Source organism: Myxococcus xanthus (genome assembly GCF_006402735.1).
In the GTDB taxonomy this organism is placed as follows: Bacteria; Myxococcota; Myxococcia; order Myxococcales; family Myxococcaceae; genus Myxococcus; species Myxococcus xanthus_A.
Genome location: NZ_CP017174.1, coordinates 8,565,376 through 8,621,023 on the forward strand (window position 1 = coordinate 8,565,376; position 55,648 = coordinate 8,621,023).

The window sequence follows — 55,648 nt, forward strand, 5'->3', positions numbered from 1 at the left end:
ATCCAGGACGGCGCGCGCGTCATCGCCTCCGGGCGGCGCACCGAGCGGCTGGAGGCCCTGCGCGCGGAGCTGGGCGAGCGGGTGCTCCCCCTGACGCTCGACATCACGGACCGTGAGGCCGTGGAGCGGGCCATCCGCTCGCTGCCGGCGGAGTTCGCCGAGGTGGACGTGCTGGTCAACAACGCGGGCCTGGCGCTGGGGTTGGACCTGGCGCAGTCGGCGCGCGTGGAGGACTGGGACACGATGGTGGACACCAACGTGAAGGGCCTCCTGTACTGCACGCACGCGGTGCTGCCCGGCATGGTGGCGCGCAACCGGGGCCACGTCGTCAACATGGGCTCTGTGGCGGCGGAGTGGCCCTACCCGGGCGGCAACGTGTACGGCGCCACCAAGGCCTTCGTGCACCAGTTCAGCCTCAACCTCCGCGCGGACCTGCACGGCACCGCCGTTCGCGTGACGGACATCGAGCCCGGCCTGGTGGGCGGCACGGAGTTCTCCAACGTCCGCTTCAAGGGCGACGACACACGCGCCGCGTCCATCTACGCCAACACCCAGGCGCTGACGCCCGAGGACATCGCGGACGCGGTGCACTGGGTGGCCACGCGGCCCGCGCACGTGAACATCAACGTCATGTCGCTGATGCCGGTGTCACAGTCCTTCGGGCCCCTGCCGGTGAAGCGGCAGGGCTGAATCGAATCCAGGGTGCGCCTTGGGATAACCTGTCCCCATGAGTCATCCGGAACGACCGCCGCCGTCCCAGGGGCTCCTCGCCCGCGGACTGAAGCTGCTGGGCCATCTCACGCACCCTGACACGCGCACCGGCAAGGTCTTCACCCGCGCCGAGCAGGGCCTCACCCGCGCGGCCGCCAAGGTCACCGAGAGCCCCGCGTACCTGCGCGTGAGTGGCTCCCTCATGCGCCAGGGCTTCAACGCCCGCATCCGCCGCAATGGCCTGGTGGAAGGCGCGCTGCGCACCCTGCGCCTACCCACCACCTCGGAGGTGGAGAACCTGCGCGACCAGCTCCGCCGGATGAATGACCAGGTGGAGGCGCTCGGCACCCAGTTGGAATTGGTGGTGGACCTGCTCCACCGGCAGGAAGGCGCGGAGCCCGAGCCTGAGTCCCCCGAGCCCACGCCCAAGGAGCGCGCGCCCTCCAAGCGCCGCCGCTGACATGACCGCGTCCACGCCCCAGCGTCTTCGCTCCTTCGTCACCGGCCAGGTCGAGCTGACCCGCGCCGTCGCGCACGCGCTCAAGTCGCGGCCCTTCAATCCGTACCCGTACCTCAAGCCCTTCATCGAGAGGGCCTCGGGCGTGCGCGAGCCGCCCATCAGCGCCACGCCGCACACCGTCGTGTACACGCGCGGCAGCATGCGGCTGCTGCGCTACGCAGCCCCGCGCCGGCGCCACCGCACACCCATCCTCTTCGTCTATTCGCTCATCAACCGCTGGTACATCCTCGACTTCCTGCCAGGGCGCAGCCTCATCGAGCACCTCACCCGCGAGGGCTACGACGTCTACGCCATCGACTGGGGTGTGCCGGGACAGGACGAGGAGCGGCTCACGTGGGATGACCTGCTCGGCGGGCTCATCCAGACGGCGGTGCGGTGGACGCTGCGCGTGAGCAAGAGCCGGGACCTGACGCTCTACGGCTACTGCATGGGCGGCACCATGGCCCTGGCGTACACGTCCCTGTATCCCGAGGGCGTCCGCAACCTGGTGGCCCAGGCCACGCCGGTGGACTTCAGCAAGGGCGGCCTCTACACGCTGTGGACGTCCGCCAACCACTTCGACGTGGACTCACTGGTGGATGCCTACGGCAACGTGCCCACGCCGGTGCTGGAGAGCGGCTTCCTCATGGCCGCGCCGGTGCAGCGCCTCACCCGCTGGCTGGAGGTGTGCCGCCGCATCGACGACCCGGAGTTCGTCACCACGTTCCTCGCCATGGAGCGCTGGGGCGCGGACCCCGTGCCCTTCCCGGGCGAGGTGTACCGGCAGTACATCAAGGACTGCTACCAGCAGAACCTCTTCCCCCAGGGCCTCATGGAAGTGGGCGGCGAGCGCGTGGACCTGCGCCGCATCGAGTGCGCCATCCTCAACGTCATCGCCGAGCACGACACCATCGCGCTGCCGGCGATGAGCGAGCCGCTGCCCTCCCTGGTCAGCTCGAAGGACTGTGAGACGCGGCGCTACCCCGTGGGCCACATCGGCCTGTCCGCCTCCAGCAAGGGCGCGACGAAGGTGTGGCCCTCTATTTCCGCGTGGATTGGCGCGCGCTCGAAGCCGATGGAGCCATGAACGTCTCGTCCGACACTGAAGCCATGGGCGTGCAGGTCCGCGAAGGCACCGTCCACCTGCGGGATGGCCGGCGGCTCGCGTACGTCGAGTCTGGAGACTTGAGCGGCCTGCCCGTCTTCTTCATCCACGGCAATCCGGGCTCGCGCCACATGCGCCATCCGGATGACCGGCTCACCCACGCGTTGGGCGTGCGACTCATCACTCCGGACCGGCCGGGCTATGGCCTGTCGGACTACCAGCCCGGACGCACGCTGCTCGACTTCCCCGATGACCTGGAGCAGTTGGCCAACACGCTGAGGATCGGCCGCTTCGCCCTCTTCGGCGTGTCCGCGGGCGGGCCCTACGTCGCCGCGTCCGCGTGGAAGCTGGGTGAGCGCATCACCCGCGCGGCGCTCGTCTCCGGCGCGGCGCCCCTGGCCCGGCCGGGCGCCATGGCGGGGGTGAACCGGGACTACCGCAACGCGTACACCATGGCCGCGTGGCCAGAGTGGCTGCTGCATCCATTGATGGCCATGCATGACCGGCAGGTGCGCGCCAATCCCGCGCGAGCGCTGGCGGGGCTGCGCTCCCAGGCGTCGGCGGATGACCGCGCGGTGCTCGCGGACCCGCGCATCGCCGCGCAGGTGCAGGGCTGGCGGTACGAGGCCACGCGCAAGGGCGTGGCGGGCATGCGGCGCGAGGCCCACATCCTCGCGCAGCCGTGGAACGTCCCCCTGGAGGAGATTCGGACGGAGGTGGACCTCTGGTACTGGGAGGGAGACAGCATCGTCCCGACGCAGATGGGACGGTACCTGGCGAACCGGATTCCGCGCGCGGTGCCCCGCTTCTTTCCTGGCGGCGGGCACTTCTCCATCTTCTCCCACTGGACGGATATCCTCACGCCGCTGGTGCAGCAGGGAAGCTGAGCCGCTGAGCCGCTGAGCCCCGCGCGCTCAGGCGGCGCGGGGCTGCTCTTCCGGGGTGACGGGCGGCGCGGGCGGGGCGATGGGTTCGCCATTCTCCCCTAGCACCACGGGGGCGATGCCCAGCTTGCGCTCGACGAAGGCGTGGCCCAGGTAGATGAAGGGCGTCAGGCCCACCGTGACCAGCAACTTCACCACGTAGGACGTGTAGATGATGTCGAGGATGGCGGCGTTGGGCAGCACCCCCGTCCACGCCACGTACTGCACCACCACCGTGTCGATGAGCTGCGACACCAGCGTGGAGCCCGTCGCCCGCACCCACAAGAGCCGGTTGCGCGTCAGTCGCTTGAGCCCGTTGAAGATGGCGATGTCGCAGAACTGGCCCGCCAGGTACGCAATCATCGACGCGACGAGGAAGCGCTGTGAGCCGGCGAAGACGTTGTTGAACGAGCCCTCCACCGCGCCCGTGAAGTCCGGCGCACGCGTCAGCGGCGCCCACGGCACCTGCACGGCAATGGCAATCACCACGAACGCGAAGATGGCCATGAAGAAGCCCACCCACGTCACGAAGCGGGCCGCCTTCTTCCCGTAGAACTCGTTGAGGATGTCCGTGAGGAGGAACGTCACCGGGAAGGGCAGCATGCCGATGGACATCACCGCCACCACCGGCCCCACCTTCGCCTCGAACAGCTTCACGCTGATGATGTCGCCCACCACCAGCGAGGTGACGAACACCCCCACCAACACCACGAAGAGCTGAAACCGTCTGTCGAGGAGCATCCCGTCGTTCTTCTGAGCCGAGGCCACGTCATACCGCGCTCACTCCCGCAGCAGTAGCCCTCCATCCAGCACCAGCTCGGAACCGGAAATCCACGACGCGCCCAGCAGGTAGCGCACCGCCTCGGCTACGTCCTCGGGGCGCCCCAGCCGTCCGAGCGGATGCAGCGCCCGCAAGCCCGCAAGCTGGGCATCCTGCCGCCGCGTGTACTCGGGCTCGGACAGCGGCCCCTCGCCGGGAGCCAGGCGCACCTCGCGCACCATGTCCGTCTCCACCACGCCCGGCAGCACCGCGCTGGCGCGCACGCCTCGCGCCGCACCCGCCAACGCCAGCACCTTCATCACCTGAAGGAGTCCCGCCTTCGCCGCGCTGTACACCGCGCTGGTGACGACGGGCCTCGTGGCCAGCGTGGACGCGATGAACACCTGCGCCCCACCCGGCTCCAGCACCTCCAGTGCCTGCTCGCCCAGCCGCAGCGGCGCGATGAGGTTGACCTCGAGCTGCGCGCGCAGCGCGTCCTCGCCGATGTGGCCCGGCGGCTGGTGCACCACCTGCCCCGCGCTGTGGACGAAGCCGTCCAGCCCTCCCAGCAACCCGGCGGCACGGCGAAGCAGACCCTCGCGGGCTTCCAGCGAGGCCAGGTCACACGGCAGCGCGAAGGCCTGTCCCGGCCATGCTGTCGTCAGCGACTCCAGCACCTCCGCGCGCCGGCCCACCACCACCACCTGCCCCCCCGCGCGCAGCAGGGCCTCCGCCACCGCGCGGCCAATACCCGTCCCACCGCCAGTGACGAGCACCTTGCGCGTGCCCACCTCACGCATGGAAGGCGCTCCTTGAAGACACGGCCCCGCTCACGGTTGGTGCTCCGCGGGAGAGCCCGGCGCCGCGGGCTCATCCAGCGGGTAATAGGAGTGGCCGGTGACGGGCAGCAGACCCTCCGGCGGCGGCTCGGTCTCCACCTCGTCCGACGAGATGAAGCCCGGCCTGTCCACACAGAGCACCGTCTGCTCCGTGGATGAAGGGTTGTCGTAGCGGTGCAGGAAGCCGCGCGGCCAGTGGAAGGCCATGCCCCGGGCCACCGGCTTGAACTGCAGCAGCAGCCCCGAGCCCAGCACCAGCTCGCTCTCCTCCATCTGCTGGTGCACGTGCGTGGGGATGCAGCCTCCCGGCTTCACCCGCAGCCGGTAGACGCCATAGCCCGCGCCCTCGTGGATGATGTCCACGCGGCCAAAGCCCTTCTCCTCCCGGCCGTACACCATCTCCGCGGCCATCCGGTGAATCTGGAGCGACGGCACCGCCAACCCGCCCAGCGCCAGCGGCTTCGTCACCCGCACCGTGGCAGAATGGACCTGCGCGCGCGGGACGTCGTCGGTGGGCGGTGCCAGCACGTAGCGGCACACCGTCTCGACGGCGGACTCCAGCAGTTCGAAGCGGCAGGCCTCCAGCAGGAAGCGCAGCTCCCCCGCGAGCCGGCCGTAGTTCACCGTGTGCGCCAGCCTGCCTCCCACCGCGGCGGCGCGAGTGTCCAGGAACAGGGCCACGTCCAGTCGCAGCGGCTGGGCCGCGATGCGCTCCCTGTTGAAGATGCCCACGATGCAGTCCACCGTGAGGCCCCGCAGCTCGATGACGTCCAGCGGGCGGCCGTCCGGCGTCGTGACGACGGGGGGATGGAATGCGTGTTCGGCGCTCATAGCTGTGCGCTCCTGCCGCCATCGACGGCGATGACCTGCCCGGTGATGTACGGCGCCTCGCGGGCGAGGAAGACGACGGTGCGGGCGATGTCCTCGACGTTGCCCTCGCGCCCCATGGGGATGCGGCGCAGCACCGCGTCGCGGGCCTCGGCGTCGAAGTCCTCGGGGAAGGCCACCGTGCCGGGCGACACGGCGTTGACCCGGATGTGCGGGGCCAGCTCCACCGCCAGCGCGCGGGTGAGCATGATGAGGCCCGCCTTGCTCACCGAATAGTGCGCGTAGTGGCTCACCGGCCGCTCCCCACCGACGTCGGTGAGGTGCACCACCAACGGGTCCTTGCCGGCGCGCAACGCGGGGAGCAGGGCCTGGGTGAGGAAGAAGGGCGCGTCCAGGTTCACCGCCATCATGGTGCGGTACTGGTCGCGGGAGATGGCGGCGAAGTCGATGCGCTCGAAGAGGCCCGCGTTGTGGACCACCACGTCCAGCGCGGGCCACGCCTCACGCACTTGCGCGGCCAGGGAGTCCACTGCCTCCGGGCGGCTCAGGTCGGCGGCGTGCAGGGTGACGCGACGGCCGAGGCCTCGGAGTTCGTCCGCCAGTGCTTCCAGCGGCTCAAGGGAGCGGTTCGCATGGAGCGCCAGGTCATAACCCGCGCGCCCAAGCGCCCGAGCCACCGCGCTGCCAATGCGGATGCCAGCCCCGGTGATGAATGCGGTCGCCATGCGGCGCATTCAGTAACAGGCCCGGCGGGGAAAGGCACTGCGGACCTGCTGCCGCGAGGCGCGCCGGGCTACCCCCGTATCCCGGCGCGCCCGCGGCGCGGTCCCCCGTGATTCGAATCGTCTAGCGGCGGCCGGCGCTGGCCATGTGCACCCGGCCCGGAGCGTAGGTCACCCACACCCACTCCTGGACCGGCTCGTAGCGGGCCGGCACCCAGCGCTGCTCGTAGAAGCCCCCGGTGCACCGGGTCACCCGCCCGCGGCGGTTGTTCCGCTCGCGGCACACCTCGGGGACCCACACTTGCTCGTAGCGGCCCTGCACCCAGCGGTTCACCGTCTGCAGTTCGTAGCGGCCGCGAGCGTGCGGCGGCGGCAGCGGCGCGGGTCCCGGGTGGCGGCGGGCGTCCACGTGGACACCGAAGTTGCCGCCGCGGTCGTCATGCCGGTGCTGCTGGGAGAACCGCGACTTCTCGTTGTCGTCCTTCGCATGCGCGGCCGTGGAGCCGAGGAACATCATTCCGAAAGCCAGCACCGCGAAACCCGTCTTGAGCGCCATTGTCGTCCTCCTCCGTCGTCCTGCTTGAACCTTCTGACGGGGCACCCCGCGGAACATTCAATGCCCGATACCGGCCGCATTTTCAGAGGGAGGGGCCGGTGTGGGTGCGATACACCCCGAGACACCATGTTCCACCGCAAGGGCCCCACCCTCCGGGAGCTGGCCGCGCAGGCCCTCACGTCCGTCGAGCACGGCTACGACCTGCTCGCGCCCAAGTTCGAGTACACGCCCTTTCGCACGCCAGACGCGGTGCTCGAGGCCGCCATTGCCCAGTTGGGCGCGCCCGGCAGCGTGAGCAGCGCGCTGGACGTGTGCTGCGGCACTGGCGCGGCCATGCGCTTCCTACGCCCGCTCGCGCGGGAGCGCGTCGTTGGCTTCGACCTCAGCCAGGGCATGCTCGACGAGGCCCGCCAGCAGCTCGCGCAGGCGCCGGGCGCCGCGGCGTTGGAGTTCAGCCAGGGCGATGCGCTGGCGCTTCCCTTCGACGGCGCGTTCGACGTCGTCACCAGCTTCGGCGCCTTCGGTCACATCCTCGAAGAGGACGAGCCGAAGCTCGTGCGTGGCGTCGCCCGCGCGCTGCGTCCCGGAGGCCGCTTCCTCTTCGTCACCGCGCACCCGCCGTCGAAGCTCCGTCCGGGCTACTGGATGGCCAAGGGCTTCAACGCCGCCATGCGCGCGCGCAACGCGTTGTGGAAGCCGCCCTTCGTCATGTACTACCTGACGTTCCTGGTGCCCCGCGCCCGCGCGCTGCTCGAAGCGGAGGGCTTCACCGTCGAGGTGCGCGACGGCCTGATGCCGGAGCCCTTCTCGGTGCTGAGCACCGTCATCGCCACCAGGCGCTGAGCCCGGCTCAGGCCGCGGCGTAGTCCACGGCCGTCACCGTGTACTCCACGGGGCCGCGGGGGCGCACCACCACCACGGACTCGCCCACTTCCTTGCCCAGCAGGGCCCGGGCCAGGGGCGACTCCACGCTCAGCCGCCCCGCCTTCACGTCGGACTCGTCCGGCCCGACGATGCGGTAGCGCACCGGGCCGCCGTCCTCGTCCTCCAGTTCCACCCAGGCGCCGAAGAAGACGCGGCCGGCCTGCGAGGCGTCGGGCTCCACCACCCGCACCTCCTCGAGTACCGCCGCCAGCTCCTGCGCGCGCCGCTCGCGCTCCTTGCGGCGCACGCCCGCCTCCAGCTCCGTGAACTCACCCGCCTTGGGGTCCGGCCCCTGCGCCGCCGCCAGTTCCTCCTGGAGCGCCCGGTAGCCCTCCGGGGTGATGTAGCGCTTCTCCCCGGAGGACGCGCGTGGACGGACGGGCAGCACGCTGTCGTCGCCCGAGTCCTCCTTCGTGAATGCCTTCGACATGCCGGTCCTCTGTCGCCAAGCGGGCACGGCGGCGGGTTCGCTCGCGCGTTCGCGGAATCGGCCGTTAAGCTGCGCCCCCTTCCACGACCTAGCAAGGGTGAAGCCATGACAGGACAGACGCAGCTCATCGGCAAGCAGGGCCAGGCACTGGCGGGCTATCTGAGTGAAGCCCCGAAGGGCGACGCGCCCGGAGCGGTGGTGCTCATCCACGAGTACTGGGGCCTCAACGGCCACACGCGCGACGTGGCGGACCGGCTGGCGCGTGAAGGCTTCACCGTCTTCGCGGTGGACCTCTACGAAGGTCGCGTGACGAAGGACGCCAACGAGGCGAACGCGATGCTGAAGTCCCTGGACTGGGGCAAGGCCACGGCGGACCTGCGCGCCGCGGTGGAGGCGCTGCGCGCGCGAAAGCCCGGCACCAAGGTGGCCATCATGGGCTTCTGCATGGGCGGCGCGTTGACGTTGCTGGCCGCCGCGAATGAGCCGGGGCTCGACGCCGCCGTGCCCTTCTACGGCATTCCGCCGGAGGAGGCCGCCGACGTGTCGCGCATCCGCGCGCCCGTGCTTGGGCACTACGCGACGAATGACGAATGGTGCTCGCCCGCGCGGGTGGACCTGCTGGAGCAGAAGCTGAAGAGCGGCGGCGTCTCCACGGAGATTCACCGCTACGACGCGCAGCACGCCTTCTTCAATGACACGCGTCCGGAGGTCTACTCACCGGACAACGCCGCGAAGGCGTGGCAGCGCACCGTGGACTTCCTCCACGCGAAGCTCGGCTGAGCCTCGCGCGGAAGAGAGAACGGACTCAGTTGCTGGTTTCAGGCGCCGCGGCGGGAGCCTCCGTCGCCGGCGTCTCCGGCACGGCGGGAGCCTCGGGGGTCGCGGGAGCAGCAGGGGCCTCCGCAGCCTCGGGCGCGGCGGCATCCGTCGCGGGCACCACCTGCAGGCGGTAGCTCCGAACGCCCTTGGGCAGCACGACCTCCACCAGCGGGTTCTCCTTCAGCAGCGCCGGCGTCACGTCGAAGGACACCCGGCCATCCTCGTCCGTGACGTAGGACTCGCGCGAACGGGAGTCCTCGCCCCAGAGCACCTTGGCGCCCTTCACGGGCTGGTTGGTGTCCGAGTCCAGGACGATGAGGTCCACCAGGGTGCCGGCCGTCACCGAGGAGCCCGCGGGCTGGACGACGTCGCGATAGAACGGACGCTGCGCGACGCAGGCGGCCAGCAGGGAGGAAGAGGCAAGGGCAAGGGTCAGCAGTTTGCGGCGAAAGCTCATGGAAAATTCCGTACGGGCAGGGATGGGGGTGCTGCCGGGCGCGGCAGCATAGCCGGAGGCCACCGTCCGCCAAGTCCGGCGCGCATCTTCGGGCGCCCCGACTCCGGTATCCAGGGACTCCGCGAGTATTCCGGAGGGGGAATTCCAGCGCCCGGCAGGTGGCCCGCCCCTCGATGCGGCCAGCGGCCCTTCCGCACACCCGCTGGCGTCACAAACTCATGACCATCAAGCACACGTTGATTTGCCCCCGAGGGAGGTAGCCAGACATGCCCGAGCGCATCCTGACGCAGGACCCGGAGAAGGCCCTCGCCGGTCCCAAGCCGCGCTACGAGTACGTCCGCCGGGAGATTCCCGCGGACCTGACCTTCAAGCCAGACACCATCAATCCGGTCCACAACCGGTTCATCGTGAGCACGCTGGTGATGGCGTTCACCAGCCTGGCCCTGTTCTTCCTGCCCATGTTCAACGGGCTCCTGGCCGGCACCTTCGGCGGCTTCCACGCGCGCAGGATGCCGCGCGCGCTCGGCGCGGCCGTCCTCTCCTCCGTCGCGGTGCCCGCCGCCCTCGCCTTCTTCCTCTTCATCGGTTCGGCGACCCAGGGTCACATCTTCTACGGCCTGGGCTTCTGGGGGTACACGGCGCTCTACGTCATCGGACTCTTCATCGGCGCGGTGACGGGGGCCATCAGCCACCCGTTCTGGACGAGCTACAGAATCGGCGAGCCCGCCTCCGTCAGCGCACCTCGAACCCGAGTGCCAGACGCCGCTCCGCCGAGCCGGCCAACCACGTAGAAGGCGACAGGGCTTCCCAGTGGGGCGTGGGCGAAATCGCCCCCTCCCACCGGACCTGCGCGCGGGGCGTGAGGAGCACGCCGAAGGGCCCCACGCGCCCCAGCCACATCTCCACTTGAAGCGCCGCGCCCGCCTCGTGGGTGAAGTGAGTGTCCCCCACCCGCCAGGTGGGCGCGTAGGCCGCCTCCAGCCGCACCGCGTTGGCGCCCGAGCCGAACAGCCCCATCCGGTGAGTCAGTGACAGGCGAGGTCCCGCGGCCGGCGTCAGCACATCCCGGTTCCAGTGCACTGCGGCCAGGCCGCCCACGCCCACCGTGGTGAAGCGCGAGAAGCGCGCGTCCTCGTCCAGCACCACCAACGCCTCCGCCTGCACCGACGCGCGATAGCGCAGCAGGCGCGCGTCGCTCGACGCCACGCGGGCCTCGGCACCCCAGCCGAGCGAATCCCAGAAGGAGTCACGGAATTGGGGAAGCTCGCGCAGCAGCGTGCGGTAGCCCAACAGCGTCAGGTCCGAGGCCACCACCTTGGGCAGCCCCCAGCGCGGTAGGAGAAACAGCTCGCCATCGAGCACCCGCAGCTCACTGCTCGGCTGGAAGCCGTGGAGTCGCGCATCGCCCAGCGCCTCGGCCATGCCCGCGGTGCGTAGCCCCACCAGGGGCCGGGCCGCTGCCCCTTCGGGAAAGTCCACGCCCAGGGCCACCATCACGCGCCCCGCTCCGGACTCCCGCAGCGCGCCTTCCGCCCAGGCCGTCTCCGCCGCCACCTTGTGGCGCCGGTCTGCGTGCAGGAAGGCCACCGGGTCCACGGTCGCCAGCAAGCTGTCATTGAGCGTGCCCTGCACGTCGGTGGCACGGTGGAAGGTGGCCTCGGTTCGCTCGGCCCACACCAGCGTCCGCAGCTCCTCGGGCGTGGGTGGACGGCGCTCTGCGGAGGCCAGCGCGTCCTTCAGCAGGGTGGCGCGGTCCAACACCGCGAGCCTCCGCTGAAGCGCGTCCTCGGTCTCGAAGACGCGCTGGCGCTCGGCCGTGCCGGCCCGGGCCGAGCCCGCCACCGACACATTTACCGCGAGCATCCGCTCGCGCTCGATTCGCAGGCGCTCGCCGTCGGCACGGTCCACCGCGGCGCGCTCCACCCGCACCGCGTGCGCCACGTAGGCATGCAAGTGCGCGCGGACCGTGTCGCGGGACGCCGTCTTCGCCGAGTGCATCAGCGCGGCCACCACCCCGGGCAGGTCATCATAGGCCTGGGCGCGGACCTGCGGCTCCGGCGACTCCAACCGGGCATGCACACCCCGGAGACGCGCGAGTTCATCTGCGCCGACATGTCCGGCCAGCGCGTCCAGTGCCTCCTTCTTTGCCGAGTGCGCACGCACCGCGCGATCCCCAGTGGACTCGAACGCATCCGGGATGTGCTCCAGGAGGGAGGACATCTCGCCCCCTGGCTCCTCCACCTGCACCCGGGCCAGGGTGTCCAGCGTGGCGGTGGGCAGGACCCAGAGCGTGCCGGGAGGACGCAGCTCCCGCCCACCCTCCAGCGCGCCGTTGAGCAGGAAGACGAGCGCGCTCGCGCAGTTGTCCGTGAAGAAGTAGTAGCCCATGTACCCACGGCGCTCGAGCTCCCACACCCGCTCCAGCATCCGCGCATCCGCGCCGGGCCTCAGGCGCAGGCGGAAGCGGCGGATGGAGCGCTGCTCCAGCTCCAGCGCCTCGTGGGACAAGTCGCCCATTGTCCCCGTGAGGAAGACGGTGTCGTAGGCCCCCGTCATTCCCTTCACCACGTAGCCCAGACCCTTGGACTCCATGCCTGTCAGCGCCACCAGTTGCACCACCCGCTCGAAGGCGGGCCCTCGTGGCACCTCGCCCTCGTGCCACACCGGGCGCAGAAGCAGGTGTCCGAAGAGGGACTCCGGCTGACGGCCAGTGGAGGCCACCAGCAGCACCTCGAAATGCGACAGGGACTCCAACTCCGCCCAGGCTTCGAAGGCGGGGCAGTCACCGCGCGGCGGCAGCGTGCCCAAGCCCGACGCTTCCAACTGCTCCGTCAGCGCACGGGCCTTGGAGAACTCCTGACAGCGGACGTGGTCATCCACCGGCAGCGCGTCCGCGCGCAGGGACTCCACGGGCACGAGCAGTTCCTCGGCGAACGTCACCCAATCCAACGAGGCGCTGCGCTGGCCCATGGCGCGGCTGAAGGCTCCGGCGTAGCGAAGGCGGACCTCCTCCTTCCACACCAGGGGCCGCTCGAAGGGCTTCATCCAACCCGACAGCCGGCGCCAGGCCGGGGTGCCGCTCCAGCCTTTCGCATCATCCCAGCGCTGCATCACCGCGTGTACCACCGCGCGCCGGCGCCACAGCCGCTCTGACTCCGCGTCCGTCAGCCGAGACAGGCGCAACGTGGCACGGCGCTCGTCCGATGGGGCGTACTGGTAGAGGTGGAACCGCGCGCGGCCCTCCGTCCAGTCGGGACGCGCAGGGGAGCCATCGCCCACGCCCAGCGGCGCGGCCTCCGCGTGCAGCACCAACTCCAGAGGACCTCCGGGTGGACGCCGCATCGCCGGAGGCAGGGCCTCCAGTCCCGCCTCCACCTCCGTCACCAGGTCCGCGTTGGCTGCTGCGGCGCCCCGTAGCACCACGCCCGCCTGCTCAAGCGCGTGGACGCGCAAGGCCAGGGCTTCATCTGCGTTCGCAAAGTCCACGTTGGCCCCCGTGGCGCCAAGCGGTACCACGCCCGCCTGCGCGCGCACGGACAGGGCATCTCCCGCGTGCACCGGCAGCGCGAAGACGAGCGCAAGCAGCCGCAGCCAGCGCATCAGTGCGCCACCGTCGCGGTGCCCTCCTGGGCCGGTGCCGCGAGGAACGCGCGGCGATCTTCCTCCAGTTGCGGCTCGGCCCGCGCCAGCTCTCCCACCCGCTCCAGCCACGCGAGCGCGCGGTCCGGCGTGAGGGTGCTCGCCTCGGCCATCTCGAGCAGCTCCTTCCGGTTCGAGCGCAGCACGCGCCCGAAGAGGCCCAGGTGCTCACGCCGGATGCGCGCCGCCGCCGCCAGGTCCTCCACCGTCGGCCCCGCTCCCAGGGCGAGGTCCTCACGAAGCTGGTGCGTGCGCGCCCGCAGGTACACCTGGGCCGCGCGGCCCGCCTCTTTCGGAGACACCCCTCGGCGCCGCTCCGCCGCGGCATACGCCTGCCAGATGATGATGCCGAGCCCCACCACCAGCGCGGCCACCGTCACCGAGGACGCCACGTCGTTGTTGTTCGACTGGCTGCTGTTGTTGCTGCGGGAGCGCGACGCCTCACCGTCCGCCTTCTCCGTTCCCGCGGAGCCCTCACTCGCGCCGCCTTCCTCACTGGAGCCACTCGACTCCGACCGGCTGGAGCCCTCTTCACCAGAGCCGCTCGACTCCGACTGACTGGAGCCCCCCTTACTGGAACCGCTCGACTCGGAGTGGCTCGTGCCCTCTTCACCAGAGCCGCTCGACTCCGACCGGCTGGAGCCCTCTCCACTGGAACCGCTCGACTCCGACTGGCTGGAGTCGCCCGAGCCCTCCGACGATGCACCTGAGTCCGACTGGCTCGACTCACCCGAGCCTTCGGACGAAGCAGCGGAATCGGACCCTTCGGATGAAGCAGCGGAGTCGGAGCCCTCGGACGACGCGGCCGAGTCGGAGCCCTCGGACGACGCGGCCGAGTCGGAGCCCTCTGAAGCGCTCATGCCGCCTCCGGGCCCCAACGCCGCGGGCGCCCTGCAACCGGAGACCGTCATCACCACTGCCATGCACAACGCGCGCTTCACGGACTTCTTCGTCTTCATCGAACGCATTTCCAGGTGTCCATCCGTTCTTCACGTGGGCCGGCCGTCGCACGGTGGAACAATCCATTGGCAGCCTAGCCAGCAGCGTGCCGAGCGGAAGGATGTTGCGATTTCACGCCTTTACGCACGACACCACGCGGCATGCCGCGAAGCCCACGAACCGAAGGTGCGTTACGCGCTACGCGCTCGGTGAGCACCTTTCCCAGGAACGGCCACGGAGTAAGCCATGACCCTGGGACTCGCGATTCTCGGACTCTTCACGGCGCTGCTATCCATGGCGGCCATCTTCCCCGTCCAGGAGCCGAAGTGGTTCGGCTTTGGCGTCATGGCGGCCGCCTTCTGCGCCCTGGGCGGTGCTTTCAGTCCGCCCCACCTGCGCACGGCCATGCCCTGGGGCGTGGGCACGGCGCTCGCCATCTGGGCCCTGGTGGGCCTGGGCACGGGCGCCATCAGCGCCTGGCTGGGCTGGGCTGCACTGGCCCTGGGCATGGCCTACCTGGGCCTGGGCATGCTTCATTTCCTGCGCAGGGTGGTGCCCCCCGGGCGCCTGCCTCGCTTCCTGCATGTCCCATGAGGTCTGGTGGGCCCACAAAGGCAGCCATCCTCGCGGGTTGGAGTGCGGACGCCAGGCGTGCGGGAAAGGAGCGGCGCACCGGGCACCCGAAACCGAGCGCCCGGCGCGCGCTCACAGTTCACCGCGGCGGCCCTCCCCCCCGGGGGCCAACATGAGAGTGTTCCGCCACTGCCCCGTGTCCGGCTATCGGGGAAATCCCTGGGTCATTAAAAACCCAGAACGTTTGAAAGCCAAGAAGCCCCTGTGGGGACAATTCTAAACGTTCAAGACGCGAGTGAAGGAGGGTCAGGGACTGGGCGCAAACCCTGACGGGCGTATACTTCCAAAACCGTGATTCGTTTGAATTCCGAGGAGCAAGGCCTGCTGACGGACCTTGAGGCAATGCTCGTGGAGGCCGAGCCCGGGACAGAATCCCTGCCCCCGGTGCTAGGCGCTTTACGAGAGGCTTTGCGGGCCGAACGTGCCGTCGCCTATGGCGTGGACGTAGGTCCCGAGCGCTACCACGCGAGCTACTCCTATTGCGCGGGCTTCCCACTCCCCGCCGCGACAGTGCATGCGGCCATTGAGAGCCAGGTGTCTGCCTGGGGAGACCCATGGGGTTGGTTCAATCCCGCCCGGCCCGAGCCCGCGCAGCGCAACCGCGCGCTGCATTTCCGCTCGCTGACGGAAACCGAGTCAGCCCGCCAGCTGCCACTTCATGACTTGTCGGCCAGCGAGGTGGGGCGCCGGCTGGGCATGAGCGAGGAATCGCTGGAGAGCACCCGGGAGCGCATCAGCGCCCGCTCCGCGGCGATGTTCCGGCAGCTCGGCGTGGAGAACATGCAATGGCTGCGCACGCTCGTCTGTGATGGGCCGGTGCTCCTGGGCTGGGTGGGCCTGGCCCGCGCCGAGCCATTCACCGAGCGCGAGCAGCGCCTGCTCCAGGCCCTGACGCCCGCGCTCCAGCGGCGGCTGACCATGGAGACGCGGCTGCGCGAGTCGGGCCTGATGTCCACGGCGCTGCAGGTCGCCATGGAAGCGCTGGGGCGCGCCGCCTGGATTGTCAGCTCCAGTGGCCGCGTGGTGCACGCCAACAACGCCGGGCGCGCGCGGCTGGAACGGCATGACCCGGAGCTGATGGAGTCCCTGCGCCGGGGCGCCCAGGGCATTCCCTGCTCCGGCCCGCTGACCATGACGCCGCTGCTCACCACCGGCCTGCCACCGCACTACCTGGCCATCGACACCGGCACCGCGTCCAGCGCCGCCGCGCGCGTACAGGCGCTGTCGGCGCGCTGGTCGCTCACCGCTCGCGAGTCCGAGGTGCTGACACACATCATCCAGGGCGAGACGAACAAGTCCATCGCCGGCCGGCTGGGCTGCGCCGAGCGCACGGTGGAAGTCCACGTCACGCATCTGCTAAGCAAGGCACGGGTGGAAAGCCGCTCGGCGCTCATCGCCCGGTTCTTCCAGAGCTCGTGAGCAAGACGTCATCCATCCAGGCCACGCTCGCGCGGGCCGCCGAGGCCGCGGCGGAGGCACCGCGCTCCGTCCCAGCGGAGGACCATGTCTGGCGGCGGCGGCTCGTCATGGGGGACCCTCAGGCCGACCTGGACCAGGTCCTGGCCATCCTGGCGAACCACGGACTGCTGACCGGCGAGGGCTGGCTGCGCTCCGACGTGCAGCTCATCTCGGTGGGAGACCACTTCGACTGGGGCAAGCCCCCCGAACGTGAGTCCGCCGCCGCCAGTGGGCTGGCGCTGGTGGCGTGGCTGGCCGCCCACCCGGCGAACCAGACGGTGATGCTGCTGGGCAACCACGACCTGGGCCGAGTGGGCGAACTGGCCGGCTTCACGGATGCGCGCTTCGCCGAGGCCCAGACCGAAGCGGACCGCATCTACCAGGGAGGCGCTACGGACGAAGCGGCGGAGCAGGCGTTCCTCGCGCGCTGGCCCGAAGTTCCTTCCGCGGAGCTGGTGGCCCGCGACTTCGGCAACTTCCGCGAGGTGCAGCGCGCCTGGGTGGAGCACCTGCTGCGGGTGAAGCGCTTCCGCGTGGCCCACGCCGCGGCCCCTGACCTGCTGGTGCTGCACGCGGGCGTCACGCAGGAGGACCTGGACGTGACGCGCCTGCCTCCCGCCCAGCGCGAGGACGCGAACCAGGTGGCGGCGGCGCTGAACGCGGCCCTGGATGCGGCGGTAGCGGGCTGGACTCGAGGCCCGCTCGTCATTCCGGGACTGCACCACCCAGGCAACGCGGCCCAGGGCGAGGGCACGGGCATCTTCTACCAGCGCCCCAGCCTGCTGCCCGAGGACGCCGAGCGGGTGCGCGGCACGCCCCGGCGCCGCTTCGACCCGAGACGCCTGCCCACGGGCCTGACGCAGGTGGTGGGCCATACCCGCGACAAGCGAAGCCGCGCGATGCTGGGGCTGCCCCCCATCGGCGCCCGCGACGGCGTGCTTCGGCATCTCGTCACGGATGGAACGCGCGTGGACTACGCCCACGGCGCGCCGCCTCCGCCAGCACCCGGCACCGCGATGCTGGTGCTCACCGACGGAGCCATGTGCGAGTGCCAGGCCCCGGACTACGAGCTGTTCGACCTGGACACCCGCGCGGCGGCTATTGCGCCGAGGCCTGAAGACCGCTGAGCTTCTTCTCCAGCCCGGCCACCTGGCGTGGCGACACCTGAGAGGCGGGCAGCGACTTCGCGAAGGTGATGGCCTCCTCCAGCGTCTTCACGGCGGACGCTGTGTCCTTGCGCGCCACGAGGATGTCCGCGCGGCCCGACAGCACCGACAGCCGCCGCGCCCCCTGGACCCGCGCCAGGGCACGGTCGCTGGCGGCGAGCGCGTCATCCAGCCGGCCGACGAGCCGGTACAGCGTCGAAAGGCGCGCGGGCGGGTTGTAGTCCTGGGGCAGGTCCTTCTCGCTCTGCTCGAGCGCGGGAATCGCCCGGGCGGGCGTCTCCAGCTTCATGGCCGCGAGCATGCGATGCGAGTCGAACACCGTCCGCGCCTGGGGATTGGGCGCCTTCGCGGCCTCGGCCTCCAGGAACGCCAGCCACTCCTCCGACAGGGCCTTCACGGCCGCCGTGTCCTTCGCCGCCTCGCGCGCCTGCACGCGCACCTCGTACAGGCCAGAGCGGTCGTCCGCGGACATCTCGATGGCCGGGGGCGCCAGCGCCTCGGCCACCTTGGCCTCCAGGCCGCCGCGCAGCTCCGCCCCCGCCGCGTGGTCCTCCGGCAGCGACAGCACGCAGTACATGCCCAAGAGGGCGCCATTGGCCCAGGACAGCGAGCGGGGCGTCTTCGGGAGTTCCTCCAACGCCTTGCGCGCGCATGCCTCGTGCTGCTTCGCGCCGTACATCGCCGTCAGCAGCGACTCCACCGCGCGGCCCCGGCGGGACCAGTCCGCGGGCGCTTCGACCAGGGCCTCCGCGAGCGTCTCCGCGGCTTCGGCCGAGCGCCCCTCCGCATAGAGCGCGTCCCCGCGAGCCAGCAGGGCCTCGGCGCCAGTGACGCCGCCCTTGTACGCGCGCTCACCGTCCTCGAAGAGCTTCTCCAACTGCGCCACGGTGGCGCTGCCGGCGAAGCGCAGCAGGGCCTTCTCCTGGCGCGGGTCGATGACATACAGCGTGGGCCAGAACTCCACCGGGTACTGCTCCTGGAACGCCGCGTTCGACGTCAGGTCGGTGTTCACCTCCAGCCACACGAAGCGGTCCGCGTGCCGGGCCAGCGACGCGTCGGACAGGACGTAGGCCTTCATCGACCGGCACGTGTGACACCAGGGCGCCCAGACGTCGACGAAGAGGGGGAGCCCCTTCGCCTGGGCCTCGGCGAGCGCGCGGGCGTAGTCATCCTCGATGAAGGGCAACGGGCCCTTGGCGTGAGACGCGTCGGACGCGGGGGCATTCGTGTTCGCGGCGGTGCAGGCGACGAGCCCCGACAGGAGCAGGCAGGCGGCGAGAAGGCGCATGGGCTCACCCTACCGCGCTCCACCCGCTCTGTCCCCAGCCGACACCTGGTGGGACAAGTACCTGGGCATGGGGCGTCCCGCGTGCTGTGGTGCGAGGACTTCTGGTGATGAGAGACCCGTACACCCTGCGCACCTGCCTCGCGTCCGCCCTGGACGCCCTGCCCGCTCCCGAGCGCTTCCCGGACGCCTCGGACGCCGAGCTCGCGCGCCGTCTGGCCGAACGCCTGCGCCGCGACCTGCTCCCCCGCCTGGGCTCCGCCGACGCGCCCCTGCTCCTGGTGGCCATCGCCGGCCCCAACAACGTGGGCAAGTCCACGCTCTTCAACTCGCTGGTGGGCGCGGCGCTGTCCCCCGCGAGGCCCGAGGGCGGGCTCACCAAGCAGTGCCTGGCGGCGGCCCACCCGGAGACGTGGACCGGGCCGCTGAAGGACTTCCTGACGCGGCGCTATGACATCGTGCCCGTGGCCTCCGGCGGCTCGGCGCCCGTGGACCAGGCGGGGCCTCCTGGCCGGCTGTACCTGACGCTGTCGGACGCGGTGCCTCGCGGACTGCTCGTCATGGACACGCCGGACTTCGACAGCGTGTACCGCGACAACCGCGAGCGCGCGGAGGCGCTGCTCGTCACCGTGGATGTGCTGGCGTTCGTGGTGAGCCGGCAGACGTACCAGAACGCCGCGCTGGTGGACTTCCTGCGCGCGGCCGTGGGGCATGGGCGGCCGTACCTGCTCGTCTATAACGAGGCCACGCGCGAGGAGGTGGCCCGCGGGCACCTGGACAAGCTCGCCGAGGACGTGGGCCACCCGGCGCTGGCGCGCTACCTGGCGCCGCACCAGCCCGACGTGGAGGCGGGACTGAAGCCCCTGGCCACGGAGCCGCTGGACGGGAAGCCTGCGCTGGGCGCGCTGCTGGGACAGGCCGAACACGCGCGCGAGTTGAAGGCCCGGGCGCTGGAAGCCTCGCTCGCGGATGCGCGCGCGGAGATGGAGGCCGTGTCGCGCGCGGCCTCGGAGGCGGCGCGGGAGCCCGACCGGCTCCGCAAGCGACTGCGCCACGAACTGGACGTGGTGGGGGCGCATGCGGCGCTGAAGGCCGTGCCCGCGGACGTGCTCATCGACGCCTTCCGCGACGAACTGGATGCGCGCAGTCAGTTCCACAAGTGGGTGCGTCTGCCCTTCCGGGGGCTGGCCACGGCGCTCACCTTCGTCACCCGCAAGGTGCGCGAGTCCTTCACCGCGCCCGAAGCCCCGGGCGAGGACACGCCGACCCACGCGGTGGACGAGTCACTGAAGGACGGAGTGCGACGGCTGGTGGATGCCTTCGCACCCGAAGTGGCCGCGTGGCGAGCCGACGCGCAGACGCGGACGAAGCTGGAGGAAGCCTTCGGTCCGGTGACGCTGACGAAGTTGGAGGAGCCGCTGGGCTTCGAGCCCCTGCACGCGCACGCGGCGGACCGGGCCACGCTGTATGCGTACTGCCGGGAGCTGGTCTCCGCGGAGCTTCAGGGTGGCATGCGGGAGGAGCTTCTCCAGACACTGACGACGCTGGTGTACTCCGTGCCGTCGGGCGCGGCGGCGGTGGTGACGGTGGCCACGGGCGGCATGGGCCATGACGCGGTCGTCTGGGCGGGCACCTTGCTGTCCACGCCGCTGATGGAGCGCTTCGTGGACCTGCTGGGCGCCCAGGTGCGGGCTCGCGTCACGAAGAAGTGGGCGGATGCCCACGGCGCGACCCTGTCGAAGGCTCTGGAGGCGCGGTACTTCTCCGACATCCTGAAGCAACTCGACGGGCTGGCCAGCGACTGGAACCAGACGGCGACCCGGCTGGAGGAGGCTCGGGCAGGCTTGTCCTGACGGACCGTGCGTCCCGAGGGTACTCAGTGACGCTGACACCCGGCATCAGCCCGGGCTGAATCGGCGGACACTGGCGCACGATGGCGCCTCGGTGAGGGAACAAGCCTCCTGGCCCGCTGTCACTCCGTCCGTGCGTGTCCGGCGGCAATGCGCCATGCTGGGTGTCTCATGAACGGCTCGGACCCAGCCGGACTGGGCTCGCCACCTCTCGTCCTTTCCTTCCGACACTTGCTGACCGACGCCGTCAGCACGTTCCTGGACGAAGCACGCATGTCCTGCGAGCAGACGGCGGACGCCATCGGCGAGCTCATCGTCACCCTGTCGCGCTATCGCGAGGAGGGCGCCCCGCTGTTTCCCATGGCCTTCGTGGGAGACGATCTGGGACAGATGCTCGAACACCTGGGCGGGCATGACCCGATTGCCATCGGTATCGGTCCGCGTTCGCGCGCCACCATCCAGCGCGCGCTCAAGCAGTGCGCGCCGCTGGGCCAGGGGCGCTGGTGGGCGCTGTACCTGCTGCGCGTCCCGGAGGGCTTCGCCTACGGCGTCTTCCGGACGGACCCCTTTCCTCTGGCGGAGACGCCGCTGGAGCGGCTGCGCCGTGTCGAGGACAGGGGCGCGGGCGTCGTGGGTGTGCTTCAGCTCGCCGACAACATCCTGGAGTTGCGCTCGGGCGGAGGGCTGTGCCGGCACGTGTACCTGTCCGGCGCGAGGGTGGAGTCAGCCTCTCCGCCGGAGGTGATGGATGAGCTGGCGGACGTCGTCACGGCCGGCGTCACCACGCACAGTCGCGAGCGTGCGCGTGGGTTCTTCCGCCGGGTGCTCTTCGAGGTGATGCAGGGCTCCCACGGCGCGCTCGTGGCGGTGCTGCCCCGGGAGCGCGCGGGCTCCACGTTGTTCGTGGACGGCATCATCCTGCCCCGTCCGCTGGACATCGTGGCGTTGCTGGAGCGCTACCACGTGGACCCCACTGACAGCGCGGGCACCGCCGTGCGCGCCGCCGCCCAGTTGCTGCGGGGAATGATGGCCACCGATGGCATCACCGTGCTCCGCGCGGATGGATGCATCGTGGGCTACAACATCTTCGTGCGACATCCGGAGACGCTGGCCAGCCAGCCGTCTGTGGTTGGCGGCGCCCGGCGGCGGACCTTCGAGGTGCTGTGCGCGGCACTGGGCACGGAACTCACCGCCGCGTTCATCCGCTCCCAGGATGGGGACGTGAGCTGCAAGCGGGTCTGAGCCGGAGCGACCTGCATTCCGAACTATTCCGGGTAGTAGCGGCGCATTGAATCTCCGCCGTTGAGCGACCGCTGGAGGACCTGCGACGTCGTAGCGGAAAGCCGCACGTTGCCGGAATTGCGGTTGTGGGAGATATCCCGCATTGTTGCGGGGCTTTGAAATCGCCCGTGTCCCGCATCGCGCGTACCGCGCTCACTGTCCTGGCGGTGTGCCTCGCGGCCTCGACCGCCTGGGGCCAGAAGCTGCCCGATGTCGTCATCCAAGGGCCCCCCATTGCTCCCGCACTCGCTGGTGATGGGCAAGGCCTGTGCGTAGCGTCCAATGTGTGGACGCGTTCGCTGAACGAGTTCCCTCAGACTCGAGGCACCTACCTCGATGCGATCAATGGGTACCTCGAGGAGCCCGCCAGTCGGCAGACTCGCGTCACGACCGTGCTACGGACGCAGTTCGACTTGTCGAACAACCTCAACGACGGCCGCACGCTGAGCTACGGCGACTTCGTTGGACAAGAGACCTCGACGGGCTGCTCCACGGGCGGCTGTAGTTTCAACATCATCGCCGACAACGACGCGTTCACTCCCGCCGTATCGCGGTTTCGCGGCTACCTAAATGTCACTGCGGAACTGGCTGAGCAGCCGCTGCACTTCGGCTTCTACGCGGATGATGCCATCAGCATGGTCGTCTATGACCGAAGTCAGTCATACACCGTCATCAACCGGCCGCCGCAGCTAGGAGCGCCCACTTGGCGGACGACCAACAGTGTCACGTTCTCCCAGCCCGGCATCTACGCCGTGGAGATGCTCTACTCCCAGGTCACGGAACACGCAGCCCTCGAGATGTCGATGCACACGGGCACATTCACTGACTTCGAGCGTGCCGCGAACCAGCCCCCTGTCATCAACCTCTTCAGCTCCGGCTTCCAGCTCCTCCGTCCCGCGCAGTTCTTCCAGACGGAGAACGGCATCCTCTCCTTCGAGGGCCAGCCCGACCGCTGCGAGCAGTGCAACCGCGGCAACGCGAACTTGCCCGGCAACGGAGGCTGCGGCTCCTTCTTCCACTGCAACGCGGCGGCGCTCTGCGCGCCTTGCGACTCCTCGCTCTTCTGCGGCGAGTACTGCTCCCCCTGCAACGAATCCTCTCCCCACTGCGCCAACATCAACGGCCGCACCCAGTGCGTGCAGTGCACCGAGGACGGCCAGTGCCCGAACGGCCGCTGCGACCTCGAAACCAACCAGTGCACCGGCTGCAACGAAGACAGCGACTGCGCCACGGGCGCCTGTGACACCGAAACATTCACATGTGTCGAGTGCAACGACGACAGCCAGTGCACCAACGGCGAGGTCTGCGCCACCGACCTCCACGAGTGCCGCGAGTGCACGCAAGACGCCCACTGCCCTCAAGGCGAGTCCTGCACCGACAACGTCTGCTCGCCCTGCGCCACCAATGATTCGTGCGCAGGCAACTCCTGCAACTGCTGTCCCAGCGGCACCCAGTGCGCGGCGCTGATTCCCGGTGCCAAGCCGACCTGCGTGGAGTGCACCACCAGCAGCCAGTGCGCCGCGGGACAGCAGTGCGACACCGCCAACGGCCGCTGCGTGGACAGCGTGCCTTCGTGCAACACGGCCGACAGCTGCGGCCCTGGCTGCGTGAAGTGCCCCGGCGAGCGCCCCTACTGCCTCGACGGCGAAGTCTGCGTCCAGTGCCGCAACGACTTGGAGTGCGGCGACGGCCAGTTCTGCCTCAGTGGCGAATGCGCGTCCTGCACCACGGACAAGCACTGCGGCCCCCGCTGTGGCGCCTGCGGTGGTGACACCCCCTTCTGCCTCTCCAATGGCACCGTGCAGGGCAGCACCTGCGTGGGCTGCACGGATGACGGGGACTGCGGGAGCGGCGTGTGCAACCCCACCACGCGCACGTGTGAGAACTCGGGCGCATGCGCGGTGACGTGCGAGCCGGGAACGGTCTGCGACGGAACCTCCTGCGTGGAGTGCTTCGCGGATGCCCACTGCCCCTGCGGCGGCACCTGCGACACTGCGACCAACACCTGCTCCACCGCCTGCTCCGACAGCGGAGACTGCCTGGGCGTGGAGCACTGCTCCGCGAAGACGATGGAGTGCGAGCGCGGCCGCCGCAAGCCGGGCACCGAGCCCCAAGGCGGCGCCTTCTGCTGCGGCACCACCGCCGACGCCACGCCCGCTGGAAGCACCACCTTCCTGCTACTGCTCGCCGCGGGCCTCACGTTCCTCCGCCCCCGGCGCCCTGCTCGATGAAGCCCTCGCACCTGTTCCTCATCGTGGCGCTGGGGTTGTCCACCGCCGCCACTGCTCAGCCAGACGCGCGCTTCAACGTGCAGCTCTTCCGTCCGTCCGGCGCGCCCCAGGACCTGGTCGTGGTGCAGCAGTCGCGTCCGCTGTCACACCTGTCCGTCTCGGCCGGGCCGTACCTCAGCTACTCGCTCAACCCCCTGTCGCTGATTCCCGAGGGCGGAGACCTGAGCAAGATCAACCTGGTCGGCAACCGCCTTCAACTGGACGTCATGGCCACCGTTGGCCTCTTCGACTGGGCCGAGGTCGGCGTGGACATGCCGCTCATCCTCGCCCAGGGCGGCGCCAACCTGGAGGTCATCGGCACCGAGGGGAGCGTGGAGAGCTTCGTGCTCGGTGACCTCCGGCTCACCGGCAAGGTGGCCATCCCGGGCCTGCGCCGGCCCGCCGAGGGCAAGGGCTGGGGCGGCGCGGTGACGCTCAACGTGAGCTTCCCCACCGGCGCCCAGGACGCCTTCGCCGGAGACGGCGAGCTGACCTGGGCCCCGGGCCTGGTGCTGGACTATCGCTTCGAGAACGGCATCCTCCTGGCGCTCAACGGCGGCTTCTGGAAGCGCCCGGACCGCGTCTTCAGCGGCGTGTCCGTGGGCGACATGATGCCCTTCGGCGTCGGCGCGGAGGTCCCCATCCTTCGCGGCAGCGGTGTCACCGCGGTGGGCATGGTGCACGGCGCGGTGGGGTTGCAGAAGCAGCCCGATGAGCCCCGGCAGGTCCCCGCGGAGGCGCTCTTCGGCCTGCGCTGGTACAGCTCCACCGGGCTCACCTTCACGTTCGGCGGCGGCATGGGCTGCGGCTGCTCCATCGCCTCGCCCTCGCTGAGCTTCTTCACGTCCATCCTGTGGATTCCGGCGAAGACGCGCGAGTGGGAGGCCCTGGAGCGCTTCAAGGAGCCGCCCGAGCCCCCGCCGCCGCCCATCGACCCGGATGGTGACGGCGTGATTGGCGAGTCGGATGCGTGCCCCGACGTGGCTGGCCCCGTGGCCAACATGGGCTGCCCGGACACGGACAAGGACGGTGACGGCGTGGTCGACCGGCTCGACCGGTGCCCGGACCAGCCCGCCGGCAGCCGCGGCAAGGACGGGTGCCCGCTGGCCCGCCGCGATGGCAACCGGATTGTCATCCTGGAGCAGCTCAACTTCGCCACCGACCAGGACATCATCCTCTCCGAGTCCTTCCCCATCCTGGAGGAGGTCGCTCGGGTGATGAACGAGAACACCGAGGCCGACCGGGTGCACGTCGAGGGTCACACCGACTCTCGCGCCAGCGATGCGTACAACCTGGACCTGTCGCGCCGCCGCGCGGCCAGCGTCATGCGCTTCCTGGTGGAGAGCGGCGTGGCGGCGGAGCGGCTGTGCTCGCAGGGATTTGGCCGCTCGCGGCCGCTGGCGGACAACGCGACGGAAGAAGGCATGGCGCTCAACCGCCGCGTCGACTTCACCATCCAGCCGCCGAGCGACGGCCCGCGTCCGCCCTGCCCGGAGGACGCGGAGGACAAGAAGCGCAAGCGCCCCACCAAGAAGGCTCCTGCCACGCCCAAGGCGAAGTCGAAGGCTCCCGCGGCGGCGCCCAAGCCGTAGACGCGGGAAAGACTCGCTACGGAACGACGAACTCCGCCGCCGACCGCCGCCGACCGGCGACCACGGACACCACCGCGCGCCCGGAACCCACCGCCGTCACGCGGCCTTCGGGTGACACCGACACCACGGCGGAGTCCGAGGTGAAGAACTCCAGCGGCACCGTGTCCAACACGACGCCGCTGCGATTGAAAGCTCGCGCCTGGAGCTGCACGGACTGCCCCCTCCGCTGGAAGGCGTGGTGCGTGAGGTTGAGGCCCAGCCGCGCGAAGTCCGCCGGCACCACCTGCACCGCGATGTGCCGGCTGAGGTGCCCCAGTGTCGCGCTCAGGGTCGCCTTGCCCGGGCGCACGGCCACCAACTGCCCATCCTCCACTCGCGCCACCATCTCATCCGAGGAGCGGAACGTGGGCATCGCGTCCTGCAACGAGGAGCCCTGCTCGTTCCTCGCCACCACGCGCAGCTTGATGACACGCCCCACCTCGAGGAAGTCCGCGCCCGGGGCACGCACGTCCAGCGAGTTGAGGATGGTCAGCTCCAGCGGCAACGCCGCGCGGACCTTGCCCCCCGTCGCGCCGATGGTCGTCTTCCCCGACTTGCGCACCGTCAGCAAGCCTTCCTGGACCTGCGCCACGTCCGGCGCGGAGCTGGTCCACCGCAGCTTCGCGTCGGACATGGGCTGGCCTTCAGCGTCGAAGACCTCGTACGCCAGCTTCACGGTCTGCCCAGGCGTGCGGAGGTACTTCGTCTCCAGCGGCTCCAGCTTCATGGTGGTGGGCGTGGGCCCGCAGGCGCTCAGCAGCCCGATGACGGCGACAAGGGGGAGGCAAATAGGAATGCGCGGCGTCTTCACGGCGTCACGACGGCGGAGATGGGTGGGAAGCCCCCATTGTAGCCCCACCCCATCGGCGGCGTACGAAAAGGGGCCCTCGAGGTTCAGGGCCGCACGCCTGCTCCCACCCGCCTCACGCCCCGGCATGCCATTGCAGCGCGGGAATGCGTCCACGAGGCCGGGGCCCTGGCGCCAGCGATAGGGGCGGCACGTAGAGGCCCAGCCGCTCCCGCCGCCACCAGATGCCCGTGCGCCGCCGCTCGGCCACGTCCGTCATCCGGTAGTCGTACAGCACCGCTCGCACCATCCGAGGCGGCCGGCCCGGGAAGGGGTTGCCCGCCAGCAGGCCCAGGACCTCCGGCGAGCCCTCCAGCAGCCGGGCCAGGAACGCGACGAACCAGCCAGGGGGCGAGCCGAGCGCGGCGAACCACATCTGCCAGTCCAGCCTCGGCTGGTGGGGAGCCACCTGCCGGGGAGGCCGGGCCGGGTCCCCCACCTTGTAGTGGAAGGAGTATTCCTTCCACTGCTCACCGTCGTCGGAGCCCTCCACGACGATTTCCGGCCGCTGCACCGTCATCATGCTGAAGAGGCCGTAGGGATTCACCGAACGCAGGGGCCGCGCCTGGGACTCCAGCCACGTCAGCATCGCGCCGACGCGCTCGGGCCGGTACCGCTGCCACCCTTCGAACCTGCGAAGCACCTCCGACGCCCCCAGCACCAGCAGCGGCGACACCACCAGCGCGGACACGCCGGTACGCCACCAGGGCCGTGGCTGAGCGGGAGGCCCGTCCTTCAAAGGCAGCACCCGCCGCAGCGCCGCGTCATCCAGGAGCCACACGCCCAGCACCCAGGCTTGGACGTTGAAGAAGCCGTAGTTCCCCGTGGCGACGATGGCGGTCTGCAAGCCGCTCAGGCTCCAGAAGGCGAATTGCCGCAAGCGCCGGGGCCCGAAGGCCAGAAAGGGCACCACCGTCTCGAGCCAGAGCACCGCCCCGGTCGAGGCCCGCTGGAGCCGTCGGGGCAGATGATGCGCGTACCAACCACCCCGCGTGGGCAGCGGCGCCGTCTCGTAATAGTGCTCGCACGCGGTCAGCTCGCGCCAGGTCCGGTCCCCCGACTGGACCTTGCTGACCCCCGAGCCGAAGTAGAGCCGGAACACGAGCAGCCGGAAGAGGAACACATCCAGCGCGGAGGGCTCGTCGCGGCCCAGGCCCGGCCGCGGTCCTCCGGGCGCGGTGAGCGCCGCCAGCAGCCCCATCTCCAGCAGCAGCACGTCCCACTGGAAGGAGAGGAACTCACGCCCCACGGCCACGTAGGAGAGGTACAGCGCCCACAGCGACGACACGCTGAGCCGGGGCGCCACGTTGAAGAGCAACGCCAGGGACAGCACCTGCCCCGTCCAGCACCCACGCACCAGCGCGGCGTCCGACGCGTCCCACCAGAACAGCGACGGAATGCGCCGCCACCGCGCGAGCGCCGAGGGTTCCTCGCGGCGCTCCGCAGCCAGACGCTCCGCCACGGGCCGGAGGCCTTGCGTCCCATACAATCCCCGCACCTGCCGCCCCAGCGAAGTGAAGGCGATAAGGAACGTTCCTCCCAGCAGCCGCAGGAAGACCCAGCGCACCCACCGGTATTCGTGCGGCACCACCGCGCGCCCGAAGAGCCAGCGGTCCACGCCCGCCGCCTGACGACGATTCCGGGCCACCACCGCGTAGACGCCCTGGGCCAACTGCAACACCCCCGGCATCAAGCCCAGCCTCGCGGCCGCTCGAGTCCCCCGGCGAGGTGACGCGGCGAGCGCTCGGAAGAGGGCCTCCGCGCCCTGGGACACCCGGCCGGAGGGCTCCACCAACTGCATGGCCCTGCGCATGTCCGCCTTCGGGATGCCCAGCAGCCAGCGGCGCCACCCGCTGCCCGGCCGGTAGCGGACACGGTCCTCGGTGCGCCATCGCCAGCGTGCGGCCCAGCGCCGGCAGAACGCGCAGTCGCCGTCGAAGAGCACCAGGGGCCGGGCCAGCATACCGCGAGAGATTCGCGCCATCATGCGGGAACGTTGTGCCGTCCCACGGACGACGTCCCCGTATCCTCGGGCGCCCGCCGTGGAAGCAGCAGAGCATCCAGGCCGTGGCCTCCCTCCCCGCCCCGGTCACAGCGCATGGGGGTGCCTAGCTTTGTCCGCATGAGCGAGCCCAAGGGGAAGGCGAAGCGGACAAGCGAGTTGGTGCCCGGCGTCCACCACTGGACCCTCTCCGATGACCGCATCGGCGGCGCGCGCAGCGACGCGTACGCCGTGGTGGACACGGATGGCGCCGTCGTCCTCATCGACCCGTTGCCCATCGACGAGGCAGCACTGCGCAAGCTGGGGAACATCTCCGCCATTGTCCTGACGGCGGGGAACCACCAGCGCTCCGCGTGGCGGCTGCGCAAGGCCTTCAAGGTGCCCGTCTGGGCACCCGAGGGAGCACAGACGCTGGAGGAGCAGCCCGACTTCTTCTACGTCGCGGGAGACACGCTGCCCGCGGGGCTCATCTCGTTCCACACGCCCGGGCCCACCGAGGCGATGTACACGCTGTGGATGCAGCAACACCCGCGCGGCGTCGCGTTCCTCTCCGACCTGCTCACGCATGAGGAGGGGGAGACGCCGGAGTTCATCCCCAGCGAGTACCAGGACGAACCGCTGCGCACCCGGCACAGCGTCCAGCGCATCCTGGACCACCTTCCCGTGGAGACGCTGTGCTTCTCCCACGGAGCGCCCATCCTCCGCGACGGCTCCCGCGCGTTGCGGCTCGCGCTGGAAGAGGACATGGAGTCGCCCGCCGCGCCAGCGCCCTGAGCCCGCCCGCGCGCGTTCAGCCGAGAGGCCCTTCGCGCACCAGCACCTGTCCCGCATCCAGCCCCGGAGGCACCAGGTGCAGCACCTCGCCCGCCTCCGCGCGGTCGAGCAGCGCGCTCAGCGCCGGAAGGTCGTTGGCGGGCACACGAAGCGACGGCGTCAGCGAAAGGCGCCGCGCCATCGCGTCGCCCAGCCGCGTCCGGTCCGTCAGCTCCGACTCATAGACGAAGGAGCGCTCTCCGTACTCATGCCCACCGGGCACGCGCCCCACGAGGCGCAGCGGGCCCAGCCTGGAATGGACGCGAACGCTGGGGTTGTCCCACTGGGCCACGCCTCGCAGCCGCCGCGCGCGCAGCATCTGCAACGTGAGCAGCTTCACCCACGGCGACGCCCCCGTCCCCGGCAGCACGCTCAGCAGCGACACGCCAATGAACAGCCCCGGCGTCACCGAAGGCGCCGCGTAGTAGGCCGCGCCAATGGCCGGGTCCTCGTCGGCCAGCCCCAGACGCTCGCGCACGGGAGCCGCGAGCATCCGGGCCGGACAGCGCAGCAGGCCAATGGCGCCCGGTAGCAGATACAGGTCCGACAGCACCCAACGCGGCACGCCGATGCCACCGAAGGCGAACTGGTTCAGCGCCAGGTACTGCATCGCCAGGTCCACGTTCCGCTCTGCGGGCTGGAACGTCACCGGCACGCCCAGCGGCGCCAAGTCCAACGAGCCCGCGTGCTCGCCCGAGCCCAGCGCCACCAGCGACGTGCCTGGGTGCGCGGCGAGGAAGGCCTCCGCCTGCCGTGGCAGCGCGCCCGCGTCACCCATCGGCATCGATGTCCCTCGCGATGGCCGACAACCGGAACGCGTCTGGGATGTTCAGCGTCGCCGCGTCCACCTCGGCGCGAGACACGAGGCAGCGCGACGAGCCGCCTCCCTTCTCACACAGCTCGCGCATGGTGAGCGACACCACACGCAGGCCCAGCGCCTCCAATCGCTCACGCACCGAGTCCGGCACCACCGAAGGCGCCAGCACGTCACGCCCCACCGGCAGCCCGTTGGTCGCGTAGCGGCGAATCTCCGCCTCCGTCACGAGGAGCAGCCGGTGCTCGCCGAAGCGCTCTCGCAGCAGCGCATACGACTCCGGCGCCATCACCTCCGGACACACCATCAGCCGGTCCACCGCGGGCAGTGGCAGCACCGCCATGTTGCCGTGGAAGGCGGGCTCGCGGACCTGGATGCGCAGCACCTCTCCGGGGAAGTAGCGCGCCGCGGCCTCCAGGCCGTCCAGCGTCGTGCGGCCGCCCCAGAACAGCAGCGTGACACCGTCGAAGGTGGCCACGTCGCCGTGGGCTTCCCAGATGCCCACGCCCGGGTCCACCACCTCCATGCCCAGCGACCGGGCCAGGGGCGCCCAGTGCTCGCGCTCCGTCTGCCGGTGCGCGCTCATCATCCGCGGCAGCACGAACAACGGAGCGGCGCCCTGACGCGCCACCACCTGTCCACATTCGGCGGCGTACGGCATGCCCGTCAGGAGCTCGGAGGGAGACGGCAACGCGACCACCGTGCCGCCGCGCGCTTCGATGTCCCGGGCCAGCGCCAGCCATTCCCGCCGGGCCTGACGCGCGTCCACGGGCGGCGCCTCGCGGCTGCGGAAGTTGCTGCGGCCACGCAGGGCCCACGTGCGTCCCGGCGGCGACATGAGGAAGAGGTCCATGGTGATACTGCTTCTACTCCTCCCGGCATCCCCGCTGCCATCCGGTCCCCTCCCCACCCGGGCACCCGACGTTCCCGGTAGGGCACCCCGCGAGGGGTCGCCGCCGGAAACTGCACGCTGGCGCACCCTCCACGCATCTTCTTCGTAGTCACCCGGGCGAAGCCGGGACAGGCTCTCTCCACGTGGACGAGACGAGCCTGCCTGAACCCGATGCCCTGCGTTCCCTGCTGAAGACGGCCCTGGAGTTGCCCGCGCTCCGGCCGCATGCCGCGCGCCTGGAGCGGCTCGTGGACGACTATGCGCGCGGCGTGGCACGCAAGGATGCCCCCCTGAGCGTGGCGTTGGTGGGGGCCACCGGCGCGGGCAAGTCCACCCTCCTCAACGCGCTGGCGGGGCAGGCCCTGTCGCGTGAAGGCGTCAACCGGCCCACCAGCACGGCCGCCACCGTGTTCGCGCCAGAAGGCATGCCCACGGACGCGCTGGCGGGCTCCGGCGCGCGGGTCATGACGTATGCCCCCGGCCCCCAGGGCCTGTGGGGCGGACAGGTCTTCATCGACACGCCGGACCTCAACAGCGTGGCCACCACGCACCGCGAAGTGGCCCGCGCGGCGCTGGAGCGCGCGGATGTGGCGCTCGTCGTCATGCACCGCGGCAGCGTGGCGGAGGCCTCCCAGGTGGAGTTCCTCACGGAGTTCGCCCGCCGCCGCGCGCTCGTCTTCATCCTCAACTTCGCGGACGAGCTGTCTCCTGAGTCGCGCGACACGCTCAAGGCCCAGGTTCGCCGCGTGGCCTCCGAGCAGTACGGCCTTGCACAAGAAGACGTGCCCGTCTTCGCCATCAGCGCCTTGTCGGCGAAGGACGGCCGGGACGTGTCCGGCGAGTTCGGCGCCCTGCTCTTCCACCTGCGCGGACTGGCCACGCAGGCGGTGGCCGCGCGCGTGCGCAAGACGAACGCGATGGGCGCGCTGGAAGAGGTGCACACCCGCGTGGAGGCCGCGCTGAAGGAGACGGACGCGACGCTGTCACGCACGCGCGCCGCGCTGGACTCGGGGCTGGAGAAGGCGGCGGAGGGCCTGCGCGCGGACTTCGACGCGCGGCTGCGGCTGGCGCACGGCCACCTGGCGGCGGAGGTGCGGCGTCAGGCGGGAGGCCGCTTCTGGGGGCCCGCGGCCTGGGGCCTGCGGCTGTCCCTCTGGGGCGCCAGCGGGCTGGGCGCGGCGGCGCTGGTGGGGCGGAGCAGCCTGCCCGCGGGGCTGGCGGTGGCGGCGGCCTCCACCGTGGTGGACGTGGTGCGCGGACACACCCGCGCCAGGGCCGCGGAGTCCGCGGTGGTGGAGCCCTTCGAGGACGACTTCAGCGCCCAGGCCGCGGCGCGCACCGCGCTGGCGGAGGCGCGCAGCGTGGCGCGCGCGAGCGGACTGGAGCCCGCGCTGCTGGGCGTCCCCGACGTGGACACGCTGTTGGAGGAGGTGCGGGTGGCCAGAGCGGGCGCCTGGCGCTACACCGCCACCACCGGCGTGGCGGAGGCGGTGGCCGGTTGGTGGCGCACCGCGCGCTGGCTGGTGCTGCCGCTCATCAACCTGCCGCTGCTGGCCCTGCTGGGCCATGTGGGCTACCGCGTGGTGCGGGCCTACGTGGAAGGCCCCCTGCTGCCGTTGGACTACTTCGTCAACGCGGGGGCTCTCTTCATGCTGCTCGCCGGCGCGGGCGTGCTGCTGGCTTCAGCGAGTCTCGCTGGGGCCGCTCGCCGTGCGGGTACCGCCGGACGTGCGCGCTTCGTTGAGGCCCTGGCCGCCCTGGGCGGGAGGCTGGGAGAGACCGTCGAGGATGCTCTGCGCCCCGGGCGGGAGGCCGCGAAGGGCCTGCTGGCGCTCCGGTGACATGGACACCACCGGCTGACCCGGGGTGTGCGTGCCGCCGTTGCTCGCCATGAGCGCCTGCGTGCCGTTGTCCTTGCAGATGGGCGCGGCCACGCGGGTGTCGCGCACCGGGTCCCCGTAGCCAGCGATGCGCGCTGGAACGGACGGGTTGTTCCACCCCTTGCCGCTCTCACGCGCCACCTTGAAGTGCAGGTGCGCGCCGCAGGCCCAGCCCGTGGAGCCGGAGAAGCCGATGAGCTGGCCTTCCTTCACCACGTCACCCGGCTTCACCACCACCGCGCTGAAGTGGAGGTACTGCGTCTCCAGTCCATCACCGTGGGAGATGACGACGTAGTTGGCGTAGGGCGCGAACTTCTCGTCACAGCCACCCTTGGTGCTGTCACCGCGAGACAGACGCACCGTGCCGTCACGCGCGGCGACGATGGGCGTGCCATCCGGCATGCGGAAATCCCACGCGTGCGTGTCGTTGTGTTGGTGACTTCCCGTGTCATGTCCCTGGCTCACCGTGTGGATGCGACCACAGGCGAAGGGAACGCCAACCTCGGGCATTTCGCCCACATCGGTGGCGGAAGAGGAAGGAACCGCAGGGGCCGAAGCCAGGAGAGAACCAAGAAGGAGGGCTGAAAGGTTCATATCGGGGCGGGGCGGAAACGGGGGCAAGTGGCGCGGGTATTTCCCTGCGGATTTTCGCCGCGCCTGTCTGCTGTACGACGCGGAGGGCCTCGGCACGCCCACCCTCCCGGGGGGAGTCATACCCGAGTCCCGAGCGAACGCCGCGCACATGACAGCTAGGCCCCTATCCGCTCGGCCGCTCGGGAAGCGGGCCAAGCGCGCATCGCGAGCGGCCACTTCCCTTTCGACATGCCCATGTACGGGGACAGGTGGCGGCACACGCCACTGTGAGGATCACTCACCCCTGGTCGCAGAAAGTGACTGGTCACTCACTAAGTTCGACATTATCCTGGGAGTCGAATGGCCGCGAAGAACACTCCATCGGACGCGCCGGCCCGGCCTGTCCGCCGCACGCAGCAGGAGCGCCGTGAGACGACGCGGCGCAAGCTGCTGGACGCCACCATCGAGACGCTGGTGGAGCAGGGCTACGCCCGCCTGACGACGGTGGAGGTGTCCAAACGGGCAGGCCTGTCACAGGGCGCGCTCTTCACCCACTTCGATACGAAGGAGGAGCTGCTGGCCGCGGCGGTGGAGCACCTCTTCCCGCGGCTCATCCAGGACTACCTGGCGGGCGTGGGTGCCCGGCCGTCAGGCAGGGACCGCATCGCGGCGGCGGTGGACATGTTGTGGGCCGCCTTCCAGCGCCCGGAGCTGCAGGCCGCCATCGAGCTCTACGTCGCGGCGCGCACGGACGCGGAGCTGCGCGTGGCGCTGGCGGCGGTGGACGGGCCGCACCGGGAGAACCTGCACCGCGTTGCACGCGAGCTGTTTCCCGAGGCCTCCGAGCACCCGGACTTCGACTCCATCGTGGAGCTGGCGCTGGACGCGGTGCAGGGCGCCGCGGTGGGAGGCAGCGCCCGGCCGAACGACCCGGCGCACCGGCGCATGTTGGATGCGCTCACCCACTTCATGCGCAACGCCTTCCTCCCCTCATTGGCGCGGCCTCGCCGCCGCGCCCGCTCCTGAGTTCGCCGACACGGAGGGTCCCACCATGGACGCAGCACACATCCCCGACCTCATCACCCCGGCCATCCCGGTGTTCACCCTCACGGTGATTGCCGAGGCCCTCTGGGTGAAGAAGCAGCGGGACGAAGGCCGTCCCATGGTGGGCCACACCTGGAAGGACACGATTGCCAGCATCTCCATGGGGCTGGGCAACGTGGCCATCAACGTCCTGTGGAAGGGCGTGGCCTTCGCCGGCTACCTGGCGCTCTACCACCTCACGCCGCTGCGCATGGGCACCGGCGTGCTGGCATGGGTGCTCATCTTCTTCGCGGACGACCTCTGCTACTACGCCTTCCACCGCGTCCACCATGAGAGCCGCTTCTTCTGGGCCTCCCACGTGGTGCACCACTCCAGCCAGCACTACAACCTCTCCACGGCGTTGCGGCAGACGTGGACGCCGCCCACCAGCTTCGTCTTCTGGGCACCGCTGGCGCTGCTCGGGTTCCACCCGGTGATGATTGTGGTGCAGCAGTCCGTCAGCCTGCTCTACCAGTACTGGATTCACACCGAGGCCATTGGCCGGCTGCCGCGCCCGCTGGAGTGGGTGCTCAACACGCCGTCACATCACCGCGTGCACCATGCGTCCAACCCGCGCTACCTGGACAAGAACTACGCGGGCATCCTCATCATCTGGGACCGGCTCTTCGGGACGTTCGAGCCGGAGGGTGAGAAGCCCGTGTACGGCCTGACGAAGAACCTGGAGACGTTCAATCCCGTGCGCATCGCCTTCCACGAGTTCGCGGCCATCACGCGCGACGCGGCGAAGCCCGGCTCCCTGAAGCAGCGCCTGAGCTACGTCTTCCGCAACCCAGCCTGGAAGCCCGACGCCTCAGAGGCGCCCCGGCCGTCCGGAGTACAGCCCCCGCCCGAAGGGGCCCGCCCCTCCGTGTGAGGTGTTGAGCACACGGCCGCCCGCGGCCCCGTCGACGCGCACCGACACCGCCGTCCAGCTTCCCACCCGCGCACGGAGGCGCTAAGCCATCCGGCACTTTTCGCGACGCGAGAACTGCCAGGAGGAGCCATGACCGAGCGAGAACTGTGGGAGCGGTACCAGCGTTATCTGTGCGTCGTCCCGGCCTTGGACTTCACGCTCGACGTCTCGCGGATGCGCTTCCCGGCGGACTACCTGGAGCGGATGCGCCCCCGCGTGGAGGAAGCCTTCGGCGCGATGGCGGCCCTGGAGAAGGGCGCCGTCTCCAACCCGGACGAGAAGCGCAAGGTGGGCCACTACTGGCTGCGCGCGCCGGAGCTTGCGCCCGAGCCCGCGCTCCGGAAGGAAATCACCGACACGGTGGCCGACATCCACGCCTTCGCGAAGGACGTGCATGAGGGCCGGGTGAAGCCGCAGAAGGCGCAGCGCTTCACGCACGTGTTGATTGTGGGCATTGGCGGTTCGGCGCTGGGGCCGCAGCTGGTGGCGGACGCGCTGGGCACGGCGAAGGACCCGATGCAGGTGTCCTTCTTCGACAACACGGACCCGGACGGCTTCGACCGCGTGCTGGCGCAGTTGGGCGAGCGGCTGTCGGAGACGCTCACCCTGGTCATCAGCAAGTCAGGTGGCACCAAGGAGACGCGCAACGGCATGCTGGAGGCCGAGCGCGGCTACACGGCGCGAGGCCTGGACTTCAGCAAGCACGCGGTGGCCGTCACCGGCGCGGGCAGCGAGCTGGACAACCACGCGAAGAAGCAGGGCTGGCTACGCACCTTCCCCATGTGGGACTGGGTTGGCGGCCGCACGTCGGTGACATCCGCGGTGGGCCTGCTGCCCGCGCGCCTGCAGGGGCTAGACATCGACGCGCTGCTGAAGGGCGCGCGCGACATGGACGCGGCGACGCGCGAGCGTGACGCGTTGAAGAACCCGGCCGCGCTGCTGGCGCTCATGTGGCACTACGCCGGTGATGGCCGGGGCCACAAGGACATGGTCATCCTGCCGTACAAGGACAGGCTGCTGCTGATGTCGCGCTACCTCCAGCAGCTCGTCATGGAGTCGCTGGGCAAGGAGACGGACCTGGATGGCCAGGTGGTGAACCAGGGCATCGCCGTCTACGGCAACAAGGGCTCCACGGACCAGCACGCCTATGTGCAGCAGCTGCGTGAAGGCGTGCTCAACTTCTTCGCCACCTTCATCGAAGTGCTCAAGGACCGCGACGGCGGCTCGCAGGAAGTGGAGCCCGGCGTCACCAGCGGTGACTACCTGCTGGGCTTCCTGCTGGGCACGCGGCGCGCGCTCTACGAGAAGGACCGCGAGTCGCTCACCCTCACCGTGCCGGACGTGAGCGCGCGCACGCTGGGCGCGCTGATTGCGCTGTATGAGCGCGCCGTGGGTTTCTACGCCACGCTGGTGCACATCAACGCGTACCACCAGCCGGGCGTGGAGGCGGGCAAGAAGGCCGCGGGCGTTGTGCTGGAGCTCCAGCGCAAGCTGACCACGCGCCTGCGCGAGGCCCGCGCGGAGGCCCGCACCGCCGAGCAGCTCGCGGCGGACATCGGCATGCCGGACGAGGTGGAGACAGTCTTCAAGGTGCTCCAGCACCTGGCCGCCAACCCGGACCGCGGCATCACGCGCACCCCAGGGGCCACCCCGACGCAGGCGCGCTTCCAGGCGAAGTAGGACGCGACCACCGATGCCCGCGGCCGAAGCACCCGGCCGCGGCACCGGCCATCGGAAGCAGAACCCCTCCCAGGCGCCGCTTCCCTGCCTTGCGCACAGGACTCAACGCCCCGGCACGAGGACGTCCCCATGAGCGGACAGGCGCAGTAGAACGCCCGCCCATGGACCTGGAGCTCAGAGGAAAGACGGCCCTCATCACCGGCAGCAGCCGAGGCATTGGCCGGGCCATCGCGTCGGTGCTGGCCCGCGAGGGCGTGCGGGTGTGCCTCAGCGCACGCGGCGAGGAGGCCCTGGAGGCCACCGCGGCGCAGCTCCGCGCCGAGGGCGTGGACGTGGCCACCGTGGTGACGGACGTGGCCACCCAGTCCGGCGCCGTGGAAGCAGTGGACGCGGCGGTGCGCGCCTTCAGCCGGCTGGACATCCTGGTCAACAACGTGGGCGGCAGCGGCGGCGCGGGCGCCTTCCATTCCGCCACCGCCGAGCAGTGGACGGCCGTCCTGGACCGCAACCTCCTGTCCGCCGTGTGGTGCAGCCAGCGCGCCGTGGAGGCCATGCGCCAGCAGGGCGGCGGCTGCATCGTCCACATCAACTCCATCTTCGGCCGCGAGTACGCCACCAGCGCCCCCTACACCACCGCCAAGGCCGGCATCACCGCGCTCACCAAGGAGATGGCGGTGGACCTGGCGCAGTACCGCATCCGCGTCAACGGCGTGGCCCCCGGCTCCATCCTGTTCCCCGGCGGCAGCTGGGACAAACGCCAGAAGGCGGATCCAGAGAAGGTGGCCAGGCTGGTGCGCGACGAGCTGCCCTGGGGCCGCTTCGGCACCCCCGAGGAAGTGGCCGACGTCGTGGCCTTCCTCTGCTCGGAACGCGCACGCTGGGTCACAGGGGCCACCCTGCCCGTGGATGGGGGCCAAGGCCGTGCCTTCTGAGCGAAAAGCCCCCCGGGCTCCGTGCTATGCAGGGGCCCTCGAATGAGACTCGAAGCGTGCTGAAGCTCTACAAGAAGGAAGGCAACCGGCTCCGCTACTGGGAGGCCTGGGTGCATGACGGCGCACTCACCGTGCACCAGGGCCTCGTGGGCGAGACGGGCGAAGACCATCAACTGCCCCTCCCCCCGGATGAAGACCCGGACATGGTCATCGCCGAGGCCGCCGGTCCCCTGGTGGACCAGGGCTATGACGAGCCTGAGCCCACGGCGATGATGACCCTCATCGTCCAGTACACCGTCGAGGGCAAGGGCACCGGCCACGACGTGGAGAAGCGCGTCGCCGTGGAGGAGTTGCTCACGGACGCGCTCGGCTGGACGGGCAATGGCGAGGTCGAAGGCGGCGAGCTCCAGGAACAGCAGCTCCGCGTCTACTGCCGGGTGATGGACGCCGACGCGGGCGTGCGCACGGCCGTGGAGGCCCTGGAATCCGAGGACCTGCTCGAAGGCGCCACCCTGCTCATCGCCAGGGACGACGAAGAACCGCGGGCCGTCTGGCCCACGCAAGCCTGACGCACACCTCACGGGCACCTCCGCGGTGAAGGCGGACTTCTACGGCTGGTGTAGAAGATTCCGCCTTCCGCGCGTTGACAGGACACCCGCCAAGACGCAAAGTGCCACCTAGTTGAAATTGATTTGCAAAGTCATACGCAACGTACGGCGCCTTCCGCGCACGCTCCGCTGAGCACCGGAAGACCTCGGGACGCGGCCCTTTGCATCGCAGGTGTCCCCCACGTCGCGGCTTCCGCGGCGGCGGGAGGGCCTTGCTCGAATCAGTGCCCGCGGACGCCTCGGGCGGAAGCGGAAAGGGGGGAGTCCGGCAGTTCAGAGACCCACATGAGGAGAAGGACCTTGCGCGCCGTTCACCGTGATGACGTTTCCCCCCGACCCTTCCGTGCTCCCCGCCTGTCCGTGACGTGGAAGTGGGTGGGCTCTGCCCTGCTGCTCACGATGACGCCCGCCTGGGCGCAGGACGCGGCCACGCCGCCGCCGCCGGACTCCACGGCCGCCGAGCACCAGGCCGAGCAGGCGGAGGCGGCGCTGGAGGACAACATCTTCCAGATGGCCCCCGTGGTGGTGACGGCGACGCGCACCGAGCAGGACGTCACCTCCGCCCCCGCCTCTGTCACCGTGGTGACGCAGGAGGACCTGAAGCGGGCGCCCGTGGGCGATTTGACGGACGCCATCCGCCTGGCGCCCGGCATCAGCCTGACGGCCGGCAGCCAGGGCCGCCGAGGCATCAGCATCCGCGGCATGGATTCGAGCTACACGCTCATCCTGGTCGACGGAAAGCGCGTGAACTCGCTGGAGGCGGTGTTCCGCCACAACGACTTCGACATCGGCCTCATCCCCACGGAGGGCATCGAGCGCATCGAGGTCGTCCGCGGCGCCATGTCCTCGCTCTACGGCTCCGAGGCCCTGGGCGGCGTCATCAACATCATCACCAAGCCGATTGCCCCCAAGTGGACGGGCGGCATCGACCTGAAGGCGCAGACGCCCACCGTGGGCGCCAACGGCGAGGAGCTCCGCTCCAGCGTCTTCCTCAGCGGTCCGCTCATCGAGGACACGCTCTCCATGAAGATTACGGGTGGCTTCAACCACCGCCAGGCGTGGAATGGCGCGCGCAACCCGGGCTCGCCCGTGCTCAACGCGGACGGTGCGCCGGTGACGCGTGAAGACGGCAGCATCGTCAACCACGGCGACCTGGCCACGCTCGAGGGCCGCAATGACCACAACGGCCGGCTGTCGCTGAACTGGACGCCCACCGCGCAGCAGACGATTACCGCCGAGTACGGCCGCGCGTACCAGAACCGCATCGGCGAGTACTACATCGGCGGCTCCTACGGCGACGCGGACGCGGTGGTCCACCGCAACGACGCGGTGCTGGGCCACAAGGGCAAGTGGGACTGGGGCAACTCCGAGGTCCGCGGCTACTGGGAAGGACTGGAGAGCGGCGTCGACGGACTCACCCAGGACAACATTGTCGCGGAGGCGAACGCCACCGCGTACCTGGGCATCAACACGCTGACGGTGGGCGGCGAGGCGCGCTGGATTGACCTCAAGTCGGACGAGTTCACCAGCGGCGCCGCCAGCGTGCACCAGCAGGCCATCTACGCGCAGGATGAGCTGGCGCTGATGGACAAGCTGACCCTGCTGCTGGGCGCGCGTCTGGACAACCACGAGAACTTCGGCCTCCACTTCACGCCGCGCGCCTACGCCGTCTACTCGCCCATCAACCACCTCACCGTGAAGGCGGGTGTCGGCACGGGCTTCAAGGCGCCCACGCTGCGGCAGATGAGCACCGAATCCCTGGTGACGAGCTGCCGTGGCCGCTGCGGCATCATCGGCAACCCGGACCTGGACCCGGAGAAGAGCACCAACTTCGAGGTGTCCGCCAACTGGACCATGACGTCGTGGGCCCTGTCGGCCACCGTCTTCCAGAACAACATCCGCAACCTCATCGACACGCCGCGCGGCACGGGCGTGGAGCCGGTGGGTACCGACCCGGCGACGGGCCTGCCCCTGTACGTGCCCCGCAACGTCAACCGCGCGCGCCTGCGCGGCGTCGAGGCGACGGCGAGCAAGGCCTTCGGCAACGTGGTGCGCCTGAGCGCGAACTACACCTTCCTGGAGAGCCGCGACCTGGAGAACGACGTGCAGCTCGCCTACCGGCCCAAGCACACCCTCAACGGCCAGATTGACCTGACGCCGGTGGACAAGCTGAAGGCCTTCGTGCGCGGCCAGTACATTGGCCCGCAGCTCAGCGGCACCGAGGAGGTCGAGTCCTACGCCCTCTTCGACGCGGGCGCGAGCTACGACATCGGCAAGAACTTCGGCGTCAACGCGGGCGTCCTCAACATCGCCAACACCCGCACCGAGGACGAGGAAGGCTACGTGTTCCAGGAGCGCGGCCGCACCATCTACGCGGGCGTGAACGCGCGATTCTAAGGCGTCGCTTCGTCCCTTGTATCGATTGAGGCCGTGCCGTCCCCTATTGGTGGACTGCACGGCCTCTTCGCGTTCCGGGCACGTGAGCCCCCGCGGCTCACGCCTCCGAGCCTGCGCTGGGCGTGGGCACGGGCCGGAAGACGCGGAACAGCAACACCAGCGAAGGAACCACCACGGCCGTGCCCACGCCCAGCGCCACCAACAGCAGGCGTTGCGCGCCAGGGCTCGCCGCCGCGCCGTGCAGCGTGACGTCCGGCACCACCAGGAACGGGTGCTGCGAGGCCGCCCACCCCAACACGATGAGCCCCGCCTGCACGGCCGCCGCGACGCGGGCCCATTGGAAGCGGCGCGTCCACAGGAGCGCGAAGGACGCCACCGCGGCCACCGCCGTGCCCGCATGCAGCGCCAGGGCGAAGGGCGAGCGCAACAGGCCCTCCCAGACGCGTGGCGCCCCCTCGCGTGCCAGCAGCAGCACCACCAGCGCCGCGACGAAGACGGCCACACCCGCGCCCATCGCCCGGCGGCGGAAGTCCTCGCGCAGCGCGGACTCGGGCGCCTCGTGGGTGAGGTACACCGCCGCCAGGAAGGCGAAGAGGCACAGCGCCAGCACGCCCACCGCCCATGAGAAGGGCGTGAGCCACGACGCGAAGAAGCCGCTCACCACCACCCGCCCCTCGACGCGGATGGTGCCGCTCACCACGGCCCCCACGCACATGCCCAGCAGCACCGGCGCGATGACGCTGGCTCCACTGAAGACGAGCCCCCACTGCCGCTGCACCGTGTCCCCGCGCGTGTCGTAGGTCCGGAAGGTGAAGGCGGCGCCCCGGAACACGATGCCCAGCAGCAGCAACGTCAGCGGCACGTGCAGCGCCACGCTCAGCACCGCGAAGGCGCGCGGGAAGCCGGCGAACAGCAGCACCATGCCCACGATGAGCCAGATGTGATTCACCTCCCACACCGGGCCAATGGCGCGGGCGATGAGCGCGCGCTGCTCCGCCTTGCGCGGTCCGGAGGCGAGCAAATCCCAGACGCCGCCCCCGAAGTCCGCGCCGCCGAAGAGGGCGTAGAGGACGAAGGTCCCCGCCACCGCGAAGCCCAGAATCGTGTCAGTGGACATGGGCCTCACCTCCCGGCAGACCGCTGTCGCGCGTAGGCAGCGTGCCCGCCACCTGCCGCACCAGCAGGAGCACCACCGTCACGCCCAGGAACAAGTACACGGCGGTGAAGGTCCAGAAGGGCGCGGCCAGGTGTGGCACCGGCGTCACCGCGTCCGCCGTGCGCATGACGCCGCGAAGAATCCACGGCTGTCGTCCCCACTCCGTGACGAGCCAGCCCGCCTCCATGGCCACCACCCCCAGCGGCCCCGACAGCAGCCACGCCCACATCAGCTTCCGCCCGTGGGGCCAGGCCTTCTTCCGCCACCGCCAGCCCAGCGTCACCAACGCCAGCAGCGCCATGGCGCTCCCGGTGCCCACCATGACTTGGAAGGCCACGTGGACCTTCGCCACCGGCGGCCACTCGTCGCGCGGGAAGGCATTCAGGCCCTTCACCTCCGCGTCCGGGTCCGCGAAGGCGAGAATCGACAGGCCCTTGGGGATGTCCACCGCGTAGGGCACCTCGCCCGTCTCCACGTTGGGGAGTCCACCCAGGCGCAGCGGCGCGCCGCGCTCCGTTTCGAACTGGCCCTCCATGGCGGCCAGCTTCACCGGCTGCGCCTTCGCCACGTGCTTGGCGGACAAGTCCCCCACCACGGGCTGGAGCAGCGCGGTGACACACGCCAGCGGCAGCGCCACCGACAGGGCCTTCCGGTGGAAGGCCGCGCCCGGGTAGCGCAGCAACACGAAGGCGTGGATGCCCGCCATGGCGAAGGCGCTCGCCTGGTAACAGGAGAGCAGCACGTGCGCCGTCTGGTACTGCCAGCCGGGGCTGAACATGGCCACCAGCGGCTGCACGTCCATGGGCCCCGACGCCGACGGCGTGAAGCCCGACGGGTGGTTCATGAATGTGTTGACCAGCGTGACGAAGAAGGCGCTGGCCGCGCCACTCACCGCCACCATGACGCCGGAGAACAGGTGCATCCCTGGCGACACCCGCTCCCGCCCGTACAGATAGATGCCCAGGAAGATGGCCTCGGTGAAGAAGGCGACGCCTTCCAGGCTGAAGGGCAGCCCAATCACCTCGCCGTATTGCCCCATGAACTCTGGCCACAGCAGGCCCAGTTCGAAGGACAACACCGTGCCACTCACCGCGCCCACCGCGAAGAGGATGGCCGTCCCCTTCGCCAGCTTCTGACTCAGCTTCTGATAGTCCGCATCACCGGTGCGCCGGCCCTTCCAGTCACTGAGCACCATGAGGACGGGAAGCGCCACTCCCGCCGCGGCGAAGATGATGTGGAACGCGAGCGACAAGCCCATTTGGGCCCGCGCATAGAGCAGGTCCGTCATGGGCATCAGAATGGTTTATGTCTTATTTTGTCGCAATTATGTATTCTTATAACCCCCCTGAGCAGAAGCGGGGACGCGGCGCGCGGGAACCAGTGTCATCACCGCGTTTCGTGCAACAGCGGTGGCGAGCGTACTGGCGAAGATGAGGACGAGCTTTCTCCCCAGCTCCGCGCCCAGCGGGCGCTGCTCCGCGTTGGAGGCCACGCGGTCCGGGTGCTCCCAGGCACGCGTCAGGGCCTTTCGGCGCTTGCGGCGCAGAATCTCGTCGCGGTTGCGCGCGCGGTACACCGCGTATCCCACGCCCAGGCCCACCACTGTCAGCAGCGCGGCGCCCGCGGCCATCAGCTCGGTGCGGTGCTGCCGCGCGTGGTAGCGCACGTCGAGCGCGCGCTCGCGTCGCCGATCCAACTCCGCCAGCGTGAGCATCAGCTCGTCGCGGATGCGGTCGGCGGTCTCCTCCACCTGCTTGCGGTCCCCCATGCCCCGGCTGATGCGGTGGTCCTCATGCTTCCGCTCGATTGCCGAGGGCTCGCCTGGGTCGCGGCCGTTGCCATTCATTGCAGCGTCTCCCGCGTGAGCTGGTAGTCCGTCTTCAAGCGTTCCTGTGTGTGCGGCAGCGGCTTCTTGGGCACGCGCTTGCTGCCCATGAAGAGCAGGCCCCCGGCAATCGCCAGCAGCACCACGCCCACCACCAGCACGCCCAGCGCCTGGGCCATGGGCAAGACCAGCCCCAGCGCGACGAAGAGGACGGCCAGCGCGGTGAGCGCCAGCACCGCGCCCGCCCCCAGGAGGATGCCCGCGGTACGCGCGGCCTTCAGCTCCTCACGCAGCTCCTTCTTGGCGTGCATCACCTCGGCGCGCACCAGCAGGCGCGTCTCCGCCAAGGCGTGCCGGATGAGCTCCGCCGTGGAGAGCGTCTCCAATTGACTTCGCTCCAGGCGTTCCGATTCGAGGTCCACGACGTGCGCCTCCTGCGATGACTTCGCGGACCACACGTGCGCTCCCATGCCCGCCTGGCATCCTTGCGGCCCGCTCCTTCGCACAAGGTGGGCAGGACGCTCCCTCCAGTGAAGCCCCGGGGGAATGCACGCCGGCGGCTGCCCGCCTGCCCTGCCCTCGCGCTCAGCGGCGACGGCGGTGCGACAGGGCGGTGGCCAGCGTCTCGCGGACCTGATGGGCGCGGAAGAGGCGGTCCGCCGTATCCACCAGGTTTTCGGAGTACAACACCTGCTTGCGCAGCCGCGCGGGGATGGCGCGCGTCCCCAGGTGGGCGCCCAGCAGAGCGCCCGTCAGCGCTGCGGCCACGTCCGCCTCGCCGCCGCAGCGCAGCGTGAGGGCCACCGCCTCCCGGAAGTCGTGCGGCACCTTGAGGATGGCGAACAGCGACGTCAGCAGCACCGGCACCACGTGCGGCGGCAGCCCGTCCACGCCCTTCAGCTCGCTGGGGGGCACGCCCACCTTGCGCAGCTGCGTCAGCGCGCGCGCGGTGTCCCAGGTGAGCAGGCGCGGCAGGTGGCGCACCTCCTCGGCCAGCCCCTTGTCGTGCACGGCCGCCGCCAGCGCCAGCTCCTCGCAGAAGGCCGCGGGTGTCAGCGGCTCCTCTTCCATGCCCAGCGCCGCGGCCTGCGCGAAAGCGGCGGCCGCCGCCGCGCACACCGGATCCTTGTGCGTGATGATGGTGAGCACGCCCGCGTCATGCGGCAGGCGCGCGCGGTGGCCGCTCTCCAGCAGGCCCACCACCAGCGCGCGGCTGAGCACCGAATGGCAGCGCGTGCCCAGGGACGCGCCCGCGCTCATCCACGGCACGCCGCTGGCCAGCCGCTGCAGCGCGTCCGCCAGGCTCTTGGGCGGCTGGAGGATGATGCCCTCCTGCCACAGCCACGCCAGGTGCGCCGCCGCGCTGCGGCCGTCTACCTTGCCCTCGCGGATGACGCTCTCCGCCGCCGCGAGCAGCAGCTGCGTGTCGTCGCTGAACTGGCCCTTGGCGAACTTGCCGCGCGGGCGGGGCGCGAAGTCTTCGGCAAGGCCGGGCAGCCGCGTGAGGCTCGCCGGTGGAATGCCGCGCAGCGGAAAGCCGAGCGCATCACCGATGGCGAGCCCCACGAACGCCGCATGGAACCTGTCCTGGCGCTCGGCGGGAGTCAGCGGCATGGGGTCGTGGAGATTAACCGACGCTCAGGCCAGAACGGCCGAGAGAAACCCGTGAAACATACGCGAGCCGGAGCGGGAAGAATCATGCCGGGGCTTGACGAGCGCGATACAGCCGTCCTCGAAATTCCACTCGGATTCTTCACCGTCCACTCTCCATCCTTGGCGCCTCGTGGATCGCAGCGCGGGGTGGGGTGACTACCGCAACCAACACACGCGCGGCAAGCCTCGGAGGGTGCACGCATTCGCGCACCTGCACACGTGTCCAACTTGCGAAGCTTCGCGCCGGCGGGAATGGCGCACGAGGGACGCGCAGGTGGCACCAGCGCGCGGGTGTCAGCACACGCGCGCCCGCTACTTCATGCGTCGTCGCGGCCCAGGTTGACGACGGCCTGCAAGCGCGCCATCACCGCCTGCGCGCCCTGGTGCAGGTGCGTGCCGTCCCAGAGCGCGGGCGTGGTATGTCCGCCATGCTTGCGCCAGTCCGCTTCCGCCTCGTCGAAGGCCACGTTGCGAAAGCGCACGCGGTCCTCCAGCGCGTAGTCCACGATGTAGCGCCGGGCCTGCGCGGAAGGTGCATCCACGATGCGATGAAACAGCTCCAGCGTGCCGGACATCATGGCGCGGAGGTGGGAAGGAAGTAGTCCTGCAGGTTCGGGCGCGAGCGGCGGAGCAGGTCCGCCAGCGTGTACCGGTCCAGCACCGCGAGGAACGCCTCGCGCGCCTCGTCCAGCACACCTTTGAGCCCACAAGCGGGAGCGATGGGACAAGCGTTTCGCTCCCGGTCGAAGCACTCCACCAGGTGGAAGTCCGGCTCCGCGGCGCGCAGCACGCTCCCCACCTGGATGTCCGCTGGCGCGCGCGCCAGCACCACGCCGCCGGAGCGGCCCGCGCGCGCATCCACCACCCCCTGCCCCGCCAGCGTCTGCACCACTCGCACCAGGTGGTGCTTGGAGATGCCGTACGCATCCGCCATCTCCTGCGTGGAGACGGGCCGCCCGGTGCGCGTGGCCAGGTAGAGCAGCACCCGCAGCGAGTAGTCGGCATGGAGGGTGAGGTGCACGTCAGCGGGCTCCGGCGTCGGAAGTACGCTGGCCCTGAGGAACGCTCGGCAGGAAGGCATCCGTGTGGAGGTCTTTCAACGAGAGCCCGGCCAGGAACAGCTTCTTGCGAAGGGATAGCACCAATGGCCCGTCTCCGCAGAGCCATGCGCGCCAGCCCAGGGGCTTGGGACACTCGGCGCGGATGAGCGCATCGAGCGCTCCCTCGGCCACGTCCCGGGTGCCGCCTTCCAGCACGCCCGGGCGATAGCGGAACTGAGGATGCTGCTCGGCCAGCGCCCGCAGCTCGGAGGTGAGGTAGAGCCCCTCGGGCGTCCGAGCACCGTGGAAGAGCCAGATGGGCCCCGCATGGCCCGCCGCCAGCGCGTCGCGAACGATGCCGTACAGCGGCGCCAGTCCCGTGCCGGTGCCCGCCAGCAACAAGGGCTGCTCGGGCCGGCCGGGCACATAGAAGCAACTGCCCGCCGGGCCCTGCACCTGGAGCCTGTCTCCCGGCCGTGCGTCATGCGCCAGCCAGCCACTCATCGCCCCGCCCGGCAGGAGCCGCACATGCAACTCCAAGGCATCTTCATGAGGCAGGCTGGCCAGCGAATAACTGCGGGTCAGCCCGTCCTCGCGCACCAGGGAGAGATACTGCCCCGCGTGGTACGCCAGCGGGCTGTCCGTCACCAGCCGCACGCGAAGGACGCTGGTGGACAGCCACGACAGCGCCTGGATGCGCGCGGGGATGCGCAGCGCCTCCGCGCCGGTGACTTCCAGCAGCGTGCCCTCCGGAGGCCGACAGGCACAGGCGAGGAAGTAGCCCTGTGCCCGGAGCGTGTCCTTCAGCCCCACCTGCGCGGCCTCAGGAACCGTCCCCGCCACGGCCCGCATCAGGCAGGACTGGCAGGCCCCCGCGCGGCACGCATTCGGAATGGACACGCCCTGGCGCAGCAGCGCGTCCAGCACACTCTCTCCGGACTCCAGCGGATACCAGTCGGACTCGTGCTTGACCTTGGCCATGGCGTGCTCCTCGGGTCAGCGTCCCAGGACGTCCGCGCGGGCGCTCTCCGCGATGGTCAGCACCTTCGCCACCAGCGGCGCGGCCACGCCCAACTCCTCCAGCGTCGCCTTCAGGTGGCCCGCCACCGCGTCGAAGTGCGAGTCGTTCAGCCCACGCTTCACCAGAGGCGCGTGGCCCGCGCGCATGTCCTTGCCCGAGTAGTGGACCGGCCCACCCGTCACCATCGTCAGGAACGCCTTCTGCTTCGCGGCCTGGCGCTCCATGTCCACGTCCTCGAAGAAGTGGCTGATGTGGTCGTCCGCCAGCACCTTCCGGTAGAAGACCTCCACCGCCGCCGCCATCGCCGGCTCTCCCCCCAACTGCTCGTAGACACTCTTCTCCGCCGTAACGCTCATGGTGCCGCTCCTCTCGCCCGGCATGGGCCTTAAGATGCATTCTAAATGCACCTTAAAACCCGGACCGTCAAATGGAAGCACCACTGTCAGTGGAGCTACTGCGCCCGAGGACAGCCGCTGACAGGAGGCCGCCGCGCCCGCGCGAAGGCTCGGAGGCGAACGCAGCCAGGCCCCTGGGGGCACTGTGAAGCGAGGTGCGGACCGGGAAGCCTGTTCCGGAGGCGCCACCCCAGAGGGGCACCGTCACGTAAACAGAAGCGGACACCGGCTCCGCTCGAGGGGAGCCCGGGTGTCACGCCAGGGCCGCCAGGAGCGCGGGACGCTCCTGGGCGGTGAAACGGGGGAGAAGCCTACGCGCGCGCGGTGTTGGCGGCGCCGATACGGGCGGCCTCACGGCGCACCGTGGCCTGCTCCAGTTCGAAGCGCGCGTCTTCGGAGGACATGCCCTTCATGCGCTCCTGCGCCTCGGCCATGCGGCGACGGGCGCCTTCCACGTCGATGCCCGTGACGGGCTCGGCCGCGTCGGCGAGCACCAGCACCTTGTCATTGCCCACTTCCACGAAGCCGCCCGCGACGAAGTAGGACTCGCGCCGGCCACTCTCGATCAGCGTCAGCGCGCCCGGCTCCATCAGCGACAGGAACGGGGTGTGCCCCGGCCGCACGCCGAACAGACCCCGGCCGCCAGGAACAATCGCCTCGTCGGCCTGCACCGACAGGATGCGCTTCTCGGGGGTGACAATCTCCACAGTCAGCTTGGCCATGAGGCTCCTCGCACAACCGAATCAGAACGTGAGCTGACGGGTGGTTACACCCACCGGCTCCAACTCCACCACCCCGGCGTCCGTCAGCCGGGGCCCCTTGCCGGGGATGCCGAGCGTGCCCTCCAGCCACTTGAAGTGGTGGGTGAGCTGGCGCACCTCGGAGAGCTGCCGCGTGTTGAGCCACTCGGTCAGCCGCTTCTCCTGGAGCCGCTGACCATCCCGCCCGTACTGCGCCGCCACCACCACGCGCGCCCAGGCGGGAGGCCCCTTGGGCTTCTTCACCTTCGACTTCTTCTTCGGGCGCGGCTCCGGCACGGGCTTGCCCTTCTCCACCAGCGGCCACACCACCCAGACCCGCTCGCCGTCGTTGGAGACGAAGTAGAGGTCGTCCACCGTGCCCAGACACTGCGCCAGCGTCCAGACGGGGCCGCTCTCCTGCGTCACCTCCAACCGGCACTGGCCCTGCGCCGCTTCCACCATGCGGACGCTGTAGAGCCCGTTGGCGCTCACCCGGGCCCGTCCTTTGCGCTCCTCCGCCAGGGCGGAGGAGGACAGGCACATCAGGACCAGGGCGAGCGCTGCACGGCGCATGGTGACCTCTGTGAAGAGAAGGAGCGCCCAGCTTAACTCACACCATCTTCCGCGCGTTCTCGACCACCTCGTCGATGCTGCCCGCCATGTAGAAGGCGCCCTCGGGGATGTCGTCGTGCTTGCCCTCGGAGATCTCCTTGAAGCCCTGGATGGTGTCCTGGAGCTTCACGTAGCGGCCATCCTTGCCGGTGAAGACCTTGGCCACGAAGAAGGGCTGCGACAGGAACTTCTGGATCTTCCGGGCGCGAGCCACCACCAGCTTGTCGTCCTCGGAGAGCTCGTCCATGCCGAGGATGGCGATGATGTCCTGCAGCTCCTTGTACCGCTGGAGGATGCCCTGGACCTTGCGGGCCACGCCGTAGTGCTCCGCGCCGATGACGGCCGGGTCCAGGATGCGGCTGGTGGAGTCCAGCGGGTCCACGGCGGGGAAGATGGCGAGCTCGGCGATGGAGCGGTTGAGCACCGTGGTCGCGTCGAGGTGGGCGAAGGCCGTCGCGGGCGCCGGGTCCGTGAGGTCGTCGGCGGGGACGTAGATGGCCTGCACGGAGGTGATGGAACCCTTCGTGGTGGAGGTGATGCGCTCCTGCAGACTGCCCATCTCCGTGGCCAGCGTGGGCTGGTAACCCACGGCGCTGGGGATGCGGCCCAGGAGGGCGGACACCTCGGAACCGGCCTGGGTGAAGCGGAAGATGTTGTCCACGAAGAGGAGCACGTCGCGGCCTTCCACGTCGCGGAAGTACTCGGCCATGGTCAGCGCGGACAGGGCCACGCGGGCGCGGGCGCCGGGCGGCTCGTTCATCTGGCCGTACACCAGAACGGCCTGGCTGGCCTCCAGGTTGTCCGTCTGGATGACCTTCGTGTCCTGCATTTCGTGGTAGAGGTCGTTGCCCTCGCGGGTGCGCTCACCGACGCCGGCGAACACGGAGAAGCCACCGCGCTCCACTGCCACGTTGCGGATGAGCTCCTGCAGGAGCACCGTCTTGCCCACGCCGGCGCCGCCGAAGAGGCCAATCTTGCCACCGCGGGTGTACGGGGCGAGCAGGTCGATGACCTTGATGCCCGTCTCGAACATCTGCACGCGCACGTCCTGCTCCGTGAAGGGCGGCGGCGCGCGGTGGATGGACCAGTACTCCTGCGCCTTCACGGGGCCCATCTCGTCCACCGGCTCACCGGTGACGTTCAGGATGCGGCCCAGGGTGGCCTTGCCCACCGGCACCTGGATGGGGGCGCCCGTGTTCCTGACGGGCATGCCGCGGCCGAGGCCCTCGGTGGAGTCCATGGCGATGGTGCGGACGGTGTTCTCGCCCAGGTGCTGCGCCACCTCGAGGGTGAGGTTGTCCGCGTCAGCGCTCAAGTTCGCGTTGGTGACCTTGAGGGCCGTGTAGACCTCGGGGAGACCACCGGGCGGGAACTCGACGTCGACCACGGGGCCGAGGACCTGGATGATTCTGCCTGCCGTCGGAACTTGAGCGCTCATGGAATCGTCTGCCTCGCACGGGGAGCGGACGGGCGCCGCCACCCTTGAAATTTCGGCCCGGCTGTGAGGGCGGGCCCCCTTTACCGGGGCCCCCCCCGGGGGTCAAGCCTCCCGGGCAACTGACTGGTAAGTCTGGCTTAGCGGAACCACATGCCGGGCGCCAGCCCCTTACCTCCCATCCGGCTGGTACACCAGGGGCAGCCCGCTGTTCGGGCTACCAACCAGGACGACCTTGGCGTTCTGGCTCTGGGCGAGCCGCTCCGTGGCCTCGATGCCCTTGAAGCGCAGGTACTCCTCGGTGAGCCCCTTGCGCACGATGTCCTGGGACCGGGCGATACCCTCCGCTTCGATCTGCTTGCGCTCCGCCTCCTGGCGCTCCTTGTCCAGGGTGAAGCGCATCTTCTGGCTGCGCTGCTCCTCCGCCAGCTTGTCGGCGATGGCGTCGCGGATGGCCGAAGGCAGCGTCACGTCCCGCACCAGGATGGCCTCCACCACCACGTGCTTGCCTTCGAGCGAGCGCGTCACCTCCTCGAAAAGCTCCTGCTCTATCTGCTCGCGCTTCGAGGAGTAGAGCTCCTCCGGCGCGTAGCGGCCGAACACCTGACGGGCCTCCGAGCGGACCGCGGGGGCGATCAGGATGTCGGCGTACCTGGACCCCGTCTGGGTGTGCAGCTCGAAGAGCTTCGCGGGGTCCACCCGGTAGCGCACGCTGGCGTCCACCGTGAGGTCCAGGCCGTTGCTGGACAGGACGCTCAGCCCGTCCTTCATCTCCTGCACGCGCAAGTCGTAGACGATGAGCGACTTGCCCGGCCGCAGGAGGTGGAAGCCTTCTCCATGGCTCGGCCGGGGCCTTGAACGCGAAGGGCCCACCCCGATAGACGGGGCGGGCCCAGGAGATGAGGGCGAGGCTGCGTGAATGCCCTACTTCAGGGCCTCGGCGCCGGAGACGATCTCCATCAGCTCCTTGGTGATGACCGCCTGACGCGTGCGGTTGTAGGTGAGCGTCAGGCTGCCAATCATGTCGGTCGCGTTGGAGGTGGCGTTCTCCATGGCGCTCATGCGGGCGCCGTGCTCGCTGGCCACGCTCTCCAGCAGGGCGCGGTAGAGCTTGATGTTGACGGCCTGGGGCACCAGGCGGTCCAGCACGGCCTGACGGTCCGGCTCGTACTTGAAGTCCACCAGCGCGGTGGAGCCTTCCGTCGGAGCCTGGCCCGGCGTCCCCAGCGTCTGCAACGGCAGCAGCTGGGCGACCTTCACCGTCTGGGCGATGGCGGAGACGAACTCGTTGTAGACGATGTGGACCGCGTCCACCTCGCCGTTGAGGTAGCTGGCCACCAGCTCCTCGGCCACGTCCGCGGCGGCGCGGTAGTTCAGGCGCTGGTACAGGCCGCCGAAGTCCTTGCGGATGTTCTGGCCGCGGTTGCGGAAGAAGTCGTTGCCCTTCCGGCCCACGGTGGAGAGACGGATGCTCTCCAGGTTCGTGTTCTCGTAGAGGAACCGGTTGGCGCGACGGATGACGTTGGAGTTGAAGCCGCCGGCGAGGCCACGGTCCGACGTGAGGAGCACCAGCTCCACGCGCTTCACCGGGCGGGCCGCGAGCAGCGGGTGGCTGAGGCTCTCATCCCCGGCGCGGGCGGCCAGGTCCGCGATGATTTGATCCAGCATCGTCGCGTAGGGACGCGCCGCCAGGATGCCGTCCTGCGCCTTGCGGAGCTTCGCGGCGGAAACCATCTTCATCGCCTTGGTGATCTGACGCGTGTTCTTCACCGAGCGGATGCGCTTGCGAATGTCGCGAAGGGACGCCATGGACCGGGGAGCTCCTGTGGGGCGTTCGACCCGCTTTGTCCAGAAGGAAGGCGGGGCAGGGTAAGACGGGGCCCCCTATATAGGCGGGGCGGGAGCCGGTCAACGGATGCCTGCCGCCGCCGGGCAGACGATCGCCCGCCCCACCGGATATGGCAGGCGGCCAAGCCCCCCTGACAGCCCCTCCCCGCGGTAGGACACGGACTTACCTTGCGGGCATGGTGGTTCAAACGTCATCCGGTCCGCTGCTCATCGTCGAAGACGACGTGGACATCTGTGAGGCCCTTCAGGACTACCTGGAGATGCACGGCCACGCGGTGCGAGTGGCGCGCAACGGCCGGGAGGCCCTGGAGCAGTTGGCCCAGCATCCCCGCCCTGCCCTCATGGTGCTGGACATGGCCCTGCCCGTCATGGACGGCCACCGGGTGCTGACCACCCGCAAGGCGAGTGAGGCCCTGGCCCAGGTGCCGGTCATCATCCTGTCCGCGGGAATGGCGGCGATGAACCCCAGGGACTGGGCCGTCTATGCGTCCTCGTACAACGTGGCGGCATTCCTGAAGAAACCCGTGGAGCCCCGACAATTGCTGGAGGCCGTCGAGCGGTTCGCGCCCAAGCCGGCAGGTTCCCAGGCGGGCACGTCCCCCTGAGACAGGGATGTCGCTCTGGGCTTTCCGGTGGAGGGCGCCCGGAACACAATGGCCCCTCTACCGGTGTTCTCGGGGTCCATGAAGCCAGGCGGTGCGAGATGGGTGTGGTTGCGTAGAGGCCTCGCGGTCCTGGCCGCGGGTGGGCTGGGGCTGTTTGCCCTCTCCCACCTCGTCCGCCTCAGCTACGAGGACCGCATCGTCCCGCTGGAGCAGGCGCCCCAGGCCCCCGTGGCGCTGGTGTTCGGCGCGGGCCTGGCGCGGGGCGCGGTGCCCTCCCCCGTGCTCGCCCAGCGGCTGGATGCAGCCATCGCACTGTGGCAGCAGGGCAAGGTGCAGACGGTGCTCGTCAGCGGGGACCAGACGAAGCCCTTCCATCACGAGACGCGCGCCATGCGGCGCTACCTGGTGGAGCACGGCGTGCCCGAAAGCGCGGTCCAGGGCGACGAAGCGGGGCTGTCCACCTATGACAGCTGCCTGCGGGCCTCCACGGTGTTCGGCGCGAAGCGGGCAGTGCTCGTCACGCAGCGCTTCCACCTGACGCGGGCGCTGTTCATCGCGAACTCGGTGGGCATCGACGCGTGGGGCGTGGCCGCGGACGAGGGACGGCCGACGCCGTGGCGCTACCAGGTGCGTGAGACGCTGTCGCGCGTGCTGGCCCTGGCCATGGTGATGCTGGAGGTGGAGCCCGCCTACCCCTCCGGCCGCACCGTGCTTCCGGAGCGCTGAGGCACGGGCAGGCATGGCAGGCAGGCGGGCGGCGAGAATTGCCGGGGCCCCCGCGGGTTCTCATTCTTGAGACGAAGGCAGCCGACCCACCGCGCTTTCCGAGGAGAGGCCATGCGATTCAAGAAGCTGGGGTCAGATGACGTGGGCGAGTCCACCTCTCGGCGTCACATGAATCCGGACACCGGTGAGGATGAAATCAACATCTCAGACCAGGACCTGGCGGCGACCCCGCCGCTGGAGGAGGAGCCGGACTTCCGCGACATCCTCCCGGACGAGATTCATGAGTTCCGCCGGGGTGATGAGGAGGAAGAGCCGCTGGAGTTGACGGCACAGCCGGGCTACCGCATCCGCCCCATCGACTTCGACAAGCTACCGCAGGGATAGACGTACGGTGAGGCGACGTCGAGGCAAGGCGCGGGAGCGCGCCTTGCCTCCGAACCCGTGACTACCGGCCGCGGGCGCCCTTCTTCGCCGCTGGCTTCTGGGCTGAGCCCTTCTTCGCGGCGCTCTTCTTCGCTCCGGACTTCTGAGCAGCGGCCTTCTTGGCCGCGCTCTTCTGAGCGGCCGCCTTCTTCGCCGCGCCCTTCGGGGCACCGGCCCGCTTTGCACCACCCTTCTGAGCAGGGGCCTTCTTCGCCGCGCACTTCCGAGCCGGAGCCTTCGCGGTGACGGACTTCTTCGCCGCGGCCTTCTGGGCAGGCGCCTTCGTCGCCCCCTTCGCGGTGGCGGACTTCTTCGCCGCAGCCTTCTGAGCAGAGGCCTTCATCGCCTCCTTCGCGGTGGCAGGCTTCTTCTCAGTGCCCTTCTGGGCAGGGGCCTTCGTTGCCCTCTTCACGGTGGCGGACTTCTTCGCCACACCCGTCTGGGCGGGGACCTTCGCTGTGGCCTTCTGGGCAGCAGCAGACTTCGCCGTCCCACTCTCAGCAGACGTCACCGCAGCGACCTCCCGGGCACCTGCCGCCTTCACGGCAGGGGGCTTCTTCGCCGCGCGCTTCGGAGACGCCGCCGTCGTCGAGACCTCCGCCACGGCAGGGAACTCCTGCGCAGGCGGTTCCTCCGCAGCCGACGCCTGGGTTGCCGCCTTCTTCGCACCGGTCTTGCGCGCGGGTGCCGCCTTCGTTGCCTTCACCTCGCTGACGACGGGCACCTCAGCGGCCACGCTCGGAGCCGCAGCCTCCGACACAACAGCCTTCTTGGCGGGAGACTTCTTCGAGGCGGCCTTCTGGGGCGCAGCTTCCGGCGATGAAACAGACTCCCCCGTCCCAGCAAGGAGCTCCGCCGAAGCCGCTTCAATCGCGGCCTTCTTCGCGGGGCGCGCCTTCGCGGGAGCAGGCTCCGCGGCGGCCTTCTTCACACCCTGCACCTTGCTCGACGCACTTTTCGGGAACAGCACGCCAGCGCCACCGATGGCGAGCGGTATCTGCTGAGCCTGC

54 protein-coding genes and 1 pseudogene (2 of these 55 running past the window's edge) are annotated in these 55,648 nt (G+C 70.1%); 25 read left to right on the top strand and 30 right to left on the bottom strand.

Translation table 11 applies throughout. The features are described 5' to 3' along the window. The 4 genes in view from ydfG to BHS09_RS35365 are tightly spaced (at most 37 nt apart) and all read left to right on the top strand, a layout consistent with a single transcriptional unit that may run on beyond the window. Positions 1–690: the 3' portion of a bifunctional NADP-dependent 3-hydroxy acid dehydrogenase/3-hydroxypropionate dehydrogenase YdfG gene (ydfG, locus tag BHS09_RS35350; RefSeq protein ID WP_140795759.1), read on the top strand. 60 nt of this gene lie to the left of the window's left edge; only the last 690 of its 750 coding nucleotides appear in the window; the start codon falls outside the window, past its left edge; its stop codon occupies positions 688–690. A 37-nt stretch (positions 691–727) separates the two neighbouring features. Continuing rightward, positions 728–1,171 carry a hypothetical protein gene (locus BHS09_RS35355; RefSeq protein ID WP_140795760.1) on the top strand — a complete coding sequence of 148 codons (444 nt, stop codon included), beginning with the start codon at positions 728–730 and terminating at the stop codon, positions 1,169–1,171. Between the two features lies 1 nt (position 1,172). Next, a complete protein-coding gene (locus BHS09_RS35360; protein ID WP_140800258.1) occupies positions 1,173–2,297 on the top strand; it encodes an alpha/beta fold hydrolase in 1,125 nt (374 codons plus the stop codon). Continuing rightward, positions 2,294–3,202, top strand: a complete 909-nt coding sequence (locus tag BHS09_RS35365) for an alpha/beta fold hydrolase (RefSeq protein WP_140795762.1) — start codon at positions 2,294–2,296, stop codon at positions 3,200–3,202. The genes BHS09_RS35360 and BHS09_RS35365 overlap by 4 nt, the downstream gene beginning before the upstream one ends. Before the next feature lie 27 nt (positions 3,203–3,229). Here BHS09_RS35365 and BHS09_RS35370 read toward each other — a convergent pair whose 3' ends face one another. From BHS09_RS35370 to BHS09_RS35390, 5 genes are all read right to left on the bottom strand, one after another. Beyond that, positions 3,230–3,979 carry a queuosine precursor transporter gene (locus BHS09_RS35370; RefSeq protein ID WP_140795763.1) on the bottom strand — a complete coding sequence of 250 codons (750 nt, stop codon included), beginning with the start codon at positions 3,977–3,979 and terminating at the stop codon, positions 3,230–3,232. 39 nt (positions 3,980–4,018) lie between these two features. Then, a complete protein-coding gene (locus tag BHS09_RS35375) occupies positions 4,019–4,798 on the bottom strand; it encodes an SDR family NAD(P)-dependent oxidoreductase (RefSeq protein WP_140800259.1) in 780 nt (259 codons plus the stop codon). A 30-nt stretch (positions 4,799–4,828) separates the two neighbouring features. Beyond that, a complete protein-coding gene (locus BHS09_RS35380) occupies positions 4,829–5,668 on the bottom strand; it encodes a dihydroneopterin aldolase (protein ID WP_140800260.1) in 840 nt (279 codons plus the stop codon). After that, positions 5,665–6,390: an SDR family oxidoreductase gene (locus BHS09_RS35385; RefSeq protein ID WP_140800261.1), complete on the bottom strand. Its 726-nt coding sequence runs from the start codon at positions 6,388–6,390 to the stop codon at positions 5,665–5,667. The genes BHS09_RS35380 and BHS09_RS35385 overlap by 4 nt, the downstream gene beginning before the upstream one ends. A 121-nt stretch (positions 6,391–6,511) precedes the next feature. Then, entirely contained in the window at positions 6,512–6,943 is a 432-nt protein-coding gene (locus BHS09_RS35390; RefSeq protein WP_237080025.1) for a hypothetical protein, read from the bottom strand. 126 nt (positions 6,944–7,069) lie between these two features. Here BHS09_RS35390 and BHS09_RS35395 point away from each other — a divergent pair, with 126 nt between their 5' ends. After that, positions 7,070–7,786, top strand: coding sequence for a class I SAM-dependent methyltransferase (locus BHS09_RS35395; protein WP_140795768.1), 717 nt, complete (start codon positions 7,070–7,072; stop codon positions 7,784–7,786). A gap of 7 nt (positions 7,787–7,793) precedes the next feature. Here BHS09_RS35395 and BHS09_RS35400 read toward each other — a convergent pair whose 3' ends face one another. Continuing rightward, positions 7,794–8,297: a GreA/GreB family elongation factor gene (locus tag BHS09_RS35400; RefSeq protein ID WP_140800263.1), complete on the bottom strand. Its 504-nt coding sequence runs from the start codon at positions 8,295–8,297 to the stop codon at positions 7,794–7,796. Between the two features lie 105 nt (positions 8,298–8,402). Between BHS09_RS35400 and BHS09_RS35405 the strand changes: the two genes are divergently transcribed. Continuing rightward, entirely contained in the window at positions 8,403–9,077 is a 675-nt protein-coding gene (locus tag BHS09_RS35405) for a dienelactone hydrolase family protein (RefSeq protein WP_140800264.1), read from the top strand. 25 nt (positions 9,078–9,102) lie between these two features. On the opposite strand, the gene BHS09_RS35410 is transcribed toward BHS09_RS35405, so the two are convergent. Next, positions 9,103–9,573: a transthyretin-like family protein gene (locus BHS09_RS35410; protein WP_237077774.1), complete on the bottom strand. Its 471-nt coding sequence runs from the start codon at positions 9,571–9,573 to the stop codon at positions 9,103–9,105. A gap of 266 nt (positions 9,574–9,839) precedes the next feature. On the opposite strand from BHS09_RS35410, the gene BHS09_RS35415 reads away from it, so the two are divergent. Then, a complete protein-coding gene (locus BHS09_RS35415; RefSeq protein WP_140800265.1) occupies positions 9,840–10,364 on the top strand; it encodes a hypothetical protein in 525 nt (174 codons plus the stop codon). Here BHS09_RS35415 and BHS09_RS35420 read toward each other — a convergent pair. Together BHS09_RS35420 and BHS09_RS35425 are read right to left on the bottom strand one after the other, a co-directional pair. After that, on the bottom strand, positions 10,306–13,173 hold the full coding sequence (locus tag BHS09_RS35420) for an Lnb N-terminal periplasmic domain-containing protein (RefSeq protein WP_140800266.1): 2,868 nt from the start codon (positions 13,171–13,173) through the stop codon (positions 10,306–10,308). The two genes, BHS09_RS35415 and BHS09_RS35420, sit on opposite strands and share 59 nt — an antisense overlap. Next, a complete protein-coding gene (locus BHS09_RS35425; RefSeq protein ID WP_237080026.1) occupies positions 13,173–14,171 on the bottom strand; it encodes a hypothetical protein in 999 nt (332 codons plus the stop codon). Before BHS09_RS35425 ends, BHS09_RS35420 begins: the two co-directional genes overlap by 1 nt. Before the next feature lie 226 nt (positions 14,172–14,397). Here BHS09_RS35425 and BHS09_RS35430 point away from each other — a divergent pair, with 226 nt between their 5' ends. The 3 genes from BHS09_RS35430 (at position 14,398) to BHS09_RS35440 (ending at position 17,369) form a co-directional block, all read left to right on the top strand. Then, entirely contained in the window at positions 14,398–14,745 is a 348-nt protein-coding gene (locus BHS09_RS35430; RefSeq protein ID WP_090487659.1) for a hypothetical protein, read from the top strand. Positions 14,746–15,192: 447 nt separating this feature from the next. Continuing rightward, positions 15,193–16,203 carry a helix-turn-helix transcriptional regulator gene (locus tag BHS09_RS35435; RefSeq protein ID WP_237080027.1) on the top strand — a complete coding sequence of 337 codons (1,011 nt, stop codon included), beginning with the start codon at positions 15,193–15,195 and terminating at the stop codon, positions 16,201–16,203. Continuing rightward, the gene (locus BHS09_RS35440; protein ID WP_140800268.1) at positions 16,200–17,369 is read left to right on the top strand and encodes a metallophosphoesterase; all 1,170 of its coding nucleotides are present in this window, start codon (positions 16,200–16,202) and stop codon (positions 17,367–17,369) included. Before BHS09_RS35435 ends, BHS09_RS35440 begins: the two co-directional genes overlap by 4 nt. On the opposite strand, the gene BHS09_RS35445 is transcribed toward BHS09_RS35440, so the two are convergent. Beyond that, positions 17,341–18,696: a thioredoxin family protein gene (locus BHS09_RS35445; RefSeq protein ID WP_140800269.1), complete on the bottom strand. Its 1,356-nt coding sequence runs from the start codon at positions 18,694–18,696 to the stop codon at positions 17,341–17,343. The two genes, BHS09_RS35440 and BHS09_RS35445, sit on opposite strands and share 29 nt — an antisense overlap. 107 nt (positions 18,697–18,803) lie before the next feature. On the opposite strand from BHS09_RS35445, the gene BHS09_RS35450 reads away from it, so the two are divergent. From BHS09_RS35450 to traB, 4 genes are all read left to right on the top strand, one after another. Next, positions 18,804–20,546 carry a GTPase domain-containing protein gene (locus tag BHS09_RS35450; protein ID WP_174259381.1) on the top strand — a complete coding sequence of 581 codons (1,743 nt, stop codon included), beginning with the start codon at positions 18,804–18,806 and terminating at the stop codon, positions 20,544–20,546. A gap of 147 nt (positions 20,547–20,693) precedes the next feature. After that, positions 20,694–21,785, top strand: coding sequence for a hypothetical protein (locus tag BHS09_RS35455; protein WP_140795779.1), 1,092 nt, complete (start codon positions 20,694–20,696; stop codon positions 21,783–21,785). A gap of 167 nt (positions 21,786–21,952) precedes the next feature. After that, complete coding sequence (traA, locus tag BHS09_RS35460) at positions 21,953–24,055, top strand: outer membrane exchange protein TraA (RefSeq protein WP_237080028.1); 2,103 nt, start codon at positions 21,953–21,955, stop codon at positions 24,053–24,055. After that, the gene (gene traB, locus BHS09_RS35465) at positions 24,052–25,686 is read left to right on the top strand and encodes an outer membrane exchange protein TraB (RefSeq protein WP_140795781.1); all 1,635 of its coding nucleotides are present in this window, start codon (positions 24,052–24,054) and stop codon (positions 25,684–25,686) included. The genes traA and traB overlap by 4 nt, the downstream gene beginning before the upstream one ends. Positions 25,687–25,702: 16 nt before the next feature. Here traB and BHS09_RS35470 read toward each other — a convergent pair whose 3' ends face one another. Together BHS09_RS35470 and BHS09_RS35475 are read right to left on the bottom strand one after the other, a co-directional pair. Further along, complete coding sequence (locus tag BHS09_RS35470; protein ID WP_140795782.1) at positions 25,703–26,536, bottom strand: Ig-like domain-containing protein; 834 nt, start codon at positions 26,534–26,536, stop codon at positions 25,703–25,705. Between the two features lie 112 nt (positions 26,537–26,648). Then, positions 26,649–28,556 (bottom strand): lipase maturation factor family protein, encoded by a 1,908-nt coding sequence (locus BHS09_RS35475; protein ID WP_140800843.1) that lies wholly within the window; start codon positions 28,554–28,556, stop codon positions 26,649–26,651. A 138-nt stretch (positions 28,557–28,694) separates the two neighbouring features. On the opposite strand from BHS09_RS35475, the gene BHS09_RS35480 reads away from it, so the two are divergent. Further along, positions 28,695–29,348, top strand: coding sequence for an MBL fold metallo-hydrolase (locus BHS09_RS35480; RefSeq protein WP_174258989.1), 654 nt, complete (start codon positions 28,695–28,697; stop codon positions 29,346–29,348). A gap of 16 nt (positions 29,349–29,364) precedes the next feature. On the opposite strand, the gene BHS09_RS35485 is transcribed toward BHS09_RS35480, so the two are convergent. Beyond that, the gene (locus BHS09_RS35485; protein ID WP_140800271.1) at positions 29,365–30,171 is read right to left on the bottom strand and encodes a hypothetical protein; all 807 of its coding nucleotides are present in this window, start codon (positions 30,169–30,171) and stop codon (positions 29,365–29,367) included. Beyond that, positions 30,158–31,054 carry a dimethylarginine dimethylaminohydrolase family protein gene (locus BHS09_RS35490; protein ID WP_140800272.1) on the bottom strand — a complete coding sequence of 299 codons (897 nt, stop codon included), beginning with the start codon at positions 31,052–31,054 and terminating at the stop codon, positions 30,158–30,160. Before BHS09_RS35490 ends, BHS09_RS35485 begins: the two co-directional genes overlap by 14 nt. Positions 31,055–31,236: 182 nt before the next feature. Between BHS09_RS35490 and BHS09_RS35495 the strand changes: the two genes are divergently transcribed. Continuing rightward, positions 31,237–32,934, top strand: coding sequence for a GTPase (locus tag BHS09_RS35495; protein ID WP_140800273.1), 1,698 nt, complete (start codon positions 31,237–31,239; stop codon positions 32,932–32,934). 180 nt (positions 32,935–33,114) lie between these two features. On the opposite strand, the pseudogene BHS09_RS40145 reads toward BHS09_RS35495, so the two are convergent. Beyond that, positions 33,115–33,717: pseudogene (locus tag BHS09_RS40145) on the bottom strand (M23 family metallopeptidase); the annotation flags it as partial. A gap of 189 nt (positions 33,718–33,906) precedes the next feature. Between BHS09_RS40145 and BHS09_RS35505 the strand changes: the two are divergent. The 6 genes from BHS09_RS35505 to BHS09_RS35530 all read left to right on the top strand — a co-directional run bounded on the left by BHS09_RS35505 (position 33,907) and on the right by BHS09_RS35530 (position 41,159). Then, the gene (locus BHS09_RS35505) at positions 33,907–34,572 is read left to right on the top strand and encodes a TetR/AcrR family transcriptional regulator (RefSeq protein WP_140795787.1); all 666 of its coding nucleotides are present in this window, start codon (positions 33,907–33,909) and stop codon (positions 34,570–34,572) included. Positions 34,573–34,597: 25 nt separating this feature from the next. Continuing rightward, a complete protein-coding gene (locus tag BHS09_RS35510; RefSeq protein WP_140795788.1) occupies positions 34,598–35,503 on the top strand; it encodes a sterol desaturase family protein in 906 nt (301 codons plus the stop codon). A 129-nt stretch (positions 35,504–35,632) separates the two neighbouring features. Next, on the top strand, positions 35,633–37,222 hold the full coding sequence (locus tag BHS09_RS35515; RefSeq protein WP_140795789.1) for a glucose-6-phosphate isomerase: 1,590 nt from the start codon (positions 35,633–35,635) through the stop codon (positions 37,220–37,222). A gap of 161 nt (positions 37,223–37,383) precedes the next feature. Next, entirely contained in the window at positions 37,384–38,154 is a 771-nt protein-coding gene (locus BHS09_RS35520; RefSeq protein WP_140800274.1) for an SDR family NAD(P)-dependent oxidoreductase, read from the top strand. Between the two features lie 26 nt (positions 38,155–38,180). After that, the gene (locus BHS09_RS35525; protein WP_140795791.1) at positions 38,181–38,723 is read left to right on the top strand and encodes a hypothetical protein; all 543 of its coding nucleotides are present in this window, start codon (positions 38,181–38,183) and stop codon (positions 38,721–38,723) included. 414 nt (positions 38,724–39,137) lie between these two features. Continuing rightward, positions 39,138–41,159 (top strand): TonB-dependent receptor domain-containing protein, encoded by a 2,022-nt coding sequence (locus BHS09_RS35530; protein WP_237080029.1) that lies wholly within the window; start codon positions 39,138–39,140, stop codon positions 41,157–41,159. Between the two features lie 97 nt (positions 41,160–41,256). On the opposite strand, the gene BHS09_RS35535 is transcribed toward BHS09_RS35530, so the two are convergent. From BHS09_RS35535 to atpG, 14 genes are all read right to left on the bottom strand, one after another. After that, positions 41,257–42,276 carry a cytochrome d ubiquinol oxidase subunit II gene (locus BHS09_RS35535; RefSeq protein ID WP_174259383.1) on the bottom strand — a complete coding sequence of 340 codons (1,020 nt, stop codon included), beginning with the start codon at positions 42,274–42,276 and terminating at the stop codon, positions 41,257–41,259. Next, positions 42,266–43,609, bottom strand: a complete 1,344-nt coding sequence (locus BHS09_RS35540) for a cytochrome ubiquinol oxidase subunit I (protein ID WP_140800276.1) — start codon at positions 43,607–43,609, stop codon at positions 42,266–42,268. The genes BHS09_RS35535 and BHS09_RS35540 overlap by 11 nt, the downstream gene beginning before the upstream one ends. Before the next feature lie 30 nt (positions 43,610–43,639). Beyond that, on the bottom strand, positions 43,640–44,161 hold the full coding sequence (locus tag BHS09_RS35545) for a hypothetical protein (protein WP_140800277.1): 522 nt from the start codon (positions 44,159–44,161) through the stop codon (positions 43,640–43,642). Then, positions 44,158–44,610 carry a phage holin family protein gene (locus BHS09_RS35550; protein WP_237077779.1) on the bottom strand — a complete coding sequence of 151 codons (453 nt, stop codon included), beginning with the start codon at positions 44,608–44,610 and terminating at the stop codon, positions 44,158–44,160. Before BHS09_RS35550 ends, BHS09_RS35545 begins: the two co-directional genes overlap by 4 nt. A 115-nt stretch (positions 44,611–44,725) precedes the next feature. Beyond that, on the bottom strand, positions 44,726–45,754 hold the full coding sequence (locus tag BHS09_RS35555) for an ADP-ribosylglycohydrolase family protein (RefSeq protein ID WP_090487588.1): 1,029 nt from the start codon (positions 45,752–45,754) through the stop codon (positions 44,726–44,728). A gap of 356 nt (positions 45,755–46,110) precedes the next feature. After that, the gene (locus tag BHS09_RS35560) at positions 46,111–46,371 is read right to left on the bottom strand and encodes a hypothetical protein (RefSeq protein WP_140795796.1); all 261 of its coding nucleotides are present in this window, start codon (positions 46,369–46,371) and stop codon (positions 46,111–46,113) included. Continuing rightward, positions 46,368–46,814, bottom strand: a complete 447-nt coding sequence (locus BHS09_RS35565; protein ID WP_140795797.1) for an RrF2 family transcriptional regulator — start codon at positions 46,812–46,814, stop codon at positions 46,368–46,370. The genes BHS09_RS35560 and BHS09_RS35565 overlap by 4 nt, the downstream gene beginning before the upstream one ends. Position 46,815: 1 nt before the next feature. Next, complete coding sequence (locus BHS09_RS35570; protein ID WP_140795798.1) at positions 46,816–47,814, bottom strand: 2Fe-2S iron-sulfur cluster-binding protein; 999 nt, start codon at positions 47,812–47,814, stop codon at positions 46,816–46,818. Between the two features lie 15 nt (positions 47,815–47,829). Further along, positions 47,830–48,210 carry a group I truncated hemoglobin gene (locus tag BHS09_RS35575; protein ID WP_140800278.1) on the bottom strand — a complete coding sequence of 127 codons (381 nt, stop codon included), beginning with the start codon at positions 48,208–48,210 and terminating at the stop codon, positions 47,830–47,832. A 350-nt stretch (positions 48,211–48,560) separates the two neighbouring features. Continuing rightward, positions 48,561–48,971, bottom strand: coding sequence for a F0F1 ATP synthase subunit epsilon (locus BHS09_RS35580; protein WP_011556841.1), 411 nt, complete (start codon positions 48,969–48,971; stop codon positions 48,561–48,563). Between the two features lie 21 nt (positions 48,972–48,992). Then, entirely contained in the window at positions 48,993–49,562 is a 570-nt protein-coding gene (locus BHS09_RS35585) for a hypothetical protein (RefSeq protein ID WP_140795800.1), read from the bottom strand. Positions 49,563–49,599: 37 nt separating this feature from the next. After that, entirely contained in the window at positions 49,600–51,039 is a 1,440-nt protein-coding gene (atpD, locus tag BHS09_RS35590; RefSeq protein ID WP_140795801.1) for a F0F1 ATP synthase subunit beta, read from the bottom strand. 168 nt (positions 51,040–51,207) lie between these two features. Continuing rightward, the gene (locus tag BHS09_RS35595) at positions 51,208–51,909 is read right to left on the bottom strand and encodes a prohibitin family protein (protein WP_237080030.1); all 702 of its coding nucleotides are present in this window, start codon (positions 51,907–51,909) and stop codon (positions 51,208–51,210) included. Positions 51,910–51,960: 51 nt separating this feature from the next. Continuing rightward, positions 51,961–52,845: an ATP synthase F1 subunit gamma gene (atpG, locus tag BHS09_RS35600; RefSeq protein WP_140795802.1), complete on the bottom strand. Its 885-nt coding sequence runs from the start codon at positions 52,843–52,845 to the stop codon at positions 51,961–51,963. A gap of 215 nt (positions 52,846–53,060) precedes the next feature. On the opposite strand from atpG, the gene BHS09_RS35605 reads away from it, so the two are divergent. The 3 genes from BHS09_RS35605 to BHS09_RS35615 all read left to right on the top strand — a co-directional run bounded on the left by BHS09_RS35605 (position 53,061) and on the right by BHS09_RS35615 (position 54,599). After that, positions 53,061–53,489 (top strand): response regulator, encoded by a 429-nt coding sequence (locus tag BHS09_RS35605; protein WP_237077781.1) that lies wholly within the window; start codon positions 53,061–53,063, stop codon positions 53,487–53,489. Between the two features lie 48 nt (positions 53,490–53,537). Further along, positions 53,538–54,215, top strand: a complete 678-nt coding sequence (locus tag BHS09_RS35610) for a SanA/YdcF family protein (RefSeq protein ID WP_140800279.1) — start codon at positions 53,538–53,540, stop codon at positions 54,213–54,215. A gap of 111 nt (positions 54,216–54,326) precedes the next feature. Next, positions 54,327–54,599 (top strand): hypothetical protein, encoded by a 273-nt coding sequence (locus tag BHS09_RS35615; protein WP_013937437.1) that lies wholly within the window; start codon positions 54,327–54,329, stop codon positions 54,597–54,599. A 61-nt stretch (positions 54,600–54,660) separates the two neighbouring features. Here BHS09_RS35615 and BHS09_RS35620 read toward each other — a convergent pair whose 3' ends face one another. Then, positions 54,661–55,648, bottom strand: the 3' portion of a protein-coding gene (locus tag BHS09_RS35620; RefSeq protein WP_140800280.1) for an SMI1/KNR4 family protein. Its footprint extends 770 nt past the window's final position; the window shows 988 of its 1,758 coding nt (coding positions 771–1,758); the start codon falls outside the window, past its right edge; it ends in the stop codon at positions 54,661–54,663.

Bases quoted from the DNA above. Each gene is read 5' to 3' on its own strand.
- BHS09_RS35520 (WP_140800274.1), top strand. From the start codon at position 37,384: ATGGACCTGGAGCTCAGAGGAAAGACGGCCCTCATCACCGGCAGCAGC.
- BHS09_RS35375 (WP_140800259.1), bottom strand. From the start codon at position 4,798: ATGCGTGAGGTGGGCACGCGCAAGGTGCTCGTCACTGGCGGTGGGACG.
- BHS09_RS35610 (WP_140800279.1), top strand. From the start codon at position 53,538: ATGGCCCCTCTACCGGTGTTCTCGGGGTCCATGAAGCCAGGCGGTGCG.
- BHS09_RS35380 (WP_140800260.1), bottom strand. From the start codon at position 5,668: ATGAGCGCCGAACACGCATTCCATCCCCCCGTCGTCACGACGCCGGAC.
- BHS09_RS35480 (WP_174258989.1), top strand. From the start codon at position 28,695: ATGAGCGAGCCCAAGGGGAAGGCGAAGCGGACAAGCGAGTTGGTGCCC.
- BHS09_RS35575 (WP_140800278.1), bottom strand. From the start codon at position 48,210: ATGAGCGTTACGGCGGAGAAGAGTGTCTACGAGCAGTTGGGGGGAGAG.
- BHS09_RS35395 (WP_140795768.1), top strand. From the start codon at position 7,070: ATGTTCCACCGCAAGGGCCCCACCCTCCGGGAGCTGGCCGCGCAGGCC.
- BHS09_RS35540 (WP_140800276.1), bottom strand. From the start codon at position 43,609: ATGCCCATGACGGACCTGCTCTATGCGCGGGCCCAAATGGGCTTGTCG.
- BHS09_RS35450 (WP_174259381.1), top strand. From the start codon at position 18,804: ATGAGAGACCCGTACACCCTGCGCACCTGCCTCGCGTCCGCCCTGGAC.
- BHS09_RS35585 (WP_140795800.1), bottom strand. From the start codon at position 49,562: ATGCGCCGTGCAGCGCTCGCCCTGGTCCTGATGTGCCTGTCCTCCTCC.
- BHS09_RS35505 (WP_140795787.1), top strand. From the start codon at position 33,907: ATGGCCGCGAAGAACACTCCATCGGACGCGCCGGCCCGGCCTGTCCGC.
- BHS09_RS35525 (WP_140795791.1), top strand. From the start codon at position 38,181: ATGCAGGGGCCCTCGAATGAGACTCGAAGCGTGCTGAAGCTCTACAAG.
- atpG (WP_140795802.1), bottom strand. From the start codon at position 52,845: ATGGCGTCCCTTCGCGACATTCGCAAGCGCATCCGCTCGGTGAAGAAC.
- BHS09_RS35355 (WP_140795760.1), top strand. From the start codon at position 728: ATGAGTCATCCGGAACGACCGCCGCCGTCCCAGGGGCTCCTCGCCCGC.
- BHS09_RS35400 (WP_140800263.1), bottom strand. From the start codon at position 8,297: ATGTCGAAGGCATTCACGAAGGAGGACTCGGGCGACGACAGCGTGCTG.
- BHS09_RS35430 (WP_090487659.1), top strand. From the start codon at position 14,398: ATGACCCTGGGACTCGCGATTCTCGGACTCTTCACGGCGCTGCTATCC.
- BHS09_RS35455 (WP_140795779.1), top strand. From the start codon at position 20,694: ATGCGCCATGCTGGGTGTCTCATGAACGGCTCGGACCCAGCCGGACTG.
- BHS09_RS35580 (WP_011556841.1), bottom strand. From the start codon at position 48,971: ATGGCCAAGCTGACTGTGGAGATTGTCACCCCCGAGAAGCGCATCCTG.
- BHS09_RS35485 (WP_140800271.1), bottom strand. From the start codon at position 30,171: ATGCCGATGGGTGACGCGGGCGCGCTGCCACGGCAGGCGGAGGCCTTC.
- BHS09_RS35550 (WP_237077779.1), bottom strand. From the start codon at position 44,610: ATGGGAGCGCACGTGTGGTCCGCGAAGTCATCGCAGGAGGCGCACGTC.
- BHS09_RS35490 (WP_140800272.1), bottom strand. From the start codon at position 31,054: ATGGACCTCTTCCTCATGTCGCCGCCGGGACGCACGTGGGCCCTGCGT.
- BHS09_RS35415 (WP_140800265.1), top strand. From the start codon at position 9,840: ATGCCCGAGCGCATCCTGACGCAGGACCCGGAGAAGGCCCTCGCCGGT.
- BHS09_RS35555 (WP_090487588.1), bottom strand. From the start codon at position 45,754: ATGCCGCTGACTCCCGCCGAGCGCCAGGACAGGTTCCATGCGGCGTTC.
- atpD (WP_140795801.1), bottom strand. From the start codon at position 51,039: ATGAGCGCTCAAGTTCCGACGGCAGGCAGAATCATCCAGGTCCTCGGC.
- BHS09_RS35615 (WP_013937437.1), top strand. From the start codon at position 54,327: ATGCGATTCAAGAAGCTGGGGTCAGATGACGTGGGCGAGTCCACCTCT.
- BHS09_RS35410 (WP_237077774.1), bottom strand. From the start codon at position 9,573: ATGAGCTTTCGCCGCAAACTGCTGACCCTTGCCCTTGCCTCTTCCTCC.
- BHS09_RS35385 (WP_140800261.1), bottom strand. From the start codon at position 6,390: ATGGCGACCGCATTCATCACCGGGGCTGGCATCCGCATTGGCAGCGCG.
- traB (WP_140795781.1), top strand. From the start codon at position 24,052: ATGAAGCCCTCGCACCTGTTCCTCATCGTGGCGCTGGGGTTGTCCACC.
- BHS09_RS35560 (WP_140795796.1), bottom strand. From the start codon at position 46,371: ATGATGTCCGGCACGCTGGAGCTGTTTCATCGCATCGTGGATGCACCT.
- BHS09_RS35570 (WP_140795798.1), bottom strand. From the start codon at position 47,814: ATGGCCAAGGTCAAGCACGAGTCCGACTGGTATCCGCTGGAGTCCGGA.
- BHS09_RS35445 (WP_140800269.1), bottom strand. From the start codon at position 18,696: ATGCGCCTTCTCGCCGCCTGCCTGCTCCTGTCGGGGCTCGTCGCCTGC.
- BHS09_RS35475 (WP_140800843.1), bottom strand. From the start codon at position 28,556: ATGGCGCGAATCTCTCGCGGTATGCTGGCCCGGCCCCTGGTGCTCTTC.
- BHS09_RS35420 (WP_140800266.1), bottom strand. From the start codon at position 13,173: ATGCGCTGGCTGCGGCTGCTTGCGCTCGTCTTCGCGCTGCCGGTGCAC.
- BHS09_RS35510 (WP_140795788.1), top strand. From the start codon at position 34,598: ATGGACGCAGCACACATCCCCGACCTCATCACCCCGGCCATCCCGGTG.
- BHS09_RS35405 (WP_140800264.1), top strand. From the start codon at position 8,403: ATGACAGGACAGACGCAGCTCATCGGCAAGCAGGGCCAGGCACTGGCG.
- BHS09_RS35365 (WP_140795762.1), top strand. From the start codon at position 2,294: ATGAACGTCTCGTCCGACACTGAAGCCATGGGCGTGCAGGTCCGCGAA.
- BHS09_RS35390 (WP_237080025.1), bottom strand. From the start codon at position 6,943: ATGGCGCTCAAGACGGGTTTCGCGGTGCTGGCTTTCGGAATGATGTTC.
- BHS09_RS35535 (WP_174259383.1), bottom strand. From the start codon at position 42,276: ATGTCCACTGACACGATTCTGGGCTTCGCGGTGGCGGGGACCTTCGTC.
- BHS09_RS35515 (WP_140795789.1), top strand. From the start codon at position 35,633: ATGACCGAGCGAGAACTGTGGGAGCGGTACCAGCGTTATCTGTGCGTC.
- BHS09_RS35425 (WP_237080026.1), bottom strand. From the start codon at position 14,171: ATGAAGACGAAGAAGTCCGTGAAGCGCGCGTTGTGCATGGCAGTGGTG.
- BHS09_RS35605 (WP_237077781.1), top strand. From the start codon at position 53,061: ATGGTGGTTCAAACGTCATCCGGTCCGCTGCTCATCGTCGAAGACGAC.
- BHS09_RS35370 (WP_140795763.1), bottom strand. From the start codon at position 3,979: ATGCTCCTCGACAGACGGTTTCAGCTCTTCGTGGTGTTGGTGGGGGTG.
- BHS09_RS35360 (WP_140800258.1), top strand. From the start codon at position 1,173: ATGACCGCGTCCACGCCCCAGCGTCTTCGCTCCTTCGTCACCGGCCAG.
- BHS09_RS35545 (WP_140800277.1), bottom strand. From the start codon at position 44,161: ATGAATGGCAACGGCCGCGACCCAGGCGAGCCCTCGGCAATCGAGCGG.